Here is a 56648-nt window from a genome sequence, read left to right as displayed (position 1 = left end):
CCAGCCCGATGCGGGCGAAAATGTCCCCGACTAGGCGCCTTCAGGGAGACTGGCTGACCCTACCGTCGACCCGTGCCGTGATGGCCGCGCTCGAAGCCGCCCGGCCCGGCGGCGCCCGTTATGTCGGCGGCTGTGTGCGCAACGAGATCCGGGGCCTTGCCGTCGACGATATCGACATCGCAACGCAGATCCTGCCGCAGGATGTGATGGCGGCGATGGAGACGGCCGGCATCCGCGCCATTCCCACCGGCATCGAGCATGGCACCGTGACGGCGATCGCCGACGGCCGCCCCTATGAGATCACCACCCTGCGCCGCGACGTCGAAACCGATGGCCGCCGCGCCGTCGTCTCCTTCACCGAAGACTGGGCCGAAGACGCCGCCCGCCGCGATTTCCGCATGAACGCAATCTATGCAGCGCCGGACGGCAGCATCGAGGAAGTCGTGCCCGGCAGCGTGGACGATGCCATCGCCGGCCGCGTCATCTTCATCGGCGATGCGGACCAGCGCCTGATCGAAGACTATCTCCGCATTCTCCGCTTCTTTCGCTTCAATGCCTGGTATGGTGCGGGGGTGGATGAGCCCGGGCTTGCCGCCTGCGCGCGGCAGAAGGACGGCCTGAAGAAGATCGCGGCCGAGCGGATCTGGAAGGAAATGAAGCGCACGCTTGCGGCACCCGACCCGTCGGTGGCCCTGATGGCGATGGAAGACAGCGGCGTTCTGGACGTCGTGCTGCCTGCGGCGCGCACCTCCGTCCTGCCGGGCCTCATCGCGGCGGAGCAGGGGACCGGCGCCGCCCCGGACCCGATGCAGCGTCTGATGGCACTGCTGCCGCGGCGCCTGACGGACGTTGAAGCGGCCTCGCGCGCCCTGCGCCTCTCCAATGCCGAACGCGACCGCCTTGCGGACTGGGCCAGTCCGGCGCTCGGCCATGTCGTGCCGCTGGGCCCGGAAGCCCGCCGCGAAACGCTTTACCGTTTCGGCGCGGCGGCGGTGAAAGACCGCGCCCTGGTCGATGCAGCGCAGGGGGCGCCGCTGGATGACGTCGCCGCTGTCCTGAAGGCGGCAGAGGCTTGGCAACGCCCGGTTCTGCCGGTCGATGGCAATGATGCGCTGAAGGCCGGGTTCTCGGGGCCGGAGGTTGGCGCCGCGCTGGCATCCGTCGAGGCGGACTGGATCGCCTCGGACTTCACGCTGACGCGCGACGCGCTGCTCAGCCGCCTGAAACCTGCGGGTTAGCCCACCAGACGAAGCCGTTGAGATAAGCCGCAAAGCTCACCCAGACGAGATACGGCACCTGCAGCCAGGCCGCCGCCTTCGAGAACCGGCCGAACTCGCCCATCATCGCAATCACCAGCAGCCAGAGCGCGGTCAGGATTCCCATCGCCAGCGGCACCTGCTTCAGGCCGAAGAAGAACAGGCTCCAGCCGACATTCACCATCAGCATGGTGAAATAGATGCCGAGCGGCTGGCTCGCCCGGTGGAAACTCCCGGCCCGCCAAAGAACCAGCAGCGCGCCGAGCGCCATCAGGGCGAACAAGGCCGGCCAGACAAGGCCGAACACATAGTCGGGCGGGTTGAGCGCGGCCTTTTTCAGGCCGTCATACCAGCCGGGCTTTCCGCTTTGCGTGACGAGTCCGCCGAGGGCCCCGGCCATCGCCGTTGCCAGCACCAGCAACAAGCTGGCGCCCCAAGGGGCTTTCCGCGTGCGTTCCACCATCGCGGCCCTTATACGCCGCTCGCGGCCTCCCGTCTTTGCGGAACACGCGACGGACGAAGATTGTAAGGGCCAGCCGAAAGGATTGCGGGCCGGGATGCCCGGAAATCAGGCGGCTGTCACGGCCACTTCACCACGGGCGGCATAGAAGAGAGGATGCTCGTGACATTCCCGCCGGTCTTCAGGCCAAAGGTCGTGCCGCGGTCGTAGAGCAGGTTGAACTCGACATAGCGCCCGCGCTGGATGAGCTGCTCCTCGCGCTCGGCCTCGCTCCAGGCTTCCTCGAAGCGGCGGCGGACGATCTCGGGATAGATGGCCGCAAACTGCTTGCCCACTTCCTGGGTGAAGGCGAAGTCGCCTTCCCAGTCGCCGGTATTGAAGCGGTCATAGAAGATGCCGCCGGTGCCGCGCGGCTCGTCGCGGTGGGCGAGGTGGAAATAGGTGTCGCAATGCTCTTTCATGGCGGCGAAGTCGGCGCCGGGATGGGTGTCACAGGCGGCTTTCATGGCTGCATGGAAATCGACCGAATCCACGAACGCCTGATCGCGCTGGTAGCCGAGCAGGGGATTGAGGTCGCCGCCGCCGCCGAACCAGGACTGGCTGGTCACCAGCATCCGTGTGTTCATGTGCGCCGCCGGAACGCGCGGATTGCGCGGATGGGCGATGAGCGAGATGCCGGAGGCCCAGAATTTGCCGTCCGACTTGTCGGCGCCGGGGATTTGCGCCGCGAAGGCTTCCGAAAACGTCCCGTACACTTCGGAGAAGTGAACCCCCACCTTTTCGAACACCTTACCCCGCATCAGGCCCATGCGGCCGCCGCCGAGATCCTCGCTGCCGTCGCCGCGGCGCCATTCGGTCAGTTCGAACCGCCCGGCAGGCCCCCGGTAAAGGGGAGGGCAGGCGGCATCCTCGATCGCCTCGAAGCGGGCGCAGATGTCTTCCTGGAGGGTGCGGAACCAGTCCCGCGCGCGGCGTTTCTGGGAGGAGGGGTCAGGTGTCGTCATGGGGCGAGACTTGTGGCGCAAGCTGCACAGGTTGCAAGCCCCCTGTTGTCACAGGCCGCAAGTCAGGATAACGCCCTAGCAGTGTAAATCTCAGGGGCTGGCCCCGCGCCCACTTGCCGCAATGTGCAAGCGGGTGGGGTCTTGTAATACGGGGCCAGATTTCTGCCTTGTGAGGATGGGAAAGCGTGACTGATCACACAGCAACAGAGCATGATGTGGTGGACGACGACCGCCGCAACTTCATCCACATCGCCACGGGTGCTGCGGCATTCGGCGGCGCGGCCATGTTCGCATGGGCCGCAGTGGACCAGTGGAACCCGGCGGCAGACACCAAAGCGGCGTCGGCACTCGACGTGGACATTTCGAAAATCCCGCTCGGGAGCGAAATCCGCGTCCTGATCGGCGGCAAGCCGTTCTTCATCCGCCACCGGACGCCGGCCGAGATTGCCGCGGCCGAAGCGGTGAACATCTCCACCCTGCGCGACCCGCAGACGGACGATGAACGCCTGCGTCCGAAAGCCGATGGCTCGCTCAACCGCGCCATCCTCGTGACCTCCGGCTCCTGTACCCACCTCGGCTGCGTGCCGGTCGGTCCGGCCCAGGGCAATACGGGCGATTTCGGTGGCTGGTACTGCCCCTGCCACGGCTCGCACTACGACACGTCCGGCCGCATCCGCAAAGGCCCTGCGCCGCTCAACCTTCCGGTTCCGAACTACAAGTATGTGTCGGACGCCGTGATCAACATCTCGCTGTAAGGACGGAGACTTCCCGATGGCCGGACACGAATCCTCCTACGAACCCACAAACGCGTTCACGCGCTGGCTCGACAGCCGCCTGCCGATCATCCGGTTCGCGCAAGACCATGCGATGAACTTCCCGACCCCGAAGAACCTCAATTACTGGTGGACCTTCGGCGGCATCCTGGCAGTCTGCCTTGCGATCCAGATCATCACCGGTGTCATCCTCGCGATGCACTATGAGGCCAGCGTCGACGGTGCCTTCGCCTCGGTCGAGCGCATCATGCGCGACGTGCCGTATGGCTGGCTGCTGCGCTACATCCACGCCAATGGCGCCTCGATGTTCTTCCTCGCGGTCTACATCCACATGTTCCGCGGCCTGTACTACGGATCGTACAAGGCCCCGCGCGAAGTGCTGTGGGTGCTCGGCTGCGTCATCTACCTCCTGATGATGGCCACGGCCTTCCTCGGCTACATGCTGCCCTGGGGCCAGATGTCCTATCACGGCTCGAACGTGATCACCGGCCTCTTCGGTGCGATCCCGATCATCGGCGAAAGCATCCAGACCTGGCTGATGGGCGGCCCGTCGATCGGCAACCAGACGCTCCAGCGCTTCTTCTCGCTGCACTACCTGCTGCCGTTCATGATCGCTGCCGTCGTCGTGCTGCACGTCTGGGCACTGCACGTGCCGGGCAACAACAACCCGACCGGCGTTGAAGTCCAGGATGTCGAGAAAGAGACCGTTCCGTTCCACCCGTACTACACGGTGAAGGACGCCTTCGCGATCGTCATCTTCCTCATCATGTTCGCCGTGTTCGTGTTCTACGCGCCGAACGTGCTGGGCCATGCCGACAACTATGTCGAAGCCAACCCGCTGGTGACGCCGTCGCACATCGTGCCGGAATGGTACCTGCTGCCGTTCTACGCCATCCTGCGCGCCATCACCTTCGACCTCGGCCCGATCCCGGCCAAGCTGCTCGGCGTGATCTTCATGTTCGCCGCTGTCGCGATCCCGTTCCTGCTGCCCTGGCTGGACACGTCCAAGGTCCGGTCGATGCGCTACCGTCCGGTGGCCAAGCAGTTCTTCTTCGGCTTTGTCGCCACCTGCCTCCTGCTGGGCTGGTGCGGTGCGGCGAACCCGGATGACGGCGTGTTCGGCAATCCCGGCAAGAAGCTGGTCGTGTCCTACACCGACGCCTCCGGCGCCGAGGTCACCAGCGAATACAATGGCGAAGGCGAAGCCTATGCCGACGCGAAGAAGTTTATGGAGTCGCTGCCGGCGGGCACCAATGCCTCGCTGTCTGCGGTCGCGAAGCCGACCTTCCAGTTCCGGCACCTCTCGCTGATCCTGACCTTCTGCTACTTCGGCTACTTCATCCTTCTCTTCTTCGTCGGCCTGACGGAGAGCTCGAAGGCTGTACCGGAGTCCATCCACAAGTCCGTGCTGAAACGCGCCAAGCGTTCCTCAGCCACCGCCATTCCGGCGGAATAGGGAGCCCAGAGCAAAGATGAAATCGCTTCGATTCCTTACCGCTGGTCTTGCCGGACTTGCCTTCACCGCAGCAGCGCATGCCGCTGGCGGCGCCGAACATCCCCATCCGCCGGAAGGCGGCTGGCCGTTCGAAGGCCCGATCGGCCAGTTCGACCAGGCTTCGCTCCAGCGCGGCTATCAGGTGTACAAGGAGGTCTGCTCCTCCTGCCACTCGATGAAGCTGATGAGCTACCGCAACCTCGGTGAGCCCGGCGGTCCGTTCTACGATCCGGCCTATCCGAACCCGAACGACAACCCGTTCGTGAAGGCGCTGGCCGCTGAGAACGAAATCCTCAGCCCGACCCCGAATGACATTGGCGAGTTCGACTATCGTCCGGCCACCCCGGCTGACCGGTTCCGCAGCCCGTATGCGAACGTGGAAGCGGCCCGCGCGGCCAATGGCGGCGCAGCCCCGCCGGACCTGTCGGTGATCACCAAGGCCCGCCATGGCGGTGCCTCCTATGTCTATCACCTCCTGTCCGGCTATCCGCATGACGACGCCTTTATCGAGCGCGAAGTCTCGCCGGCTGTGGTCACGACGCCCTATTCGGACAACGGCACGCCGGACGATCCGACCGACGACATCGCCGAAGTGGTGACACCGGCGGTCTACGAGACGCTGATCGACGTGTCGAAACTCGGCGGTCATGGCAGCGAGCACGGCGAAGGCTACCTCAAGGTTTCGCCGGGGCAGTACTACAACCCCTACATGGCCGGCGATACGACGCCGAACTATGAAGGCGACCCGCGGCACGCCCCGAAAGGTGGCTTCCTGGCCATGCCGCCGCAGCTGCTCGAAGGCCGCCTCGAATATACCGACGGCACCGAAGCGACCCCGGAACAGATGGCTTATGACGTGGCGCAGTTCCTCGCCTGGGCCGGCGAACCCAAGCAGGGCAACCGCAAATCTCTCGGCCTCGCCGTGATGGGCTACCTGCTGCTCCTCGCCGCGCTCCTGTGGTTCTCCTACAAGCAGATCTGGCGCAAGGTCGATCACTAGGCTTGTGACAGGGACTTGAATTGACGGCCCCGCCTGCGGTTGATCCAAGGGCGGGGTTTTCATTTGGGAGACAGGCATGACGCAATGGGTCATCGGGGTCATCGGCGGCTCCGGCCTCTATGAAATATCCGGACTGGAAGACCGGCGCGAGGAGCGCGTCGAGACGCCCTGGGGTGCGCCGTCGGATGCGCTGGTGCATGGCCGGATCGGCGATGTCCGCTTCGTCTTCATCCCCCGGCACGGCCGCGGCCACCGGCTGATGCCGACCGAAGTGCCTTACCAGGCCAATATTGCTGCCCTCAAACAGGCTGGCGTCACGGATGTTCTCGCGATTTCCGCCTGCGGCAGCTTGCAGGAACAGTACGCCCCCGGCGATTTCGTCACCGCCGACCAGTTCATCGACCGCACCTTTGCCCGCCCAAAGACCTTCTTCGGGGAGGGCATGGTGGCGCACGTCTCGATGGCCCGGCCGGTCTGCTCCCGCCTCTCGGCGCTGGCTGGCGATGCGGCCGAGGCTGCCGGTGCGAAAGTGCATCGCGGCGGCACCTATATCACGATGGAAGGCCCGCAATTCTCGACGCTTGCCGAATCGCGGCTCTACCGGCAGTGGGGCTGCGACGTGATCGGCATGACCGCCATGCCGGAATCCAAGCTCGCCCGTGAGGCGGAGCTGCCCTATGCCGTCCTCGCCATGGTGACGGATTATGATTGCTGGCGTGAGGACGAAGAGGCGGTCTCGGTCACCAATGTGCTGGAAATCATGGGCCATAACAGTGCGCTCGGCCGGGCGGCCATTGTGAAACTGGCGGAAATGTTATCCGGAACGCCCCGTACACCCAGCCCTGACGGGATCGATACCTGTCTTGACCACGCGCTGATCACTGCGCAGGCGGCCAGGGCTCCGGAAACGCTCCGGAAACTTGAAGTCATTGCCGGGCGCGCGCTCAAAGGCTAAGCTTAAGGCTCCATTAACTCGGGCTGGCGCGGGGCTTGCTGGATCGGGCTGATTGGAGGGGATCTCAGAATGAGTGAATCGCAGTTCTACACCTTCTTCACCGGCGGCCTTGGCCTGCTGGTTGCGGCCGCATTGCTGATCGCCTGGCAGCTCTGGCGCATCCGCGACAATGAACGCGAAGGCGCGGCCTCGGCGCTGGAAGGCGTTTCGCACGAATTGCGGATCAATCTGCAGCGCTTCGTCAGCGAGATCGCCCAGATCCATGGCACCCAGGATGCCGGGCCGGACCTGTTGCTGCCTGTCCGCCATCCCCAGCTCGACGGCGTCAACGCCTCGATGATCCGCGCCAACCGCAATGCGCTCGCCGTGATCGGCAACACCTATCAGGAGCTGGAAGCGCGCAAGATGGCGCTCCGGGCCACGCTCGCCCAGCGGCGGGAGCCGGCCTACGCCATGGACGACGCCATGGACGCGACGATCAACGGCATCGCCACGCTCTATATGTGGGAAGTCCACAAGGGCGCGCGCCCGGCGGAAGTCGGCCGCGTGCGGACCTGGGCGGTGCGCGACTGGATGAAGGGCCATAATTTCTCGCAGGGCGCCCTGCCGGGCATGTACCTGCGCGATGAAGTGGTCGAGCGCCTTCGAGCCTATGGGCTGCACCTGACGCCGCGCCCGCTGACCCACACGGCGGCCGAGTATTACGCCATGCAATACGACCGCAAGGCGGACCTCAACGCGCCGTTCTGGAAGCGGAAGTCGCCGGAGCAGATTGCCGAGGAAGAACGCAAGAAGGCCGAGAAAGCCGCCCGCAAGGCCGAGAAAGAGGCCGAAAAGGAAGCTGCCAGGGCTGCCAAGGACGTTGAGAAGGCCGCGCTCGCCGCCGCTGCGGCCGCGCCGGCGGCTGCGGACGTGGCCAGCACGTTCGCTGACGACGACATGGACGATTTCGAGAAGGCCGTTGTGGGCGACCTCAATGGCGAGCACGACCTGCACAATCCCGTCGAAGACGCGGTGGAGGCGTTCGAGGAAGAGATGGCAGAATTCAGCGACACGGATCCGCCGGGCGGGCCGCGCTCCAACTGATCTCCCGGTTCGCGGCCTAACGCTTCAGGCCGCCCAGAATCCCGCGCAGCACATACCGGGTCACCTCGCGCGCCGCTGAGCGGGCCGCCTGGTTGCCGGCTTTTTCCAGCGGCGACATGCGGCGCGAGCGAGACGAGGTCTTGGTGCGCGCCTTCTTCTTCTCCAGCGCTTCCTTGACCTTGGCTTCTTCCGCCGCCAGCTTTTCAGCTTCCTTCGCGGCTTTGGCTTCCTTGGCCTCGAGAAGCTCGTAGGCGGACTCGCGGTCGACCACGCCGTCATACTTGCCCGCCACCGGGCTCGCCTTCATCACCGCCTTGCGCTCGGCGGGTTCTGCCGGGCCAAGCCGGGAAGCGGGCGGGCGCACCATGGTCCGCTGCACGATGCCGGGCGCGCCTTTCGCATCCAGCGTCGAAACCAGCGCCTCACCAACGCCGAGTGTGGTGATCACTTCTTCCGTATCGAAGGCGGGGTTCTCCCGGAACGACTGCGCCGCCGCCTTCACGCCCTTGCGTTCGGCCGGCGTATAGGCGCGCAGCGCATGCTGGAACCGGTTGCCGAGCTGAGCGAGTACGCTCTCCGGCAGGTCGCGCGGGTTCTGCGTGACGAAGAACACGCCGACGCCCTTGGAGCGGATGAGGCGCACGACCTGTTCGATCTTCTGCAGCAGGGCGGGCGGTGCATCGTTGAACAACAGGTGCGCCTCGTCGAAGAAGAAGACGAGGCGCGGCTTGTCCGGGTCGCCCACTTCCGGCAACTGCTCGAACAGTTCCGACAACAGCCACAACAGGAAGGTGGAATACAGTTTCGGGCTGTTGATGAGGCGCGTCGCATCCAGCACGCTGACCATGCCCTTGCCGTCGGTCGTGGTGCGCATCATGTCCGGCAGTTCCAGCGCCGGCTCGCCGAAGAAATGCTCGGCGCCCTCGCGCTCCATCACCAGCAAATTGCGCTGCACCGCGCCCAGCGAGGCGGCGGCGATGTTGCCGTACTCCTTGCTGAGTTCGTCGCGCACGTCCTTTTCGCTCATATGGGCGAGCAGCTTGCGCAGGTCTTTCAGGTCCAGCAGCAGGAGGTTGTTGTCGTCGGCATATTCGAACGCAATGTTCAGCACGCCTTCCTGCGCATCAGTCAGGCCCATGAGGCGCGAGAGGAGCAGGGGCCCCATCTCCGCGATCGTGGTGCGCACCGGATGGCCGTTCTCGCCGAACAGATCCCAGAAGATCACCGGCGCGGCGGAATAGCCATAATCCGGCAGGCCGATCTTCTCCGCCCGCGAGACGAGCTTCTCGTGCAGCGGATGGCTCTTGCTGCCCGGCACGCAGATGCCGGAGAGGTCGCCTTTCACGTCGGCGCAGAACACTGGCACGCCGGCATCGGAAAAGCCCTGCGCCAGGATCTGCAGCGTCACTGTCTTGCCGGTGCCGGTCGCCCCGGCGACGAGGCCATGGCGGTTCGCGACCTTCAGCAGCAATTCCTGCGCAACGTCCGGTGCGCCCGTGCCGTTCGCGTCCGCGCCACCGATGAAAATGGAGTCTGTCATGCTGCCCGCACCTCTTCAGCTATCGCCGGAACGCTAGTGATTCCACGGGATTCGGCAAGGCCTGAGGTGTCAGGCGCCGGCGGGGTCAGGACTCGTCGTCGATGCCGGGACACCCGGCCGCGCGCATCCAGCCGCTGATCTGCTCAACCATCTGAGGCATACCGATCTGCTGGAACAGGTCCACCGACCGGGCCCAGTGTGTACAGGCACTGATTGTATCGCCGCGTTGCTTTGCAAGCGCACCCAGATTGGCGAGCAGTGTGGCCATACCTTCCTTGCTGCCGAGCGCTTCAGTGAGAACGAGGGCACGTGTATAAAAGTCCTCCGCAGCGTCGAGGTTACCGCGTGCCATAGCGGTGTTGCCGAGATTGCCAAGCTGTATGGCCATGCCTTCCTTACGGCCGATGGCTTCGTGGAGGACAAGAGCGCGTGAGTTAAAGTCCTCCGCGGCGTCGAGGTCGCCGCGCGAATTGGCGATGACACCAAGATTGCCGAGCTGTATGGCCATGCCTTCCTTGCTGCCGATGGCTTCTTGGAGGGTGAGGGAGCGTGTGTGAAAGTCCTCGGCGACGTCGAGTTTCCCGCGCGTTATTCCGATGAGGCCGAGATTGCCGAGTTGGTTGGCCATGCCTTCCTTGCGGCCGAGGGCTTCATCGAGGGCGAGGGCGCGTGTGTGAAAGTCCTCAGCAGCGTCGAGGTTACCGCGCGTCCTGGCTATGAGGCCGAGATTGCCGAGATTGGTGGCCATGCCTTCCTTGTTGCCGAGGGCTTCATCGAGGGCGAGGGCGCGTGTGTAAAAGTCCTCAGCGGCGTCGAGGTCCCCGCGCGTCATGGCGATAAGGCCGAGATTGCCAAGGGCGGCAGCTTCCACGGTCTTGTCCGACGCCCCGGCAGTGTCCAGCACATGCTGGAAGGCCTGCCGGGCATCGTCCAGATTGCCGAGGCGCACATCCAGAAGACCGGCCCGGTTCCAAGCGTAAGTGTTGCCTGCGTCGAGGTCCCGCGCCGCACGATAGGCGGCCAGCGCCCGGTGTGTGTGGTTCAGATAGGCAAGGTCCCCGATCTCGATCCAAATCCGGGCGGCGGCGCGGGATTTGTCGGCCGCTTCAGCTTCGGCCTGCCGTGCGGCGGAGGTTTTCTGCTGCGCCAGCGCTTCCAGCTCATCGAAACCGGACTCGTCGCCCGTCAGCACGCGCTCGGTTGCAGCAGGCGCGAGTTCGCCGAGGCCGAGGGCGGCCTGTTCCACGCGCTCGACGGTTTCCTCATCCATAGCGCGCCCTTCGGCGGCCGCTTCGGCCCGTTCCCGGGCGATGAAGTCCGCAATCAGCGTTTCGAGCCTGCCGAGTTTGTCATCGCTGGCGCGGCGATTGTCTTCCATCTGGCGCCGCAGCGCTTCCCGGTCCTGCCGGGCCTGCTCTGCTTCGGCCTTTGCCTCTTCCAGCTGGCGGGCTTTCTCAGCCGCCTCCCGCCGTTGCTGCGCCCGTCGGAAGGGCAGGCGGATGATCCACCAGACTGCGCCGAGAATGGCGAGGACAGCAGCGACAACGCCCAACTGATTGACGAGGCCGATGCTCTCGAACCACGTCCATACGCTCTCCACACTGGAATACACCCCGCCCCAAACGTCTGCGGCCTGGTCTGCCAGAGTGGCCGGAGCCGGTGTCTCGTCCATGTCGGTTCCCGCGCAGGCCGGCTGTTCCACCCCAGGGGGCACACCGGCAGAGCCTTCAACCCGAACTTTATCGCAATCCAAACCCGCCGGTGCAAGCATCGGTTTGGCTGCGGACAAGGCGGCTTGCCTGCGGGGCGGGCTCGGTTAGTCTGGTGCCGGTCTCATACGCGCAGGCCGCCGACGGGGAAGGGGCACAGGACATGAGCCGTACTGCGACAGCCGGAATCTGGGTCATCGCGACGGGGGTGCTGATCGCGCTGCTGTATCTCGGGCGGAACATTCTCGCGCCGTTTGCGCTGGCGGTGTTCCTGTTCCTGATTATCGAAGGCTTCGCCACGATGATCGACAACTGGTCGCGCATCCTGAAGATCGGCCATGCGCGCTTCATCGCCATCCTGCTCGTGCTCGGCGGCTTCATCGGTTTCCTCGGCCTGATGGCGAACGGCATCCGCGAATTCGGCCGCGATGCCGGCGAATACGAAAGCAAGATCAACGGCCTCATCCGCGACGCTTACGGCCTCGCCCACATGACCGATGCGCCGACCCTGCAGGAACTCGTGTTCAACGAAAGCGGCCAGCGCTTTTTCGCCACCATCGCCAATGCCACCGGCGACCTCTCCGGCGACATCATGCTGATCCTCATCTATGTCGCTTTCCTGTTCCTTGCCCAGTCTGGCTGGACGCAGAAACTGGACAATATCTTCCCCGAATTCGAAAGCCGCAATCAGGTGCGCGAGATCGGCGACGAGGCCCGGCGCAGCATCGAGACCTATCTGTGGACGCAGACGGTGATCTCCGCGCTCATCACGGCGCTCACCTATGCCTCCCTGCTGGCGCTCGGTGTGCAGAATGCGCTGTTCCTGTCGGCATTGATCTTTGTACTGAATTATATTCCCACGGTCGGCTCCATCGTTGCGGCGCTGGTGCCGCCCCTGTTTGCGCTGGTCCAGCCATCGATGCCGGGCTGGGTGCCGGGAGATCCGCCGCAGGACACCTACATTTATGCCGGCATCGTCTTCCTTGTGGTCAGCTTCTGGCAATTCTCGATCGGCAATTTTATCCAGCCGCGGATGATGGGCGAATCGCTGAACCTGTCGTCGCTGGTCGTGCTGCTGGCCCTTGCGATCTGGGGCGTGATCTGGGGCATTCCCGGCATGTTCCTGTCGGCGCCGTTGACCGTGCTGATGATGATCCTGTTTGCGCAATCAGATGCGACGCGCTGGCTGGCGATCCTCCTGTCCGCCGACGGCAACCCTCAGGGGAAGGGCACGGCCGCACCTATGGAACGAGTTGCAGTTGGCGCTGCGCAAGATGGTGGAGGCTGACGGGGTTTCGTGGCAATTCTCGCGACCAACAAACTGGGCGACCAAGCTGCTGAGCATTTCAGGAATTTAATAAGTGAATTGTCACTGGCGCCCTTGCTGATAAAATATTCAATACGAAATATAGAATCAGGCCTCCGCGTGCGTCCCCCCACCCAGCCTGCGGATCAAGGCCTGTAGGGCCCGCCGGACACGTCCCCGTCTGGCGGGCCCGTTTCGTTTCGGGGGCAAATTTGTCGGCTTCGCAAGCGCAGCAGGAAAGTTTCATTTGAAACTATCTTGTTGAAGGTATAGACGAGCCGCGCTAGACCCCAGAACACCGATTTCATACCCGTGTGAGTCTCACCCCATGAACAATCAGACTGTCGCCGCCGGCCCGCTTGAGCAGGTGCTGACGCAGGTTCAACACGAATCCGGCAATGAAGATCTCTCCGGGCTGACCCCGGCCGATGTGTCGGCCCTGGCTGAAAGCCTCTGGACCTGGGCTTCCGGCATTGCCGCAGGGCAGCAGGCCGTGCGTGTCATCGCCGATGCGACCGGTCCTTCCGGCGCCCTTGGCCGCAGTCTGCTTGAAGCCACCGGGCCGGACATGCCCTTCCTGGTCGACTCGCTGCTCGGCGAATGTGCGGAGCAGGGGCATGAAGTGCGCACGCTCTTCCACCCGGTCGTGCGCCTGCATGAAGGGCGCATGGTCTCGGTGATCCAGATTCACCTGCCGCGCCTCACCGCCGAAGAAGCCCGCCGCCTCGAAGCCGGCGCGCTGCGCACCCTTTCCGACACGGCGCTCGTCGTGGCGGACTTCAAGCCGATGAAAGACCGGATGCGCGCGGAAATCCGCCGCCTGTCGGTACTCGACAAGCCGACCCTGTCCGATGCGCTGGAGGCCGTCGCCTTCCTCGAATGGCTGACGAAAAACCATTTCGTCTTCCTCGGTTGCCGCGAATACCGCTTCGAGACCGATTCCGAAGGCGGCGTGCTGCCGGAAGAGCCCATCATGATCGAAGGCTCCAATCTCGGCCTCCTGCGCGACGAGGACGTGAACGTGCTTTCGCGCGATGCCGAACCGCTGGTGCTGACGCCGGAGATCGGCGCGCTCCTGTCGGAACCGTTCCCGCTGATCGTCGCCAAGTCGACCCTGGTCAGCCGCGTGCACCGCCGCGTGCCGTGCGACTATATCGGCGTGAAGACCTATGACGAGGCCGGCCGCGTCAATGGCGAGGTGCGTTTCCTCGGCCTCTTCACCGCGGAAGCCTATGACGAAACCGCCCGGTCGATCCCCTTCATCCGCCGGCGTGTGATGAAAGTGATCGCGTCATCGGGCGCGACGGCGGGCGGCCATACCGAAAAGGCCATCGCCAATCTGCTCGAAACCTGGCCGCGCGACGAGCTGTTCCAGACGCCGTCAAAAGTGCTTGCCCCGATGATCATGGGCGCGCTGCACCTGATCGGCCGGCCGCGCACGCGCCTGTTCGTGCGGCGCGACCAGTTCGACCGATTCGTCTCGGCCATCGTCTATGTGCCACGCGAAGCCTATGACACCTCGCTCCGTGAGCGGATCACTGAAGCCCTGACGGAGGCCTATGCCGGCTCGCTGATACGGTTCCAGCCCTATTTCGATTCCGGCCCGATGGCCCGCGTGCATTTCCAGATCGCGCTCGATCGCGGCCACCCGACACCTGACCCGGTTGAACTCGAAGCCCGCATCGCCCAGCTTTCCCGCACCTGGGACCAGGGCTTCCGCGAGGCGCTGATGGCCGCCGACCTCGGCCACGAGCACAGGGAAGGGGCCCGGGCATTCCTCGGCGCCTTCAATGCGGCTTATCGCGAAGCCTTCCCACCGGAAGAAGCCATGCGCGATGTCGAGGCCATGGCGCGCCTGTCCGCCGCGCGGCCGATCCTCGCGCGCGCCTTCCGCGGCGCCGGGGACGATGCCGACAAGGTCCGTGTCAAGATTTATGCCCGCGAAGGCTCCATTCCGCTGTCGGCCTGTGTGCCGGTGTTCGAACGCATGGGCCTGTTCGTGGCCTTTGAGACGGGCTATCCGGTGCGCCCCGGCGAACGGCCGGTCGAAGACGCGCCGGATGTCTACTGGGTGCATGACCTTTCGATGCGCACGGCCGACCGCTCGCCCATCGACCTCGATACGCTGGCGGACGAATTCGAGACCGCCTTTGAAAGCGTATGGTGCGGGCTAGCCGAGAATGACGGGTTCAACCGTCTCGTCGTCGCGGCCGGCACGACCTGGCGCGAGGCGGCGCTGATGCGCACACTCTGCGCCTATCGTCGCCAGACCGGCATGGACCAGCCGCAGGACGTTCAGGAAGCCGCCCTCGCGCGCTATCCTTCAATTACGCGCCAGCTGATCGACCTATTCGCCGCACGGTTCGACCCGGCGACGGCGATGAGCCTCGAAGGCCGCGAAGCCGCCTGCCGCAAGCTCCGCGGGGAAATCGAGGAAAGCCTGCGCGATGTCCGCGCGCTCGCCGACGACCAGGTGCTGCGCCGCCTTGCCGACCTCATCCTCTGCATTCAGCGTACGAACTTCTACCAGCGCGAAAACGGCCAGCCGCTGGCCTTCATCAGCGTCAAGATCGCCAGCCGCGAACTGGCAGACCTGCCGGAGCCCAAGCCGTTCCGCGAAATCTTCATGTCGAGCCCGAAAGTGGAGGGCGTGCACCTCCGCTTCGGTCCGGTTGCGCGCGGGGGGCTGCGCTGGTCAGACCGCGCCGCCGACTACCGCACCGAAGTGCTCGGCCTGGTCAAGGCCCAGCAGGTGAAGAACGCCGTCATCGTGCCGGTCGGCTCCAAGGGCGGTTTCTATCCGAAACAGCTGCCGGACCGGTCCGACCGCAATGCCTGGTTCGAGGGCGGGCGCGACGCCTACAAGGAATTCATCACCTCCCTCCTTGGACTGACGGACAATCTCGTCGACGGTGCTCTCGTCGCGCCGAAGGACACGATCATCTGGGACGGGGAAGACCCCTATCTCGTTGTCGCCGCCGACAAGGGCACGGCGACCTTCTCCGACACGGCGAACGCCATCAGCCTCGCCAGGGGGCACTGGCTGGGCGATGCCTTCGCCTCCGGGGGCTCTGCCGGCTATGACCATAAGAAAATGGGCATCACCGCGCGTGGCGGCTGGGAAGCGGTCAAGCGCCACTTCCGCGAAATGGGCACCGACATCCAGACCCAGCCCTTCACCGTCATCGGCGTCGGCGACATGAGCGGCGACGTGTTCGGCAACGGCATGCTGCTCTCGCCCGAGATCCGTCTCGTCGCGGCCTTCAACCACATGCATGTCTTCGTCGACCCGAACCCCGGCGACTCCGCGAAAAACCTTGCCGAGCGCCAGCGCCTCTTCGACCTGCCGCAATCCACCTGGGCCGACTATGATGCCAGCCTCATCTCCGCTGGCGGCGGCATTTTCGACCGCTCTGCAAAATCGATAAACCTCAGTGCAGAGATCAAGGCGCTGACGGGCCTCTCGAAGGATTCCGTAACGCCCGACGAACTGATCCACGCGCTGCTGAAGACGCAGACGGACCTTCTCTGGTTCGGCGGCATCGGCACTTATGTGAAGGCGAGCGCCGAGAGCCATGCCGATGCAGGCGACCGGGCGAACGACACGATCCGCGTCAGCGCCCGCGAACTGCGCGCGAAAGTCGTCGGGGAAGGGGCGAACCTCGGCCTCACCCAGGCGGCCCGGATCGAGTTTGCCCTCACCGGCGGGCGGATCAATACCGATGCCATCGACAATTCCGCCGGCGTCGACTCGTCAGACCACGAAGTGAACATCAAGATCCTTGCCGCCGAAGCGATCCGCCTCGGCGCCCTGAAAGCCGGGGATCGCGATGCACTGCTCGCCGACATGACGGACGACGTCGCCGCCCACGTGCTGCGCCACAATTACGACCAGACCGCCGCGTTGACGCTCGCCGAAGTGATGGCGGAGAACGATCATGAGGCGCTGGAGCGCCTGATGGTGTCCCTGGAAGAGCGCGGCGTGCTGAACCGCGCGCTGGAAGGCCTGCCGGATACGGGCGAGATGAAAGTGCGCGCCGAACAGGCCCACTGGCTGACCCGGCCGGAGCTTGCCGTCCTGCTTGCCTGGTCGAAGATCACCCTGTTCGACGACCTCGTTGCCTCCGACCTGCCGGACGATCCCTATTTCCATTCCGTGCTGAAGGGTTACTTCCCGAGCCCGATTGATGGCTTCGGCGAGGCGATGGACAATCACCGCCTGAAGCGGGAAATCATTGCCACCGTCGTCGCCAACCGCACGCTCGACATGGCCGGGCCGATCGCGCTCCTGCGGCTGCGCGAAGTGACGGGAGCGGACAATGCCCGCGTCGTGCGCGGCATGGAAGCGGCCCGCGCGGCGCTCGATTTCGACGATTTCCGCCATCAGGTCGACGCGCTCGACAACCAGATAGATGCCGAGGTCCAGACCGAGCTGCGCCTGCAGGCGGCCGCCGCGCTGCATGAGGCGGCCGTCTGGTTCATCCAGTCGCGCCCGCACGGCACGATGGAAGAGCTTGTTCAGCAGACGCACGATCCGCTCAGCCGTTTCATGGCGGCCCTGCCGTCGATCCATTCGCCGTTCGCTGCGGCGCGGATCGAGCGGGCGGCGCGTGCCCTCGCCAAGCGGGGCGCACCGGAAGAACTCGCCCGCTGGGCGCCTGCCATGTCGCATTTCGCGCAAGGCCTCGTGGTGATTGACGTCGCCGCGCGCACGGGTGCAGATGTGGCCGATGCCGGCGCCTGCTTCTTCCAGATCGGTGACGCGCTGAAGCTCGACCGGATGCGCGCCTCGGCGCGCGAGGGGCTTGCGAAGGCAGGCTTCTGGGATCGTGTCGCCGGCCGCCGCCTCGTCAGCGAGCTTGTCCATCTGCAGGCCGTTGCCTGCGAGGACGCGATCGCCAAAGGCGGGGCAGAGGCCTGGCTCGCGGCGCATGCCGACGGACGCAAGGATCTGCTGGCGACGCTTTCGGCCCTGTCCAAGGAAAAGTCCTGGTCGTTCGCCAAGTTCGCCCTTTCCGCCGACGCTGTCCGCCAATTCATGGCGCGATAGGGGGAGGGGCGAGCCCTCTATCCCCCGCTCGTGGCCTGCCAGACCGCTGCGCAAACCGGGCATGGGCGGAAATCTATCCGACCAGTGCGATCACATGCCTATCTTCCACGCATCCCTTGCACAGGGGCCGGGCCGGTACCGTTCGGTTTGTGTTGGGGAGGAATGGAGAGAGTGGCGGGGGCTCCGGGGTAACGGCCGGGGACCGCGTCTAGGAAAGCTGGTCCGGCGGAGGAAGTGGAAACACGACCGACAAAGACCGATGACCTCCCCGGCAGATCCGGTTTGGGGCGCTTGTCCCTTGCTGGTCTGTGCCCGGCCTCGGTGCTCAGCACCGTCCGGGCCTTTGCGACCTCGGCCCTGCAAGACGGCCGATGCGATGAGGCGCGCCGGCGGCGATCCGAAATCTCCATCTCCGGCGCGGCGGGCGGTAACGCTCCAATCCGTAGCCTACCTTTTATCACTGGCGGAGCGCCACGGCGCCCGCCGCGCCTCGGCCCTTTATCCCCGGATGGCTTCCAGCCAGTCCGGCTTCAAGTGCAGGCGGTCCCTTATCCTTCCCCGTTGCACGGGGGAGGATAAGGGGAGTGAGGGATTCGCCGCTTACTCCGCGAACAGAGCTTCGACCTCGGCGGCCTTCGCTTCCTTGCGGGCGGCGCACAGCGTGCCGCGCTCGATGCCCTGGGCGAGCGAGCGCTCGTAACCGGGGATCAGGTCGGCCTGGCTCTTGAAGAAGGTGTCCGCATCGGCCACCTCTTCGGCGGTGCAGAAATTGCCGGTGACACCAGCGCTCGCCGCGCGGCGCACCGATGGCAGTTTGGCGACAAGGTTGCCGAAATTATCCTTCACCAGCTGCCAGTAGGCCGGGCGGGCCTTCTCGTTGCCCATGGCGGACGTGTAGACGGTCCACAATTCGCTGCCGCTGATCTCGTCGCCCAGCGAGCGCTTGAAGAGGTCGGCAAGGACTTCGTTAGATCCGCTTCCGGCCAGCGCGCCCAGAATGGTGGCGCGTTCGGTCTGGTTCTGGGTCGTGGCGAGATAGGCGATGGCGCCGTCATAGAAGGCGCGGCCGTTTTCGCGCACGCCGATGCCCATGGCCGTGCCAAGGTCTTCCGGTGCGAGGGCGTTGGCATCCGGCGGGCCGCCGATGCCGAGATAGGCCGTGGCGCGGTCGGCCATGGCCTTGCGCTCATCCGCACGCTGACCATAGGTCAGAAGCGTGCTCCAGACCTGCGGGGCGAGCAGGCGCTCGGCCTCCGACATGGCCGGCGCCGGGCGGCTGGACAGATATTCCCAGACCGGGCCATAGGTCGTCTCGACCCAGCCGGCGAGGCGCGTGCGGCCCTCATCGCTGAGCAGGCCGTGCAGCTTGCCGACGATATCGAGCGATTCCCCGACCGCCTGCGGTACGCCGCCGGCACCGGCTTCGGCGCCGTCCATCATCTCGGCCGCGCTGACCTTGCCGGCATCGAAGCCTGCCATCAGCGAGTCGAGCAGCATCAGCTGTTCGCCGCCGGAGAGGCTGGCGAAATCCTCACGCAAGGCCTCGCCTTGGGCCGTATCGGTGACGAACCGCCAGTAACCGGCGCCGCCGGCATTCGGCATCACCCAGTCGGGGCAGCCCGCATCAAGCGCGATGTCGGTCGTCTTGCCGGTCAGCATCTGGCGCACCGTGTGCTCGCCGCTTGCATCCTTCACATGCGCGGCAAACGGCACTTCCCAGAGCTGCGCGCCAACGTCGACCGTAGACCCGAGCGGCGCATAGCGGCTCTGCGTCACGGTCAGGCTTGCGGCACCGTCGGCAGGGCAGGAAAGCGAGACATCGAGGAAGGGAATGCCCGGCTGCATGATGTAGGAGCGGAAGGACGAGACAACGCCCGGCTCGCCGGACCCGTCGGCAAGGCTCTGCATGAAATCGTCCGTGTTCGCCACGCCGTCTTCAAACCGCTTCATGTGCAGGCGGATGCCCTCGCGGAACGCCTCTTCGCCGAGATAGGTCTCGAACATGTTGAGCACGCCGCCGCCCTTGCGATAGGTGATCGAATCGAAGGCATCGTTGATGTCGCCTGTGGCAACGATCGGATTGCGGATCTGGCGGGTGGAGGCAAGGCTGTCGGTGGGCATCGCGGACAGGCTGGTCAGCACGGGGGTCAGATCCCAGTCGCCATCCGGTTCGATACCGTTCATCGTCTTGGTCGCCATCCAGGTGGCAAAGGCTTCGTTCAGCCAGATATCGTCCCACCAGGCCGGCGTAACGAGATTGCCGAACCACTGGTGCGCCAGTTCGTGGGCATGAGTGGAATAGATCGCGCGGCGGCGGGCGAGGGATGTCTTGTCGTCGATCAGCAGCGCCGCTTCGCGATAGACGATGGCGCCGGCATTCTCCATGGCGCCATAGGCAAAGTCCGCCGCGGCGATCAGGTCCAGCTTTCCATACGGATAGGGATAATCGAAATAGGTCTCCTGCCAGTCGACCATCTCGTCCGTAACATCCAGTGCGTCGCGCAACTGCGCGCCCTTGCCGGCGGCGGCAAAGCCGCGCAGCGGGATCGGCTCGGCACGCAGGTCGGATGCCGGAATGGGGGCGGCCGTCATGCTGTCATAGGGGCCGACCATCAGGGCAACGAGATAGGACTGGATCGGGCGCGTCGTCTTGAAGGTGTAGCGCACCATGCCGCCTTCGGCATCGTCCTTCGCTTCCAGCGCGCCATTCGCGGCAATCGCCATCCCGACCGGGGCCGTGACGGTCAGCGAGTAGGGCGTCTTGAAGCGCGGTTCGTCGAAGGAGACGAACATCTTGCGCGCATCATAGGCTTCCATCTGGGTGACGAGATAAGGACGGCCGGCCTGCTCGACCTTGTAGAGACCGGCGAGGTTGCGGTCATAGGGCGCCGTATATTCGATCACCAGCGTGGCGGCGCCGGAGGGCAGGGGGGTGTCGAAATCGATGCGCGCAAGGCCATCCTCGTTGATGCCGGAGGTGAACGTGCCCGCCACTTCGGTGCCGTCGGGCAGGAGGGCCTTCAGGCTGGAAACATCCGGGCCGAGGGCGTGCAGCCAGATCCGGGCATGGGCGCCATCCATCATGATGTCGATTTCCTCACGGCCCGAGAAAGATTCCTTGTTGGGATCGGTGACGAGGTCGAGCCGGTAAGCCACCGGGTGGACATCGGCCGGCAGCTGGCCTGCGGGCGGCTCTTCCAGCTTGATCGGGGCGGCGGGCTCGGCGACCGCCACTACTGTCTCCGCAACAGGTTCGGGCGTGGAGCAGGCACCAAGTACGAGCAGCATGGCAGCGCCGGACAGGAGCGAGGCGGTCAATCTGGAGGTCATTCCGAAGTCTCTTGCTGTTGAAAAGGATGGGAAGGTTTGAACCACAGGATCGGTGGGACGGATAGACGTTCTTTACTCCTGTGGATTAAGTCAGAAGCGAGCCTCTGAAAGTATGCCGCCCGATGTCGCGCCTCTATCACTGGTCCTTTGATCCTGCCGGCCGCCTGGTACGCCTGTGCCTTGGCGAAAAAGGTATTGCCTTTGAAGCGGTTGAGTCCGCGCCCTGGTCGCCGCATCCGGATGTCGCCCGCCTCGCGCCGGGGGCTGTCGCGCCGGCGCTGGTGCAGGAGGGCCCGGCCGGTCACATTATCGCGATCGGCACAAGGGCGATCTGCGAGCATCTCGAAGAGACCGTGGAAGCGCCGCACCTCCTGCCGCTGCATCCGGGCGAACGGGCCGAGGCGCGGCGCCTCTGGGCCTGGGTCGAGGCGGGCTTCGAACAGGTGACGGACAATCTGCTGACCGAACGCGTGATGCAGTGGGTGCGCCGCGACCGGGAGCCGAATTCGGAAAAGCTGCGCCGCGGCGCCCACACTTTGCGCGGGCGCCTGACCTTCCTCAATGCGATGGTGGAGATCAATGGCTATGTCGCCGGCCGGCACCTGTCGGTGGCCGACCTTGCCGCAGCGGCGCATCTCTCGGCCGTCGACTATTTCGGCGATGTCGAATGGAAGGCAGTGCCGGACCTCAAGACCTGGTATGCCCGGATAAAGTCGCGGCCGAGCTTCCGTCCGTTGCTTGCCGACCGGCTGGAGGCCGTGCGACCTTCGCCGCACTATGCCAACCTCGATTTCTGATCTCGCCAAAGCAAAGGCCCGCGCACTCGGCTTCGACGCGGTGGGCATTGCGCGGGCCGACGAGGCCTGGGACGCCGGCGGGCGCCTCGAAGAATTCGTCGCGGCCGGCCGGCACGGCACCATGGATTGGATGGAAACCACCCTTGACCGCCGCAAGACGCCGACCGGCATGTGGCCGGAAGCAAAGAGCGCCGTCGTCGTCGCCCTCAATTACGGGCCGGACCATGATCCCATGGAGACACTGAGCCAGCGCGGGGCAGGGAACATTTCCGTCTATGCGCGGGGGCGGGACTATCACGACACGCTGAAATCGCGCCTGAAACAGCTGGCGCGTGAGTTCGTGGCGGAGACAGGGGCGGAGGTCAAAGTCTTCGTCGATACCGCGCCGCTGATGGAAAAGCCGCTGGCGCAGAAGGCGGGGCTTGGCTGGCAGGGCAAGCATACGAACCTTGTGAGCCGTGAGCTTGGCAGCTGGTTCTTCCTCGGCGTGATGCTGACCGCGGCGGAGCTCGAACCCGATCCTCCGGAGGCGGACCGTTGCGGCACCTGCACCAATTGCCTCGACATCTGCCCGACAAAAGCCTTCCCCATGCCGTATCAGATCGATGCGCGGCGCTGCATCTCCTATCTCACGATCGAGCACAAGGGCGCGATCCCGCATGAGTTCCGGGCTGCGATGGGCAACCGCATCTATGGCTGCGACGATTGCCTCGCGGTCTGCCCCTGGAACAAGTTTGCTGAGACGGCGCAGGAGGCAGCCTTCCATGCGCGGGCGGAGCTGAAGCTGCCGGGGCTCGACGAACTGGCCGCGCTTGACGATGCGGCGTTCCGCGAAGTCTTCTCCGGCTCGCCCATCAAGCGGATCGGGCGGGACCGGTTCGTGCGCAATGTCTGCATTGCCATCGGCAATTCGGGGGAAGAGAGGCTCGCCGCGTCGCTGGTGCCGCTGCTCGCGGATGCGTCTGCCCTTGTCCGGGGTGCAGCTGTCTGGGCCCTCTTGCAACTCGATCCGGATGCCGCATCTGTGGCGCGCGAGAAACATCTGGCTACCGAGGGCGACGCGGATGTCAGACAGGAATGGGCCGCCGTGACATGAGCCGCAGGAAATCGAATTCGCGCCTGACGGCGAACTTCTACGACTGGGCCATGATTGCGCTCAAATTCGTTCTGGGCGTGTTTGTCGGCGTGCACCTCTATGCACTGGCGCTGAAAGTCATGCCGGTGCCGGGCACGGTGCTGATGGTTCAGCGGTCCTTCGAAGGTGAGAAGCTCCGCCGGCAGATGGTATCGATCGAGGACATTTCCCCGCATCTTGTGCGCGCCGTGATCGCCGCGGAGGATGCCCGCTTCTGCGAGCATAATGGCGTGGATGTCGACGCCATCAAGAAGGCCATCGACGAGTACAACAAGGGCAAGAGCCTGCGCGGCGCTTCCACCATCACCCAACAGACGGCGAAAAACGTCTTCCTCTGGAATGGTGGCGGCATGGCGCGCAAAGGGGCAGAAGCCTGGTTTGCCACCTTCATTGACGGCATGTGGGGCAAGCGCCGCGTGATGGAAGCCTATCTCAATGTCGCCGAATGGGGCGACGGGATATTCGGCGCAGAGGCCGCGGCGCAGGCACGGTTCGGGAAGTCTGCGGCCGAGCTGACAGAGCGCGAGGCCGCCCTGCTGGCCGCGGTCCTTCCGAGCCCGAACAAATGGCGCCTCGATCCGCCGGGACCATATGTGACCAAGCGAGCCGGAACTTTGCAGGCGCGGATGCGTGTGGTGCAGTCTGAAGGGCTCGTCAATTGCGTGCTGGGCGATGATCCTGCACCGCGAACCGTGACGCCGAAGCCGTCTCCGTCCCCGGCGCCCGGCGAGGTTCGTCCCGAAACGCCCGCCGCCCGGCCCGTCCTGCCGGACCTGCCGCCAGCACCCGACGAGGGTCCGGAAGCTGTGCCGCAGGACGTGATTGAGTCAGCGCCTGCGCCGGATGCGGAACTGGAAGCCGAACCTCAGGACGAGTTCGACGCCTTCCTCGAAAGCGCGCAGGACGTCTTCGACGATGCCGGCAGCGGAGACGATGCTCCGGAGACGGAAGAGGCACAGGAACCAGAGCCGGATGAAGAAACGGGCGAAGGCCCTGTCGACCTCCGCCCGCGTCCGCTGGATCCCTAATGTCAGACCCGGTCAGACCGGATCGTAGGGGAAGACGCTCGCCGACGCACCCATGTTGAAGAAGCTGCCCTGCATGGCGGGCAGGGCATGGTCGATCAGGGTCTCCGGCGTCCAGCCTTCCATACGGGCGAGCGATTTCACCGGGCGCGGCTGGTCGAACAGCACGACCTCGTTGCCGCGCACGCAGAAGATCTGGCCGGTGACATGCTTGGCCTTGTCGGCGCAGAGCGCGACGGCGAGCTGGGCCACCTGGTCGGCGCGCATGGCATTCTTGATCCGCTCGACGCGCTGGGCGCCGGCCTCGTCCTTAACCGGGATGGACGCGATCATGCGCGTCCAGGCGAAGGGTGCGATGACGTTGGAGCGGACATTCTTGCGCTCGCCTTCCATGGCGATGACGCGGGAGAGCCCCACAATGCCCATCTTGGCGGCGGCATAGTTCGCCTGGCCGATATTGCCGATCAGGCCGGACGTGGAGGTGAAGAGGACGAAGCTGCCGTCTTCCTTCTCGCGGAAGAGTTCGACGGCGGCGCGCGTGACATTGAACGTGCCCCGCAGGTGAACGTCGATCACGGCGTCCCAGTCGCTCTCGCTCATCTTGTGGAACATGCCGTCACGCAGGATGCCGGCGGGATTGATGATGGCGTGGAGGCCGCCGAACGAGTCTTTTGCCTGTTCGATCATGCCCTCGACGGCGCGCATGTCGGTCACGCTGTCGGAGTTGGAGACCGCTTCGCCGCCTGCCGCGCGGATTTCGGCGGCGACCTTCTCGGCCGGGCCAGCATCGCCCTCATCTCCGCCCGTGAGGCTGCCGCCAAGGTCGTTCACCACGACTTTCGCACCTTCCTTCGCGGCAAGCAGGGCCGTCTCCCTGCCGATACCATTGCCGCCGCCGGTGACCAGCACCACTTTGCCTTCAAGCACGCCCATCTGTCGTATCTCCCTCAATTGTCGTGTCTGCAGTCTGTTGGCGGCCACCCTAAGAGCGGCGCGCCAATCTTCAAGGTTTGAAGTTTCGGCACGGCGCGGCTAGACGTCTCGCATGACAAAGACTTTCAAGGCCGTGATCTGGGATTTTGGGGGCGTCTTCACCACCTCGCCCTTTGATGCGTTCGCCCGGTATGAAGTCCGGGAAGGCCTGCCGAAGGATTTTATCCGCACGGTCAATGCGCACAATCCGCTGACTAATGCCTGGGCCCTGCTGGAGCAGAGCAAAGTCAGCGCTGAGGAATTCGACGGCCTGTTCCGCGAAGAGGCCCGCGCGCTTGGCCATGACGTGCCCGGCAAGGACATCCTCGCGCTGCTCTCCGGTGAGGTCCGTCCGGCTGTGGTGGAGGCGCTGAAAGTGTGCAAGCGGCATGGCAAGGTCGGTTGCATTACCAACAATGCGCCTGTGGGGAAGGGCGCCTCGATGACGAACGATTCGAAGAAGGCCGAGCAGCTGGCAGAGATCTTCGCCCAGTTCGACCATCTGATCGAAAGCTCAAAGATCGGCATCCGCAAGCCGGACCCGCGCATCTATGCGCTGATGTGCGAGGCGCTGGATGTCGAGCCGGCCGACTGCGTCTATCTCGACGACCTCGGGATCAATCTCAAACCGGCCGCCCAGATGGGCATGACGACGATCAAGGTGTTGAACGAGGACCAGCTATTGGCGGACCTGAAAGCCGCAACAGGCTATGAAGTGGTCTGACGCGCTCCTCGCAGGCCTTGTGCTGGGCCTTGCTGCGTGCGGGCAGGCGCAGGAGACACAGCCGCTGCTCCCGCCGGAATCGATGACGCGCGATCCGGAAGTCCCTCCACCCGTGGAAGTTCCCGCCGCCGTGGAATCGACGCGGCAGGACATTCTCGGCTTTACGAAGCGGGGCTCGCTGTCCGGCCTCGCCCGCTTCGCGGAAGGGAATGAAGGCTTTGTCTCGAACCTTGAGGGGACGCCGCACCGGGAATTCTGGGACCTGCTGCGCCGGACCGGGATCGATCCCAACCTGAAACTGAAGGCGCTGTTCGACCAGCCCGTGGGGCGGCGCGATGTGGATGGCGAGACCTGGTACATCTGGCCGGACCTGGCAGCAAAAGACCCCGGAGACCTCATACCCGAAAAGCTGTCCTTCCAGGACCGTAAGCGCCTGCGCGATCTGATCGGCGAAGACGGGGTCAACCGCATCCGCCAGGGCGAGGCCTATCCCGGTATGCGGACGGCGATCGCGGAAGACGGGCGCTGGGTCTATTTCGTGCTGGGGCTTGACGGAGAGGAATAGGCCATGAGTGACAAGATCGGAGCGGACGCCGCGCTCAAGGCGCTCAGGGGCTGGTCTGCAGGTGAAGGCGAGCGTGACGCGATCATCAAGACGTTCCGCTTTGCGGACTTCAAGGACGCCTTCGCCTTCATGACGGCCGTGGCGATCAAGGCGGAGCAGATGGACCATCATCCCGAATGGTTCAACGTGTACAACCGCGTTGAAGTCCTGCTGACGACCCATGATGCCGACGGCGTGACCGCGCGGGATCTGGAACTCGCCGGTTATATGGACGCGCTGGCTGCCAGGCTCGCCCGCATCTGAATTCCACATTTCGGACGTGCCGGGGTTCCGGAAGGGGCTGGCTCCAGCCTAAATTGCAAAAATATGAAAATGAGTGGGAAGCCGGGGCGGAGTGTGCGGCACAGGGGAAATGTCCGCGGCGCGGCGGCAAATCTTTTGCGTGCGGAATTCGACTAAAGTCTTACGTAATGGTCCGCATAATTATCAATAAACTCAATAAGTAGACTGAGGCGTCAATTTTTGGATCCGTTTTCCTGTGCTTGCGACGGTGTCGTGGAATCTGGTGACAAACGCTCGCTTTTTTGATGAAACATGAATGCAAATTAATGCAAAAGCATCAAAAAACCGTCATCTGTCCCCGAGGCGGGGGACAGACGGCTGCGATCGCTAACACTATACGCGCCCCATGATGTGGGCAGACGCAATTGAATCGAATTTGGATCGCCTCAGGCGATATGCCGTCCTGGCAAGCGGATCGTTAAGCGCGGGAGACAACGTTGTCGGTTCCGCGATTGAAACCTTCCTGTCGCAGGAGGTTCCCTCCGGCGCGCCGGACGTGGAGATCCTCTTTGGTCACGTCGACAAGGAATTGAGGTCGCTGAATGGATCGGCGGCGGGGGCTTTTTCCGGCTTTGGTCGGTGGAAGCTGCTTGATCCGCTCGAGCGCAGGCTGGTCCTGCTGGTCAGCATGGAAGGATTTTCCTGCAAGGAGGCCGGTCGCATCTGCGAAACGCCGGTGTCCCAGGTCAAGGCGCGGCTGGCGCGGGCGCAGATGCGCTACGCCGACCGGTTCCCCGCGCGCGTCGGTCTCGTCGGCGCCAATGAAATGATGCGGGAAAAGGTCGGCCTGTTCCTGAAGCGTGAAGGCCATAGCGTTCTCTGGTCGATCGGCGAGCGCGAAGACCTGACCGATGCCCGGCTGGGCCTTCCGAATATCGTCGTCCTGATCGGACGATCGGACGAAACCGAAGCGTCATCGTGCAGGGGGCGCATGAAATCGGGCTGTAGTCATCTGCCGGCACTGCGCGAGCATCTTGGACCGGCATTCGCAGGCCCGGTGATCGTTGCGCGAAGCGAAGCCTCCGGAGACCGGACCGATGACCGGGTCTGGGAAGTGCCGGTGGCCGACCTCTGCGACGCCGACAATTTCCGCCGGACGCTCTACAAGGCGCTGCTGTTCTCCGCCTGACCTGCCTTTCCGTAACGGCGCCCCTATGCGTGGGGTGCGGCCTCCTGTTAGCTGCGCGGCAGACAAACAGGAGGAACACCGGATGGGACGGGTTGCAGGCAAGATGGCATTGATCACCGGCGGCGCGCAGGGCCTTGGCGAGGCGACAGCGCGGATGCTGGCGAAGGAGGGCGCGAAGGTTACCGTGACCGACGTGAATGGTTCCGGTGCGGAGAAAGTCGCCGCCTCGATCAATGAAGCGCACGGGGCAGGGACGGCGTTCGCCTTCCAGCATGATGTGACCGACGGTGCGCGCTGGCAGGAAGTGCTGCAGGCGGCGCACGATGCGATGGGGGGACTCAACATCCTCGTCAATAATGCCGGCATCGGCTCCCTCGGCTCGGTCGAGGACGAGGATTACGACGTCTTCCGCAAGGTGCAGGCGGTGGATGTCGATTCCATTTTCCTTGGCTGCAAATATGCGATCCCGCTGATGCGGCCGCACGGGCTCGGCTCGATCATCAATATCTCCTCCATCGCGGGTATCATCGCGAGTGGCAACTATATCGCCTACAATACGGCGAAGGCGGCGGTGCGGCACATGTCGAAATCCATCGCCCTTCATTGTGCGAAGACGGGCGGTCAGATCCGCTGCAACTCCGTACACCCCGTATTCATCAACACGCCGATCCTCGACCGGACGAAGGAAATGTTCGGCGAGGAGGAGGCGCTCGCCAAGCTCGGCCGTCAGATTCCGCTCGGCAAGGTGGGTGAGCCGGACGATATCGCCTATGCTGTCTTGTATCTGGCCTCGGATGAGTCGAAGCTGGTTACGGGAATCGAACTGAAAGTGGATGGCGGCATCAGCGCGATGTAGGATCCGCCACGCTGATGCAGGGGAAGCAGATGCAACTTCGAGCAATAGGGATCGCCGCTTTGCTTGCAGTGGCCGGATGCCAGAGCGCGGCCGGTGACGAAGAGATCGAGATCCTCGACATAGACGCGCAAGGCGTCGCCGCCGATGCCGAGGCGGCGGCCTGTCCGGACATTGGGCAGAAGGCGTATTTCTTCTGGATGGAGCCGCGTTCCGCAGAGCCCGGCGACAAGATCGCGCTCTTTCCTTATTGGACGGATATGCCGGGGGCCTACAACGATCTGCCGCCTGGCTGTCTCCAGAATCTCGGTGTGTCTCCGGAAGGAGCGGCGACCTTCACCCGTCAGGATGACGGTCTTCCGATTGCTGAAATCAGCCCGGACGTCGAGGCCGGCACGCGCATGCGCCTTGATGCCACCTATAACGGCCACAGCCTGATCGGGCCGGTCGACGTGTTCCGCGCCGCCGACAATCCTCTGGTCGGCACCTGGCGCCAGGACGGGGAAGGCTGCCCGGCCGACAGCGCCATCCAGGAACTGGTGTTCACCGGCGGCGGAGACTTCTCCGTCACCTGGACACCGTTCGAGGTCTACAAGGATTATTGGGGCACCTATGCGCTGGATACCGAAACCGGTGCGATCAGGCTCGATATTGAGGGCGGAAACCAGGTGCCCGGCGATGTGGTGACCGAAGGAACGGTGAGCCTGAGCGACAATGCGATGACGTTCGATGCGCTGTATTTCGGCACGCCGGTGTCCGCCGAAGGCGGATGCCATGCCGGGTTTTCCCAATAAGTTTCTGGAAAGATGAAGGCTCGGCAGGCGGGCAGGGCACGAGGAGGAAACGATGCGCAGGCAGATTATTTTCTCCTTCTGCATGGTCTGGCTGGCGGCCTGTGCCTCGTCGCCGGCGACGATCGTCACGCCTGAACCCATCGTCGCGGCGGAGCGGGCCTTTGCAGCCTATGGCTACGCCAGCGGCGTGAAAACATCTTTCACCAGCTACGCAGCGCCCGATGCGATCATGTTCGCGCCGGATCCGGTGAATGTGCACGACTATTTCTCGGTCCAGCCGGATGCGCCGCCCGATCCGGCGCGTCCGCATCTCGTCTGGTGGCCGCTCTGGGCAGGCATTTCACGGTCCGGAGATCTCGGATTTACGAGCGGCCCTTACGGCTTTGATGAGGTGCGGCGTGGCTGGTACTTCACCATCTGGCAGAAGCAGCCCGACGGGCTGTGGAAATGGGTTCTGGATGCCGGCGTCGATGCGGACCCGGCGGGGGCGGCGGGAAAAGATGCAGCTGTCGATTTTCTTCCGGTCACGGAACAAGGTTCTGCCGATTCGGGGGCCGCGCTGGCGCAGGTAAAGGCGCTGGAGGCAGCCATGGCGACGGACGTGGCGAACGGATCGCCCTGCGCCTATGCCGGGTCGCTCGCGCCCGAAGCGCGCCTGCACTCGGAAGGTGCGCCGCCGGGAATTGGGGCAGAAACGCGCAAGGTAGCGCTGGCGGCGAGGCCGGCGCGAATGATTCTGGAACCGCGGGGTGGTGGCGCTTCGGCAGCAGGCGACCTTGTCTGGACCTGGTCTGAAGCGAGCTGGGACGCAGGCGGACCGGGCAGGGGTGTGATCGTTCGTGTCTGGCAAAAGCGCAAAACCGGCTGGGCCATCGTGTTTGATGAACTGGTGCCGCGTCCCGCGCCATAGCGGCAAATATTCCGGCTGGACGAGTTCAAATGTTCTCTATATGTTCCAGTTTTCCAAAACGGAGGCTGGATGATGATTGGGTATGTGACGCTTGGAACGAAAGACCTCGCGCGCGGGGCGAAATTTTACGATGCGCTTTGCGGGGAGCTGGGTGTCGGGCGGATGATGGAGAACGAGACGTTTATTGCCTGGGGTATTCCCGGCGGCGGCGCCGGCATCGGCCTGACCTACCCATGGGACAAGAATCCTGCGAGCGTGGGCAATGGCGTGATGGTTGCACTGGAAGCCAGCAGCAAGGAACAGGTCCACCGGCTCTACAAGATCGCGATTGCGGAAGGCGGCAGTGACGAAGGTCCGCCGGGACCGCGGGGCGAAGGCTTCTACGCCGCTTATTTCCGCGACCTCGACGGCAACAAGCTCAACGCCTTCTTCATGGGGTAAGGGTTGTCAGTTTGCCAGCGGGCGCCGTGCCGTTACCAGCAGGCTGTAAACGCTCAGCAGGCTGAAGACGGCGGCTGAGGCAAAGAAAGGCAGGCGGGGGCTTGCCATATAGAGCGCCGATCCGAGCAAGGGGCCGACAACGAACCCTGCCGGCGGTGCTGACGCAAGCAAGGCTGCCGCCGAAGCCTGTTCGTGGCGCGACACGGACAGGCTGCCCAGCGCATTGGCTGACGGCACGGCCAATGCGGCGCCAATACCGACAACGAGAAAACTGAGACACACCGCCCAGAAGGGCTGGAACAGGTCGGCAGAGATATAGCCGATGGCCAGGAGGCCGAGGCCGACAGGCAGGACGCGCCGCGGGTCCGGCTTGAAGGGCGAGACAAAGCCGAACTGCACTGTCAGGATGGCAAGGGATGTGGAGGCCATGACGAGGCCGGTGTGCAGGACGACGGCCTGCTTGGCGGTGCGCGCCGCCGTGTCGGCAAATTCATAGCGGTCTGCGATGAACCAGCCGAGCGTCTGCTGGATCATGGCGACGGCAACAAAATAGACAAACAGGAAAGTGAGGTGAGGGAGAACCCGCGCATCCCGCATGGACAGCGCGGCGGGGCGCGGATGGTCTGCCGGGCGTGGCCGGGTGCGGGGCAGGGCAAAGGCGATGATCGCTGCGGCTGCCAGGTTGAAGACGATCGTGCCCCAGAGCGGTGCCAGCGCACTGATCCGGGCCAGCACGGCCGCGCCGGCCGGCCCTAGAATAGACCCGAAACTCATGGCGGCCCCCAGCATGCCGAGGCCGGCCGCTCGGTTGGCGGGCGTCGTCGCATCCGTCATGGCGGCCATGGCGGCAGGTTGCAGGCCGGGGGCCAGCAGGCCGAACCAGGTGCGCACGAAGGCCAGAAGGGAAAAGGCGCCGAGCCCGGTGATCACGCCGGCAAGTGCCGCGTCCAAGGCGAACAGGAATGCCATATTGGTGAGTGCCATGGCGCAGAGGGCAAAGACCATGACGCGCTTCCGGCCGATCCGATCGGCGATCCGGCCCCAGATCGGGGTGAAAATTGTGTAGAGCACAGAAGAAAATGTCAGGATGCCGGCGATCTCGATTTCCGAGAGGCCGGCTTCCCGGGCCAGCGGAGCGACGACGACGAAATTGATCGTCATGCCCGCGCCCATGGATACGGTGGCAAGAGCGATCACCAGCTTCTGGAAGCCGCTGAGGGGTAGAAGGGCTGTGTCGCTGTCTGTCATGCCCCCCTGCCTGTTTTGCTGTTGCCCGTGCGTTCACGCTAAGGTGGGGCGGGCAGCTTGCCAAACCCTTCCCTTGCGACAGGTGCGTCCCTTGCCGGACGGGCCTGCTACAGTCTAAGGACACTCTGACAGCCGAATCACAGGTCGCCCGCGCATGCATTCCCTTCTCCTGGCCCTTTATTCCTATTTCCTGCACCCGCTGCTTTCGCTGCTTCTGCTCATCATCTTCGTCTATGTGGTGATGAGCTGGCTGGTGGTTGGCGGCGTGATCTCGATGCGCAATCCTACGGTGCGCCAGATCCAGTCCGTGCTCGACAGTGTGATGATGCCGCTGCTCCGCCCGATCCAGCGCTATGTGCCGCCGCTCGGCCAGCTTGACCTGTCCGTATTCCTGCTCGCGCTGGGCATCCTTTTCACCCGCGACTGGCTGTTGCCGACGATTATCGGCTTCACCCGCCCGGCCCTGCATTACTGAGCGGCCCTTGCTGCACCGCCTGACTGTCCGTGTGCAGCCGAAATCCTCGGCCGACCGGGTGGAGGACTGGGGCGAAGACGATGCCGGGCGGCGTTTCCTGAAAGTGCGCGTCCGGGCCCTGCCGGAAGACGGAAAAGCGAATGCGGCTGTTGAAAAACTGGTCGCCGGCTGGCTCGGCGTGCCGAAGTCTGCAGTCAGGGTGGTGACGGGCGGCAAGACTCGGCTAAAAGGCCTCGAAATCGACGGGCCCGAAGATCTCGCCGCCCGGCTCAGCGGGGAAGCAGCATGAGCGCAGTCCGGATCAGTGGAACAGAGATTGCCGCCGATGTGCGGGCCAAAGTGGCGGTGGCGGTTGCGGACCTGCCTTCGCAGCCATGCCTGGCTGTCATTCTGGTCGGAGAGGACCCGGCCAGCGAGGTCTATGTCCGCAACAAGATCAAGGACACCGAAGAGGCCGGAATGGTCTCGGTCCACCACCGCCTGCCGGCAAGCGCCACGCAGGCTGAGGTCGAGGCACTGATCGCGGAATTGAACGGCGATGACGGCGTCGACGGCATTCTCTTGCAATTGCCGCTGCCGAAGGGCCTCGACCCGGATGCGGCCATCGAACGGATCGATCCGGCCAAGGATGTGGACGGGTTGACCGAAGTATCTGCCGGGCGCCTGTCGCTCGGCAAGCCGGGCCTGCGATCCTGCACGCCGGAAGGCTGCGTGATCATGGCGAAGCGGGCTCTGGGCAATGATCTGTCGGGCAAGCATGTCGTCGTGATCGGCCGCTCCATTCTGGTGGGCAAGCCGGCGGCGCTGCTCTTCCTTGCGGAAAACTGCACAGTCACGATCGCTCATTCGCGCACGAAGGATTTGCCTGCGGTGTGCCGCGAGGCAGACATCCTCGTGCCTGCTGTCGGCCGCCCGGAAATGGTCAAGGGTGACTGGGTCAAGCCCGGCGCCATGGTGATCGATGTCGGCATCAACCGTGTGCCCGCTCCCGAGAAAGGGGAGGGCAAGACAAAGCTGGTTGGCGATGCCGACTACAATAGCTGTGCAGACGTCGCCGGCCATATCACGCCGGTGCCCGGTGGCGTCGGGCCGATGACGCGGGCGTGCCTGCTGACCAATACGGTCAAGGCGGCCTGCGCCCGCCGCGGCTGGCCGGTGCCGGAGATCGGATGAGCCAGCCTTACGCCCCGCCGCAGACGCCGCTGTTCAAGGCCTTGTGGGAAGCGCAGGAGGGGCGTTGTGCCCTGTGTGGCCTGTCCATGCCGGCGACCCGGTATGACGTCGCGCATTCAACCTTGTGGAAATCGCAACGGCCGACCTACGATCACATCATCGCTGTCTCGCGCGGCGGCTCCGACGATCCGACGAACATCCAGCTCGCCCATGCGCGCTGCAACAAGATCAAGGGGCGTGGCCAGTAAGTCTCAGGTGATGCCGGCGTCCTTGGCCGCAGCCTGAAAGGTGCGCGAGACCGGCGCCTCGTTTCCGTTCCTGAGGACAAGGACCAGCTTGCCATTATCCCGGCGTATGTCGGCGACGCCGTTTTTTGCGACCCACCAGGAGCGATGCGTCTGGGCCCCCTCTGCACCGGCAAGGTCGCGCACCGCATCCGCAAGGCGCATCAGGATGAGTTCCTCGCCGAGGCTGGTGTGTACGCGCAGGTAATGGTCTTCGGAGGACACGGCCCAGAGCTCCGCCGTGCGATACTTGACCGGCAGGCGGTCGAGGAAGCGGGCAGCGGCATCGGGGCCGCCGGGGGCGGCCTCGGCTGGTTTGTGCATCGCGCGGTCAATGAGCACGCCCAGCACGGTCATCGCGAGGCAGACTGCATAGACATACAGGTATTGCATCGGCAGCAGCTCGGCAGGGATCCAGATGCCGAAAGCGCCTGAGAAGAAATATAAGACCAGCAGGACGGGCAGGGCGATCAGCGCTGCGGCGACCAGAACCTGCACCACGATGAACTGCCCGGCTATGTGCCGCTCGAAAACCAGGGGCACGACAAAGCGGGAGGCGAGCCCGCCGGCGAGGCAGGTGACCACCCACATCAGGAAGGTCGCCCAATTGGGTGCATCGGTCGAATAGACGCCGAAAAAGGTCAACGCAGCCGCGAAAGCGAGGATGATTGCTGCATCGCGCAGCCTGTCCTTCAGGAATTGCGGCATGGAACCCCTCTCAATTCGCGCTTCGCCAAGCGTTCTGGCCCGATTTTGCGAAGGATTCCAGCCGTTCCGCGTAGTTCGCGTGGCAGGCCGGGAACAGGCGGGGCATCGAGGGCTCATGGAAAAGGAGACCTGCCATGACCGACTTCAACGCCCCCTCGAGCCGCCGCTTCCGCCTCCCCTCGCTGCGCCCGGACAACAGGATTGTGATCGCCGGCGCGCTGGTGGGCTATGCCGTGCTCAGCTGGCTTATCCTGCAGTCGGCAGGCAACCCGCAGGTGCGTTTCCACATTGATGCCAGCCGGTTCGTCGACGCCTCGTTCATGATCAAGCTGCACGTTGCCGGGGCCATCGCCGCGTTCGCCATCGGCACCGTATTGCTGACGGGTGTGAAGGGCAGGGGCCTGCACCGCAAGCTGGGATACAGCTGGGTCGCGGCCATGGCGGTTACGGCGATCAGTTCGTTCTTTATCATCGGCCTGAACGGAAATTCCTTCAGCTTCATTCATGGCCTGTCGGCCTGGACTGTCATCGCCCTGCCGATGGCCGTCGCGGCCGCGCGGCGGAAGGACATCAAGACCCACCGCAGGGACATGACCGGCATGTTCACCGGCGGTCTTGTCGTGGCCGGATTGTTCTCTTTCCTGCCGGGACGCATCATGTGGTCGATTTTCTTCGCCGCGTGACGTTCTCGCCTCTTACTGCCTTGGCCAAAGACCGCTACAGACGGAGGAACGCAGACCGGAGGGCGAGGCATGAAACAGGTAGCAGCACTGGCACTGATGATCGGCCTCGCGTCCTGCCAGACGCCGGGGCCGATCTCGATTCCGGGGATCACGCGCTCGCCGCAAAGTGCAGATGAAGCGCTGGAGGCCTACTACCGGACTCTGCCGGACGACTTCTACCCTGTGGCGCCTGCAGGCCAGCCTTTGCCGGCCGCCGACAAGGCCCTGACGCGGATCCTCGTCGGCTCCTGCCTCGACGAGGAGAAAGGCGACAACCCGGCACTTCGATCCGTAGCGAATACGCCGGCCGACCTCTTCCTGATGATCGGCGACAATGTCTACGGCGACATGGACGGGCGCGCCTACCGGAACAATGAGGCTGAACTTGATGAGCTGCGCGAGAGTTTCCGCGATCTGGCTGCGCGGCCGGATTTCCAGGCCGTGCGGGCGGTCCATCCGATGATGGTGGCATGGGACGACCACGACATGGGCGCCAATGACGGCGGCAAGAATTTCCCATTCCGGCGCCTTGCAGAGCGGATTCATGAGCGATTCTGGGGCATTGCCGAACAGGATGTCGGCGCCTGGCCCGGCACTTACTATGCCCGCACGTTCGGCCCGGTCGGCAAGCGCGCGCAGGTCATCATGCTCGACACCCGCTTCTTCCGGTCGGACCTGACCGAGACGGACGCATACGGGACCAAGGGCAAGGAGCGCTATGTGCCCTCCGCCGATCCGAACCAGGACATGCTGGGCAATGACCAGTGGACCTGGCTGGAGAACCAGCTGCAGAAGCCGGCAGACCTGCGCTTTATCGTCTCCTCGATCCAGGTGCTGCCGACGGCGCATGGCTGGGAAAGCTGGGACAAGCTGCCGGAAGAACAGCAGCGCCTGTACAAGCTGATCGCGGACACGCAGGCAAATGGAGTGGTTTTCGTGTCGGGCGACCGGCACACCGCCTTTCTCTACAAAGCCGATGGCGTCCTTCCGTACCCGGCCTATGAGCTGACCGCCTCGTCATTGAACCAGTCCTTCGCCAACGAGAGCGACGAGACGGACCCTTACCAGATCGGGGCGGGTTATCCGCCGAACAATTACGGTTCCATCGATATTGACTGGGCCGGCGGTTCAGTAACGCTTGCCATTCACGCAGAAGACGGTCACGTGATCCAGCAAGTCAAAGACCAGTTCAGATAATCCAGGCAGAAGGCCCCAATCCGTCCGCGATGTCCGACACGCGTAACGTCTTCGTTCTTATTGCCGCCGTGATGATCCTGCAGATCGCGGGCGGTCTGACAGGTGTGCTGACGCCCCTTGGCCTCGAAGCGATGGGCACGCCGCCACAGGCGATCGGCCTGATCGCCGCGCTCCATGCGGCCGGTTTCATGCTGGGTGCCTGGACAGCGCCAAGGGCGCTGTCGAGCTTCGGCAATATCCGCCTTTTCGCGGCCGCTTCGGCGGTAAATGCCGTTTCGGTCCTGTCGCTGTCGCTGGTGCATGATGCCCTGTTCTGGGCCCCGGCGCGGGTCGTGATGGGCGTCGCGTTCGCCTACATGTTCACGAGTGTCGAGAGCTGGCTCGGGAGCGCGGTTCCGGCCAGTTCGCGCGGCAATGTAATGGGCATCTACCATACCGGCGCGAAACTCTCGCTGATGATCGGCCCCTTCTTTGTGGCCGGTCTCTCTCCGCTGGACACACGCGCCTACACATGGGCGGCGATGTTCCTGACGCTGGCGCTGGTGCCGGTCTGCCTGACGCGCCAGCAGGAGCCGGCCGCGCCTGAGCGCAAGTCCATGCCTCTCCAGGCATTGTACCGCCTTGCTCCGGCGGCGGTGATCGGCGTGCTGCTGGCCGGGGTCATCAATACGGGCACCCAGTCGCTGCTGCCGATCTATTTCGAGGGCTTCACGCTTGGGGGAGGGGGCACAACGGCGGCCGCCTTTGCGAGTGCATCGGCCTGGCTGGGCGGTCTCATTATGCAGTGGCCGGCCGGGCGCCTGTCGGACCGGATCGAGCGCCGGATCGTGATTGCGGCGATTGCCAGCCTTGCCGCCGTGGCGGCCCTGCTGATTGCAGTCTTCGGCAAGGCGCTGGGCGAAGTTGGCGTGATTGTCGTCCTGGGCTTCTGGGGCGCGGGATCGCTGTCCTTTTATGGCCTCAGCGTCGCCCATGCGATCGACCGGACGCCGCGGGACAAGATTCCGCAGGTCATGTCAGGCCTGCTGTTCGTCTGGGCGGCAGGGTCCATCTTCGGACCGCTGCTGTCCGGCCTGGCGATGCGGGCCCTCGGCCGGCTTGGCCTGTTCGGGCTGGCGGGCCTGCTTCTGATTCTGCTGGCAGTGATCATGGTCTGGCGCGTCAGGGCCAAGCCCATGCCGGTCGAAGAAAAGCATGAGGAATGGAGCCCGATCCTGCCGACACCGCTGGCCAGCGTGGAGATTGATCCACGCATGTCGGAGCATGAGATGGACGCAGGCGGAGAAAGCGGGACGGCCCCGGCGGAAACCGTCGTGGACGCAGAAATCCTTTCTGAGTCTAAAGACTGATACCCAGCCAGTTGCGGCTTGGGTCCGGACTGTTATATAGCGGCCCACATCGCCGGACAGGCAGCTGTCCGCGGGCCACGGCAAACAGGGCGAGAAACGCATGAACATCCACGAATACCAGGCGAAGGCTGTGCTGAAATCCTTTGGCGCGCCGGTTGCGGACGGGGTTCCCGTCCTGTCCTTGGACGACGTCCAGAAAGCGGTCGACACCCTTCCGGGTCCGCTCTGGGTTGTGAAGTCGCAGATCCATGCAGGCGGCCGCGGCAAGGGCAAGTTCGTGGAGCCGGAGGCCGGCGAGAAGGGGGGCGTGCGCCTCGCATTCTCAAAGGATGAGGTTTTCGCCAACGCCAAGGCCATGCTGGGCCATCACCTCGTCACCGCGCAGACCGGTGCCGGCGGCAAGCAGGTGAACCGCCTCTATATCGAGGACGGCGCCGACATCGCCCGCGAACTCTATCTCTCCATGCTGGTTGACCGCTCCACCTCGCGCGTCGCCTTCATGGTGTCGACCGAAGGCGGCATGGACATCGAACAGGTGGCGCATGACACGCCGGAGAAGATCCTGACGCTCAGCATTGACCCGGCGACCGGCGTGACGGCTGCCGACGTCGAGAAGCTGAACGGCGCGCTGAAACTGGACGGCGCAGCGGCCGAAGACGGCAAAAAGCTGTTCCCGATCCTCTACAAGGCCTTCACCGAGAAGGACATGAGCCTGCTCGAGGTGAACCCGCTGATCGTCATGAAAGACGGCCATCTGCGCGTGCTCGACGCGAAGGTCTCCTTCGACGGCAACTCGCTGTTCCGGCATCCGGACATCATGGAGCTGCGCGACAAGACCGAAGAAGACGAGAAGGAAATCGAGGCCTCGGAATGGGACCTCGCCTATATCGCCCTCGACGGCACCATCGGCTGCATGGTCAACGGCGCAGGTCTGGCCATGGCGACGATGGACATCATCAAGCTGTACGGCGAAGAGCCGGCCAACTTCTGTGACGTCGGCGGCGGCGCCGGCAAGGAGAAAGTGGCAGCTGCCTTCAAGATCATCATGAAGGACCCGAACGTGAAGGGCATCCTGGTGAACATCTTTGGCGGCATCATGAAGTGCGACGTGATCGCCGAAGGCGTGATCGCAGCCGTGAAAGAGACCAATCTGGCGGTTCCGCTGGTCGTGCGACTCGAAGGCACGAACGTCGACCTCGGCAAGAAGATCATCGCCGAAAGCGGGCTGAACGTCATCCCCGCCGATGACCTCGACGATGCCGCCCAGAAAATCGTGAACGCAGTAAAAGGCGCCTGAGACCAGATATGTCCATTCTTATCGACAAGAACACTAAAGTCCTCACTCAGGGCATGACCGGCAACACCGGCTCGTTCCACACCAATCAGGCGCTGGCTTATTTCGGCACCCAGATGATCGGCGGCACGCACCCGAAGCGCGGCGGCGAGATGTGGAAGGCAGACAATGGCCAGGAACTGCCGATCTTCGGGACGGTAGCTGAAGCCAAGGAAAAGACCGGCTGCGATGCCTCCGTGATCTATGTTCCGCCTCCGGGCGCAGCGGCCGCGATCGAGGAAGCCATCGACGCGGAAATCCCGCTGATCGTCTGCATCACCGAGGGCGTTCCTGTCCTCGACATGGTGCGCGTGAAGGCGAAGCTGGAAAAATCCAAGTCGCGCCTCATCGGCCCGAACTGCCCCGGCCTCATCACGGCCAACGAGTGCAAGATCGGCATCATGCCGGGCTCCATCTTCAAGAAGGGCTCCGTCGGCGTCGTTTCGCGCTCCGGCACGCTGACCTATGAGGCTGTGTTCCAGACCACGCAGGTCGGCCTCGGCCAGACCACGGCGGTCGGCATCGGCGGCGATCCGGTCAAAGGTACGGAATTCATCGACGTGCTGGAGATGTTCCTTGCCGACGACGAAACAAAGTCCATCATCATGATTGGTGAAATCGGTGGCAGCGCGGAAGAAGACGCCGCGCAGTTCCTGATCGACGAAGCCAAGCAGGGGCGCAAGAAGCCGATGGTCGGATTCATCGCCGGTCGTACCGCGCCGAAAGGCCGGACCATGGGCCATGCCGGTGCCATCGTGTCCGGGGGCAAGGGCGATGCGGAGAGCAAGATTGCCGCAATGGAAGCGGCCGGTATCCGTGTGTCGCCTTCGCCGGCGCGCCTCGGTACGACCATGGTCGAGGTACTGAAGGGCTAGAACAGCCCTGTAGAATTTGAGCCAGGACGGCCCGCGGGCCAGTCTGGCGTGGCCAGGATCTGACCCCGCTCAGGCCGTCCTCACACACAGCCGGTTATCACCGGTAAAGCATTCGTTCCTACATGAGAGGGGAACGAAAGGTCCCAGAGGACGAGACGGACATGGCAGACGACGGCAGCCCGGTGAATGGATCGCGCAGCCAGGGCAATGCGGCCCTGCTGGATACAGCTTTCCTGTATGGCGGCTCGGCCCAGTGGATCGAGCAGATGCAGGCAGCCTATGCCAGGGATCCCAATTCGGTTCCGGAAAGCTGGCGTGCCTTCTTTGCGGAGGTTGGCGACGATTCGGCGAGCGCCGCGCGCAATGCCGAGGGCGCGACCTGGAAGCGGGGAGACTGGCCGCGTCCTGCGATGGATGAGCAGGTCGCCGCCTTCGACGGCAACTGGGCGCTGCTGGAGCCGAAGCTCGAAAAGAAGATCAAGGGTGCAAAGCCTGCGGCCTCGGACGCCGACGTCCTGCAATCGGTCAAGGATTCGATCCACGCGATCATGATGATCCGCGCGTTCCGCATGCGTGGTCACCTTGCAGCCCAGCTCGACCCGCTGCACCTCGATCCGGTTGAGAACCAGCCGGAGCTCGATCCCGCGACCTACGGCTTCGGCCCGGCGGACATGAGCCGCAAGATCTATATCGACGGCTATCTCGGCCTCGAGCACGCGACCGTGCCGGAGATGCTGGATATTCTGAAGCGGACCTACTGCTCGACGCTCGGCATCGAGTTCATGCACATTTCCGATCCGGAAGAGAAATCCTGGCTGCAGGAGCGGATCGAAGGCCCGGACAAGGGCGTCGCCTTTACCAAGGAAGGCAAGAAGGCGATCCTTGCCAAGCTGATCGAGGCTGAAACCTTCGAGCGCTTCCTGCACAAGCGCTATCCCGGCACCAAGCGGTTCGGCCTTGACGGCGGCGAAGCTGCGGTCCCGGCACTGGAGCAGATCATCAAGCGCGGCGGCGCGATGGGCGTGAAGGAAATCGTGGTCGGCATGCCGCACCGCGGACGCCTCAACATGCTGGCCGCCGTGATGGGCAAGCCCTACGAGCAGATCTTCCACGAATTCCAGGGCGGCAACACGCAGGGCGCTGACCAGTTCGGCTCCGGCGACGTGAAATACCACCTCGGCGCTTCGTCGGATCGCGAGTTCGACGGCAACAAGGTTCACCTGTCGATGAACCCGAACCCGTCGCACCTTGAAGCGGTGGATCCGGTGGTGCTCGGCAAGTCGCGCTCCAAGCAGGAGATGCGGCACCGCGAGAGCGGCGTGCTGGACCGGTCGGTCGTGCTGCCGCTGCTGCTGCATGGCGACGCGGCGTTTGCGGGGCAGGGCGTGGTGGCGGAATGCTTCGCACTGTCCGGCCTGCAGGGCTATCGCACGGGCGGAACGATCCACTTCATCGTGAATAACCAGATCGGCTTCACGACCAGCCCGATCTATTCGCGGTCCTCGCCTTACCCGACCGATGTTGCCCTGATGGTGCAGACGCCGATCTTCCATGTGAACGGCGACGATCCGGAAGCCGTTGTGTATGCCGCCAAAGTGGCGACCGAGTACCGGCAGAAGTTCCACAAGGATGTCGTGATCGACATGTTCTGCTACCGGCGGTTCGGCCACAATGAGGGTGACGAGCCGATGTTCACCCAGCCGATCATGTACAAGAAGATCAAGGACCATGCCTCGACCCGGGAAATCTACGCCCAGCGGCTTGTTGCCGAGGGCCTGATGACGGCGGAGCAGGTCGACCGGCAGGTCGCCGATTTCGAGGCCTATCTCGATCACGAGTTCGAGGCCGGCAAGAAGTTCGCCGCCAAGAAGGCCGACTGGCTGGATGGCGAATGGAGGGGCCTTGGACTGCCGCACGACGACGAGCGCCGCGGCAAGACGGGCGTTGCGAAAAAGCGCCTGCAGTCGCTGGGCGAAACGATCACCCGCATCCCCGACGGTGTGGACGCGCACAAGACACTGGCCCGTGTCCTGGAAGGGCGCGCACAGGCGATTGCAAGCGGCAAGGGCCTCGACTGGGCAACGGCGGAGCACCTCGCCTTTGCGACCCTCGTGGACGACGGCTTCCCGGTACGCCTGTCAGGCCAGGACTGCGGCCGCGGCACCTTCTCACAGCGCCACAGTCATATCGTGGACCAGACGACCGGCGAGAAATACACGCCGCTCAACAATATCCGCGACGGCCAGGCCCAGTATGAAGTGATCGACTCATTGCTCTCCGAAGAGGCCGTGCTCGGATATGAATACGGCTACTCGCTGGCCGACCCGAACACTCTGACCCTGTGGGAAGCCCAGTTCGGCGACTTCGCGAACGGCGCACAGGTCTTCTTCGACCAGTTCATTTCCTCGGCAGAACGCAAATGGCTGCGCATGTCCGGCCTCGTGATGCTGCTGCCGCATGGCTATGAAGGTCAGGGGCCGGAGCACTCTTCCGCACGCCTCGAGCGCTTCCTGCAGATGTGCGCGGAAGACAACATGCAGGTGTGCAACCTGACCACGCCGGCGAACTATTTCCACGCCTTGCGCCGCCAGATACACCGCGACTTCCGCAAGCCGTTGATCATCATGACGCCGAAATCGCTGCTGCGGCACAAGCTGGCAACGTCGACGCTCGACGATATGGGGCCGAAATCCTCCTTCCACCGCGTCCTCTGGGACGATGCGGAAACCGAAGGCCGCCAGGGCAAGGTGAAGCTGGTCAAGGACAACAAGATCCGCCGCGTCGTGCTCTGCTCGGGCAAGGTCTATTACGACCTGTTCGAAAAGCGCGAAGAGCTGGGCATCGACGATGTCTACATCATGCGCGTCGAACAGTTCTATCCCGTGCCGCGCAAGTCGCTGATGGATGAGCTGTCGCGCTTCAAGCAGGCCGAGATCGTCTGGTGCCAGGAAGAGCCGCGCAATATGGGTGGCTGGACCTTCATCCGTGACGAGATCGAATGGTGCGCCCTGCAGGTCGGTGCGAAACTGCCGCGTCCGCGCTATGCCGGTCGCGCGCCGTCCGCTGCGACCGCCACCGGCCTCATGTCCAAGCACATCGCCGAACAGAACAGCCTCCTGTCGACGGCACTCTCACCCGATCCGGTAGAAGACCGCATCGTCTCGCCCTGATAACCAGAACCATAAGATACGCAGACGGATCACAACATGACCGACATCACAGTCCCCACGCTGGGGGAGAGCATCACCGAAGCGACCGTCGGCCAGTGGCTGAAGGCCAAGGGCGACAGCGTCAGGAAGGATGACGTGCTGGTGGAACTGGAGACCGACAAGGTCTCTGTCGAGGTTTCGGCACCGGAAGACGGCGTCCTGTCCGACATTCTTGCCAAGCCTGGGGACACGGTCGAAATCGGCGCGCTGCTGGGCCGTATCGGCGGTGCTGGCGCGGCAAAGGCCGCCCCGGCTTCTGCGCCGGCCAAGGCTGAAGCGAAGCCCGCCGCCGCGGCATCTGCAGGCGGCGCGACGACTGACATCGTCGTGCCGGTGATGGGCGAGAGCGTGGCCGAAGGCACGCTGTCGGCCTTCCTGAAAAAGCCGGGCGAAACGGTGAAGAAGGATGAAACCATCGCCGAGATCGAGACCGACAAGGTCGCGCTCGAAGTTCCGGCGCCGGCTGATGGTGTGATCGCCGAATGGCTGGTCGCACCGGGCAGCTCCGTGACGCCGGGCATGGTCATCGGCAAGGTCGGCGGAGCCGCTTCTGCGTCCGCCTCTGCGCCGGCGGCGGCTCCTGCTGCTGCACCGAAGGCCGCTGTCGCCGCTGAAGGCAAGCCGGTCGCCCCTTCCGTTCGCCGCATTGCCACCGAGGCCGGCGTCAATCCTCAATCCATTCCGGGCACCGGCCGCGACGGCCGTGCAACGAAAGCTGATGCCATGGCCTATGTGAATGCTCCGAAGGCGCCTTCTGCGCCGGCTGCCCCGTCCGCTCCGCGTGAAACCGGCCCGCGGGAAGAGCGTGTACGAATGACCCGCCTGCGCCAGACCATCGCCCGCCGCCTGAAAGAGGCGCAGGACACGGCTGCCATGCTGACGACATTCAACGATGTCGACATGGGCGCCATCATGGACCTGCGGAAGAAACACCAGGACAGCTTCGTCGCCAAGCACGGCATCAAGCTGGGCTTCATGAGCTTCTTCGTGAAGGCCTGCGTGAACGCGCTGAAGGAAGTCCCGGCGGTCAATGCCGAGATCGATGGCCAGGACATCATCTACAAGAACTTCTACGACATCGGCGTCGCTGTCGGCACCGAGAAGGGCCTTGTCGTGCCAGTCGTGCGGGATTCTGACGACATGTCGCTCGCAGGGATCGAGAAGGCGATTGCCGAACTTGGCCGCAAGGCCCGCGACGGCGAGCTCACCATCGGCGACATGCAGGGCGGCACGTTCACCATCTCGAACGGCGGTATCTATGGTTCGCTGATGTCGACCCCGATCCTCAACCCGCCGCAGTCCGGCGTGCTGGGCATGCACCGCATTGAAAACCGTCCGGTCGCCATCAACGGCCAGGTTGTCATCCGCCCGATGATGTATCTCGCCCTCAGCTACGACCACCGCATCGTTGATGGCAAGGAAGCCGTGACCTTCCTCGTCCGCGTCAAGGAAGCGCTGGAAGACCCGGAACGGATGCTGCTGGAAGTCTAGGCTTTCGCCGTCATCCAGCCACGGATCAGCCCGGCCTGTAAGCATTGCACGGGCCGGGCAAATCCTGCGGTTTCCATCATGGCGATCACGTCGGCGGGGCCGTGTACTGCAAAGTCCTGCCCGAAGGCGCCGCGATAATTTTCCCGCCCTTCTTCGGTCATGCCGGTGAGGGCCAGAAGGTTCAGCCAGACTTCCATCAGCCGGCCGAAATCGGCCGCGTCCCGGTTCGTGCAGAGGTCGGCAACGAAAAGCGGCGCGCCCGGCCTAAGGCGTTCGGCGATGGAGCGGAAGTAGGCGGTGCGCTCTGCCGCTTCGGTCAGGAAGTGCGAGACAAGCAGGCTGGTTGCGGCATCAAAGCCGGTATCAGGTAAATCCTCGACATAGCCGGTGTGGAAGCTGCAGCGCTCGGCAAAGCCTTCCCGTTCCGCATGGGCGCGCGCGACGTCCAGCATCGGGCCGGAGGGATCGACAAGCGCGAAGCAGAAGCCGGGATAGTGGGTGGCGAGCGTGCGAACTTCCGCACCCGTGCCGGCGCCTGCGATGAGGATGCGCGCGTCCGGTGGCAGGGTGGCAAACTCCGCCCGGGCAACGAGGTGCAGTACCTCCCGGATCGCGTGCAGTGCGGCGAAACTGTCATCATAGGCCGGCGCGCGCTCAGCATCGAACGCGGCCATCACTGGCCGGGACGGGGGTGTCATGCGGGTCTCCAAAAGTTATACTATAACAATATCGGAATTCCGATTAGCCTGCCGGCTTGGTTCACACAAGGCCGGATTGCGTCCGAGCAGATTTCCTTCACGAACACTTGAGCTGGCTTGTCGCCGCCAAAGCTTGCATTGCGCCGGGCGCATCACAGCTTAAGCTGGCAAAAAATGCTGGAAGGAAATCCCATGGCTGACCCCACCTACACGCCGCCGAAAGTCTGGACCTGGGACAAGGAAAGCGGCGGGCGCTTCGCCAGCATCAACCGCCCCATCGCCGGGCCGACGCATGACAAGGATCTGCCGGTCGGCAAGCATCCGCTCCAGCTCTACTCGCTGGGCACGCCGAACGGCGTCAAGGTGACGATCATGCTGGAGGAGCTGCTGGCGAAGGGCCATGCCGGCGCCGAATACGATGCCTGGCTCATCAATATCGGGGCAGGGGACCAGTTCGGCTCGGGCTTTGTCTCGGCCAATCCGAATTCCAAGATTCCGGCCCTGATGGATCATTCCGTCAGCCCGCCCCAGCGCGTGTTCGAGTCCGGTTCGATCTTGCTCTACCTTGCCGAAAAGTTTGGCGAGTTCCTTCCGAAGGATCCGGCCAAGAAGGCCGAGGCAATCAGCTGGCTGATGTGGCAGATGGGGTCTGCGCCCTTCCTCGGCGGCGGCTTCGGCCATTTCTACGCCTATGCGCCGGAGAAATACGAATACCCGATCAACCGCTACGCCATGGAGGTGAAGCGCCAGCTCGACGTGCTGGACCGGCACCTTGCCGAAAACACCTACATGGCAGGCGACGAATATTCGGTCGCGGACATGGCGATCTGGCCCTGGTATGGCGCAATGGTGATGGGCGTCCTCTACAGTGCGGGCGAGTTCCTGTCGGTGCACGAGTATACGAACGTGCTGCGGTGGGCCGGCCAGGTTGCTGAGCGCCCGGCGGTGAAGCGCGGCCGCATGGTCAATTCCACCTATGGCAAGCCTGAGAACCAGCTGCGCGAACGCCACGATGCCAGCGACTTCGAAACCCGCACGCAGGACAAGCTGGAAGCGCAGGGCCAATAGCAGGCGCGCGCGACTGCGTCGCAGTGCCTCTCCTTGCCGCGGCGCCAAAGCCCATATAGGGCAGGTCCAAAGCTCTGAGAGGCCGCATGACGACCTATACATCCGACCCGCGCCGGCACACGGCAGGCACCGCCGAAACCATGGCGGACGTGCGCTACGAGATCGACCGGATCGACCGCCTGCTGGTGGAAATCCTGGCGGAGCGCCAGTCCTTCATGGACGCCGCCGCCCGCATCAAGGGCGACCGGAACGTGGTGCACGACCGGGCCCGGATCGAGGACGTGGTTGCCAAGGTGAAAGCCGCCTGTGGGCCGGCAGGCCTGTCGCCGGCGATTGCCGAACCGGTCTGGCGCACACTGATCGACCGCTGCATCGCCTATGAATTCGAAAGCTATGATGCGTTGCGCGCCACTTTGCCGGCGAGCTGATAGGACGTTTTCATCGCTTCCTCGAGCGTCAGCGCGAGGATATCGCGTACATCGCCGAGCAAGACCGCTGCTGCCGTAATGCTGGGCGGCGTCTCGGCGCGCCCCGCTTTTTCGGCCCGCTCGCAGGCCTGGGCGAGGCGCAGGGCGCCGATCGACAGGCTGGAGCCCTTCAGCGTGTGCGCGGCATCGGCCCACTGGCGCGGCTCGGCCTTCGGATCCATCAGGCGCGACCAGATCCCGGCCTGTTCCTGGAAGATGTCGATGACCTCGATGGCGAGCGAATCGTCGCCTCCGGTCATTGCCGTAAGCGTGTCGCGGTCGAGCAGGGCAAGCGGCGTGGTCATCGGGCGGGCTCCATTGGCTTTGCCGCACGGTCCCATGAATCGTTTTGAGCTGGGTTAACGGAGCTGGAAGGCCTGTGACATAGGATTTGTCGGAAAAGGGTTTTCGGATTATATACGATCACAGCAGGGCCAGACTGGCCGTGTTTCGTAACAAATTCAGCTCGTCGGGGGCCAACGTGGCTTTGATTATCGTTATCCGGAACCTGGTGATTGCAGGCATCCTGGCATGGCTGGGAATCGAGTTTGTGCCGGACGATAAGCCGGAAACGCCTGATTCCAGCCCTCAAAGTGCCTTGATGATCGGCCATTAGGGCTAATTGGAACAAGGCGCTGGGCCCTTTGCAGCCGTGCATTCTGGTCTCGCGCCGGGGACTTGAACACGGTATACTATTGGCATGAGCGCACAGCCCGAAGCTCGCCCGTCCGGACGGGATTTGCTGGCCAGACAGCAGGCCTCGGAAAACTTCGAGCTCGCGCGCCATGGCGGCAGCTGGATGGTCGTCACCGGCTTCCTCGCCGCTTTTCTCTGGATTGGAGGCATTGTCGTCGTCGCGCTCGGCTATTTTGGCGTGCCGGCGCTGCAGGCGATGAGCCCCTGGCTGCTCGCCGGGGCCGGCATGGTCTCGCTGATTCCCGCATTCCTGATCGTGATGGCTGGCTATATGGGCCGCACCAACCGGCGCGCCTCGGCATCGAACGCGCTCGTCATGGAGGCGGCTGTCCGCCTGATGGCACCGGCGCGTGAGGCCGGCACCGAAGGCATCACCTTTGCCGAACAAATGAAGCAGGCCGCCGCCGAGGTGGACAAGGCCATGTCTCACGCCCTGACGGCGATGAAGGCCATGTCCGGCGAGATCGGCGACGAACGTCACCGTCTGGAGCAGGTCGCCTATGCCAGCGCCGACAATGCCCGCGACCTGACGCAGCGGCTCGCCGCCGAACGCCAGGCGCTGGAGGGGCTCGCCCGCGAGCTGCGCACCCAGCTGCAGCAGATGAACGAGGCCATTCCGCGCCAGGCACAGATGATGGTCGAACTGGCCCGTCAGGCTGGCGATGAGGTTTCCCGTGCCGACGAAGCGCTGGAAGGCCGCCTGATGTCCATGCAGTCGGCCAGCCATGCCCTGGCGGACCGGCTTGTCGATCTGGACGCACTCGCCAGCGATGCGGCTGCGCGGACCGAAGCGCTGACTTTCGCCATTTCAAGGGTCGAGGAAAAACTGGACCAGTCGCGCCGCACGGTTGATGCGGCTGTCCGGGCAGGGGAGATCGCTGCGGCTGCGGCGATGACCACCGGCGACGCTCTGAAAGAGGCCGTCGCCACCGCGATCGATGGCGCCCGCGCCGCCAGCCACGAAATTACAGAGACCTCCAGGTCAGCCTCAGAGGAAGCCGCACGCTCGCTCGCGCGCTTGCGTCAGGCAGGCGAGGACGCTGCAGCTGCTCTGCGCGGCACCGGCTCCGCCGCCCGGGACGAAGTTGCCCGTATGGAACGCTCGCCGGCCTATGAGCCGCGGCCGGCCCCCCCGCCTGTCGCGAGACCCGCGCCTGCGGAGCCACGTCCGGCACCGCCCGCGCCTTCCGTTCAGGCCAACGGCAATGGCCACGCCAATGGCAACGGGCATTCGCATGGTTACAGCAATGGCCAGCCGGACCGTCGGGAGCCGCCGGCCGCGCCGCCTCAGCGTCCCGAGTCGAAGCCGGAACCGAGGATCGAAGCGCGTCCTGAGCCCCGGCCGGAGTTCAGGACGGAACCGAGGTCCAAGCAGGCCATGCCGGATGACGACCTTTTTGACGCAGCGGCCGACCTGATCGCCTCGGAAAGCCAGCGCGCGTCTGAATCATCACCTCCGGAGCGTCCGCCGCTGGAACTTGGCCGGTCGGTCGATCCGAAGGATGCGACTCCGCTTACGCTGCGCCGCCGCTTCGACGATGTGCAGGAAGAACCCGCTGCGCCGCCGCATCCGATGCGCCGGAAGTCTGATTTTCCAGCGGCCCAGCCTGCCGCCCCTGCGCCTCAGCCGGAGGCGGCCGCACCGCCGCCAAAGGTGGTCCCGCCGGCCTCGCATGAGCCGGCGCCGCGTCCCGCGGCTGCGAACGGCTCCGAAATGGGCTGGCGCGACATCATTTCGGACATGAGCCGGCAGGATCCGCCGCGCGACCGCGAAGACATTGCCGACACGATGATCCAGCGCCTGCAGTCTTCCGGCATCCAGCTGCCTGAGGCCTTCCGTCCGAAGGCCAAGCGCCGGATCGCTGAAGCCGCCCGCCGGGGCGACAAGCAGCGCAAGGCTGCCACGATCGAACAGGCCGGACGGCAGGTCGAGCGCGTGACCCAGCGCCTTCGTAATGACGATGTCCTGCTGGAACTTGCCCGCAGCTTTGTGGAAATGGAGCAGGAAGACGCGCTCAATGCGCTGGAGCAGACCCAGAAGACGAGCCGGAATGCCAGCCCGAGACTGGCGGCCTATCTGCTGCTGGATGCGGCGCTTTAGGTTTCAGACACCAGCGATTTCCGTCTCCGCCGCTTCGGTCTTCAGCCATTTCATGAAATCGCGCACATCCTTGCTGAGGTGCCGGCCCTTGGGCCACACCAGCCAGTAGCCGAAATCGATGCTGGTCGATCCGTCTGCAAACGGCGCGACGAGGCGGCCTGAGGCGAGGTCCGAGGCGGCGATGGCCTTCTTGGCGAGGGCGACCCCGCGGCCCGCTGCGGCCGCCTCGATCACGAGGATGGCCTGGTTGAAGCGGGGGCCGCGGCTGGCGTCGACGCCCTTCACGTTGCGGGCGCGCAGCCAGCTCGCCCAGTCGGGGCAGGAGGGGTCCACCTCCGTGCTCTCGTCATGCAACAGGGTGTGATGCTTCAGATCCTCCGGTCTGCGGATTGCGTCCGGCCCTTCCAGCAGGGCGGGGGAACAGACCGGAAGCACTGTTTCATCGAGCAATTTTTCCGATTTCAGACCGTCATAAACGCCGCGACCGTAGCGGATGGAGAAGTCCGCATCCGCCGTCGTGAAGTCCGTCAATCCCGCATCGGCGGAGATCCAGGCTTCGACGCCTTCGTGTTGGCGGTGGAAGCTGTCGAGGCGGGGGGCGAGCCATTTGGCGGCGAAGCTGGGGGCGGAGGAGACCATGACGCGGCCCTTGCGGGCGGGCGCCTGCATGATCCGGCCAGCTTCAGAAATTCTCTCGAATGCCTCGCGCACCAGCGGCAGGCTGGCCTGCGCAGCATCTGTTAGCAAAACTGAACGCCCTGTTCGCTTGAACAGGGGCGTGCCGGCATATTCCTCCAGCTGGCGGATCTGCTGGGAAATGGCGCCCGGCGTTACATTCAGCTCTTCTGCCGCCTGTGTAAAGGAAAGGCGCCGGGCAGCCGCCTCGAAGGCACGCAGGGCATTCAGCGGGGGCAGGCGGTCAGTCGGGTCGGCCATGGATAGTTTCTCTAAATGATATCTGTAGGGGTTGCCGGTTGTGCGGCCGGCGTCAAGAGGCGATCTGAGGGGCTGACGATCAGCAACCCTAAACGACAGGTGGGCGGCGCATGCGCCAGTTTCCAGCCTTTTTCAAGCTCGAAGGCGCCCGGACCGTGGTATTCGGCAGCGGCATCGAGGCGGCCCGCAAGGCCCGTTTGCTCGTCTCTGCGGGTGCAGACGTGTTGCTCGTGGGGGCGACAGCGTTGACTTCAGACGCACCGGATGTTGCCGGAAACGTCACTCTGGTGCCGCCCTCACACGCAGCGTCCGCGCTCGCCGGCGCGCGCCTCGCCATCGTGGCCGAGGACAATCCCACGGCCATCGCGCTTGTGCGCGCGGCGGGCGTGCCGCTGAACGTGGTCGACCGGCCGGACCAGTGCGACTTCACCGTGCCGTCAATCATCGACCGGGGCGACGTCGTGGTCGCCATCGGCACGAACGGCACGTCACCTGTGCTGGCGAAGGCGCTGCGCACGAAGATCGAAGCCCTGCTGCCGGCACGCCTTGGCGACCTTGCCGCGCTGGCCGGGCGGATGCGCGAACAGGTGAAGGCGGCCTTGCCGGACTTTTCGGCGCGCCGCCGGTTCTGGGAACGGGTGCTGACCGGCCGCGCGGCAGACCTTGCCTATGCCGGCGACCTTGAGGGCGCCGAAGCCGCCATGACCGCAGACCTCTCCGCGCCTGCGGGGCAGGGCGTCGTGCACATCGTCGGCGCCGGGCCGGGCGACCCGGAACTGCTGACGCTGAAAGCGCTGCGCCTCATCCAGGAGGCCGACGTGGTGTTCCACGACCGGCTCGTCTCCGGCGGCATCCTCGCCCTTATCCGCCGCGACGCAGACCGCGTGCCGGTGGGCAAGGCGAAGGGCAATCATTCCGTGCCGCAGGAACAGATCCATGAGCTGCTGATCGCGGCCGCGCGCGCGGGCAAGCGCGTCGTGCGCCTGAAGGGCGGCGACCCGTTCGTCTTCGGCCGGGGCGGGGAAGAACTGGACGCCGTCGAGGCCGCCGGGATCACGGCCTTCGTTGTGCCGGGCATTTCCTCCGCCCTCGGATGTGCGGCAAGCGCCGGCATTCCGCTGACCCATCGCGACCATGCCCAGAGCCTCACGCTCGTCACGGGTCACGCCAAGGCGGGCGGCGTGCCGGATCTTGACTGGCAGGCCCTCGCCAAGCGCGGCCAGACGGTCACAGTTTACATGGGCGTCGGCACCGCCGCCACGATTGCCGACCGGCTGATCGAAGCCGGGCGCGGGCCGGAAGCGCCCGTTGCCGTGATCGAGAACGGCACCCTGCCGACCGAGAAGACCGTCTACGGAATGCTGGAGGAACTGCCGCGCCTGATCGAGGTGAACGGCATCCTCGGCCCGGCGCTGCTCATCATCGGCGAGGTGGCAACGCCCCGCGCCAGAGTTTCCACCCCCGCTGCAACGACAACAGAGGCTGTTCCCGCATGACATCCGTTCGCCCCAAACTGAAGCCCCACACCCCCAAAGCCGTGACGGCCTGGTCGACGCACACCGGCCGTTCGGTCTGGATGCGCGCCGATGGCAGCTGGTCTGAATCCGTGCGGGATGCAGCGCCCTTCCAGGGCAACGAAGCCGAAGCGCGGCTGGCGGAGGCGACCGCTCAGGAGGCCGTCGTCACCGATCCCTACTTCATGGAAGTCACCGAATCTGGCGGTATTGCCGGGCGCGAAACCGTCCGCGAGACGATCCGCGCGACCGGTCCAACTTTCATATTCGGAGACGGCATCTGATGCCCCAGCGCGAAATCAGGCGACTCACCCTCTATGGCGACTCAATTTCCGGCAATTGCCAGAAACCCAGATGGACGGCCGACTATCTCGGCGTGCCCTATGACTGGATCGAGGTCGACATCCTGAAGGGCGGCACACAGTCCGACGACTTCCTGTCGGTGAACCCGGCGGGGCAGGTGCCTGTTGCGCGCTGGCCGGATGGCCGGGTATTGCCGCAGTCGAACGCCATCATGCTGTACATCGCCGAGGAAGCGGGCAGCGACCTCATCCCCACCGATGGGTTCCGCCGTGCACAGATGATGAGCTGGCTGTTCTGGGAACAGTATTCGCACGAAACGGCCATCGCCGTGCGCCGGTTCCAGAAACATTACCTGAAGAAATCTGATGACGAGATCGACCCGGCCCTGATGGCCAAGGGCCGCCGGGCACTGGGCGTGATGGAGCTGCAGCTGACTTTCACCGACTGGATCGTCGGTGACCGGATGACGCTCGCCGACATCGCGCTCGTCGCTTACACGCGCGTTGCGCATGAAGGCGGGTTCGACCTGTCCGACTTCCCGGCCGTCGAGCGCTGGGTCAGCCGCACCGAGGCGGCGCTCGGGATTCCACACGCACGAGAGGTGGCAGCATGACAGCCCTGAGCCTGCCTCATGCGACACGCGCAGCGCGGATGCGGAGGCATTAGACATGTACAGGTACGATGAGTTCGACGCGCGGCTGGTGCAGGACCGTGTGGACCAGTTCCGCGGACAGGTGACACGGCGCCTCAGCGGCGAACTCCTCGAAAACGAGTTCAAGCCGCTGCGGCTGCAGAATGGCGTGTACCTTCAGCTGCACGCCTACATGCTGCGCGTGGCGATTCCCTATGGCCAGCTGAACGGCGCGAAACTTCGTAAGCTGGCCGAGGTCTCGCGCGTCTATGACAAGGGCTATGGCCATTTCACGACGCGCCAGAATATCCAGTTCAACTGGGTGGGCCTGAAGGATATCCCGGACATTCTCGAAAGCCTCGCGGAAGCGGAACTGCACGCGATCCAGACCTCAGGCAATTGCATTCGCAATGTGACGACGGATCATTATGCCGGTGCGGCGGCGGACGAAGTGATGGACCCGCGGCCCTGGTGCGAGATCATCCGGCAGTGGAGCACGTTCCATCCGGAATTTGCCTTCCTGCCGCGCAAGTTCAAGATCGCCGTGACGGCGGGCGTGCATGACCGCGCGGCGATTGCTGTTCACGATATTGGCCTGCGTATCCTGAAGCGGGATGGCGTGGTGGGCTTTGAAGTGCATGTCGGCGGCGGCCAGGGGCGCACGCCCATCCTCGCCGCGAAGGTCTCGGACTTTGTTCCGGAGGCGGAGATTCTCGATTATCTCGAAGCCGTGCTGCGCGTCTATAACCTGTATGGACGGCGGGACAACAAGTACAAGGCGCGGATCAAGATTCTGGTGACGGAACTCGGCGAGGCGGAGTTCACGCGGCACGTCGCGGAGGAGTTTTCCGCCCAACGTGCGCATGAAAAGATCGCCCTGCCGAAGGAAGAGATCGACCGGATCCATGCCTATTTCGCGGCGCCGGACTTTGAGGCGGTGACGGCGGCCGGCGAGGCCATGTTCGCGGCGGCGAAGGATGCCGAGCCGCGCTTTGCCGCATGGGCCGATGTGAATCTGCATCCGCACAAGCAGCCGGGCCATGCCTCCGTGACGGTCAGCCTGAAGCCGATTGGCGGGGCGGCGGGCGATGCGACGGCCGATCAGATGGATGTGGTGGCGGGCCTCGCCGAGCGCTTTGCCTATGACGACATCCGCGTCTCCCACGCGCAGAACCTTGTCCTGCCGCATGTTCCGGTGACGCAGCTTTATGCCGTCTGGCAGGCGCTGGATGCAGTGGGGCTTGCGACAGCAAATGAAAGTCTGATCACGGATTTGATCGTCTGCCCCGGTCTCGATTATTGCAATCTCGCCAATGCGCGCTCGATCCCGGTGGGGCAGGCGATCCAGCGCGTGTTCGCCGATCCCGCCTATGAGCGCGAGATCGGGCGGCTGCACATCAATATTTCCGGCTGCATCAATGCCTGCGGGCATCATCATGTCGGCCATATCGGCATTCTCGGCGTCGACCGGAAGGGCGAGGAAGTCTACCAGATCAGCCTTGGCGGGCGGGCCGACGAGAAGGCGGCGATCGGCGAGATTGCGGGCCCGGCGCTCAGCGTTGACGAGGTGCCGGGCGCGGTGAAACGGATCGTCGACGCCTATCTGTCGATCCGTTCGGGACCGGACGAACTTTTCATCGACACGCTGGCCCGCACGGGCGCAGAATCGTTCAGGGGGGCGCTTTATGCCGCTGCTTAAGGAGACCCAGGAAGCGGTCAATCGCTGGACCTATGCGGGCGAAGACGGCGTGGTTGGCGACGGCCCGGTGACCCTGCCCTTGGCGCGCTTCCTGGCTGAGGCGGAAACGCTGGCCGGGCGCAATGCCCCGATTGGTGTGCGTTTGCAGCCGGCGGACGACCCGGAGGCGCTGGTGCCGTATCTGGACCGGATCGGCCTCATCGAGATCAGTTTCCCGCAGTATACGGACGGGCGAGGCTATTCGCAGGCGCAATTGCTGCGCCGGCGGCATCTCTATCGCGGCGAGCTGCGCGCGGTGGGGCATGTGCTGCGCGATCAGATATTCTACATGCACCGTTCAGGCTTCGACGCTTTCGAAACGGCGCGGGCGGGCCTACCTTCCGTCGTGGACGCCCTTGAGGAAGTCCGCGATGCCTACCAGCCCGCCGCCGACGGGAAGGTGCCGGCCTTTCGCCAGCGACACAGGAAGCCTGACCCGATGCCCGACACCGCCACGACCCTGCTGGCCGAAGAATCCATCGAAGGCCGCCGCACGCGCCTGAACGCGGAACTGCGCGATGCGTCGGCTGAGGAGATCCTGCGCGTCGCGATTGATCGCGAATGGGCCGGCGAGATCGCCTATGTGTCGAGTTTCGGCTCTGAAAGCGTCGCTCTGCTGGCGCTGATTGCGGGGGTCGATCCCGGCCTGCCGGTCCTGTTCCTCGACACCGGCATGCATTTTCCGCAGACGCTGGACTATCGCGACGAAGTGATTGCCCGCCTCGGCCTGACGGGCGTGCGCACGATCCGGCCGAGCGAGACCGAGTCGCGCGTGCTGGATCCGAACGGGCAGCTCTGGAAGACGGATACCGATGCCTGCTGCGCCCTGAGAAAGGTGCGGCCGCTCGAGCCGGCGCTGGAGGGGTTCGGCGCCTGGATCAATGGCCGCAAGCGCTTCCATGGCGGCGAACGGCTGAGCCTGCCGGCCGTTGAGTTTTCGAATGGCCGCTACAAGGTGAACCCGCTGGCCGGGTGGACCGGCGAGGATGTGGAAAACTTCATCCGGGAACGGAGCCTGCCGCGGCACCCGCTTGTGGTGCAGGGATACCCGTCCATCGGCTGCTGGCCTTGCACCCGCCCTGCCGAAGACCCGGCCGATCCGCGCTCCGGCCGCTGGGCCGGGCAGGACCGGACCGAATGCGGCCTGCATGTCGACAAGCCGGAGCGCCCGCGCGTCTTCTGAACCGTCTCTCTCTCCGGGCGCTCTTTCACACCCGAGGCCCGGACACGCCCTCTCCCATCATCCCCGGGGGAGGGCGTCTTCTTGTCAGGCACCTCTGTCGAAGGCATGCGCCAACGCAATCGCGCCGGCGGTGGCGACATTGATGCTGTCGAACCCCGCGCTCATGGGAATGCGCACCGGTGTGCAGGCCGCGATGAGTTCGCCGGGAAGGCCGGGGCCTTCGGCGCCGAGCAGGATGGCGAGCCGGTCCGGAATGGTCAGGGAACGGAGTGGCGCGGCGTCCGCGTGGGGTGTCATCGCCCAGACCGTGTAGCCGGCCGCCTTCACCGCCTCCACCATTTCTGCGCCCGTGCCGCCATGCGCGAAGGGCAGGAACAGGCTGGCGCCGGACGAGACGCGAATGGCCTTGCGGTAAAGCGGGTCGCAGCATTGCCCGTCGAGCAGCACGGCGCCCGCACCAAAGGCGGCGGCGTTGCGGAAGCAGGCGCCGACATTGTCATGGTTGGACAGGTCCGAGAGGAGAAGCAGGGGGACTGTCTCCCCCCGCTTGCGGGGGGAGGTGCCCAAAGGGCGGAGGGGGGGAGTGCCGTCAGACAAG

At 64.5% G+C, this 56648-nt stretch carries 52 protein-coding genes (1 of these 52 running past the window's edge); 40 read left to right on the top strand and 12 right to left on the bottom strand.

What is annotated here, in order from left to right:
• Positions 1-34, top strand: the 3' portion of a protein-coding gene (locus tag R3C13_RS13580) for a DUF6111 family protein (RefSeq protein ID WP_371311371.1). It extends 335 nt beyond the left edge of the window; only the last 34 of its 369 coding nucleotides appear in the window; its start codon lies beyond the left edge, outside the window; it ends in the stop codon at positions 32-34.
• A complete protein-coding gene (locus R3C13_RS13575) occupies positions 21-1238 on the top strand; it encodes a CCA tRNA nucleotidyltransferase (protein WP_371311370.1) in 1218 nt (405 codons plus the stop codon). The genes R3C13_RS13580 and R3C13_RS13575 overlap by 14 nt, the downstream gene beginning before the upstream one ends.
• Here the strand turns inward: R3C13_RS13575 and R3C13_RS13570 are convergent.
• Positions 1213-1719, bottom strand: a complete 507-nt coding sequence (locus tag R3C13_RS13570; protein ID WP_371311369.1) for a TspO/MBR family protein — start codon at positions 1717-1719, stop codon at positions 1213-1215. The two genes, R3C13_RS13575 and R3C13_RS13570, sit on opposite strands and share 26 nt — an antisense overlap.
• Positions 1720-1835: 116 nt before the next feature.
• Entirely contained in the window at positions 1836-2720 is an 885-nt protein-coding gene (gene hemF / locus R3C13_RS13565) for an oxygen-dependent coproporphyrinogen oxidase (RefSeq protein ID WP_371311368.1), read from the bottom strand.
• 185 nt (positions 2721-2905) lie between these two features.
• Between hemF and petA the strand changes: the two genes are divergently transcribed.
• The 5 genes from petA to R3C13_RS13540 all read left to right on the top strand — a co-directional run bounded on the left by petA (position 2906) and on the right by R3C13_RS13540 (position 8029).
• Positions 2906-3475, top strand: coding sequence for a ubiquinol-cytochrome c reductase iron-sulfur subunit (petA, locus tag R3C13_RS13560; RefSeq protein WP_371311367.1), 570 nt, complete (start codon positions 2906-2908; stop codon positions 3473-3475).
• 16 nt (positions 3476-3491) lie between these two features.
• The gene (locus tag R3C13_RS13555) at positions 3492-4949 is read left to right on the top strand and encodes a cytochrome bc complex cytochrome b subunit (RefSeq protein ID WP_371311366.1); all 1458 of its coding nucleotides are present in this window, start codon (positions 3492-3494) and stop codon (positions 4947-4949) included.
• Between the two features lie 16 nt (positions 4950-4965).
• On the top strand, positions 4966-5988 hold the full coding sequence (locus R3C13_RS13550) for a cytochrome c1 (RefSeq protein ID WP_371311365.1): 1023 nt from the start codon (positions 4966-4968) through the stop codon (positions 5986-5988).
• Positions 5989-6064: 76 nt separating this feature from the next.
• On the top strand, positions 6065-6943 hold the full coding sequence (gene mtnP, locus R3C13_RS13545; protein WP_371311364.1) for an S-methyl-5'-thioadenosine phosphorylase: 879 nt from the start codon (positions 6065-6067) through the stop codon (positions 6941-6943).
• 69 nt (positions 6944-7012) lie between these two features.
• Positions 7013-8029 (top strand): hypothetical protein, encoded by a 1017-nt coding sequence (locus R3C13_RS13540; RefSeq protein WP_371311363.1) that lies wholly within the window; start codon positions 7013-7015, stop codon positions 8027-8029.
• A 16-nt stretch (positions 8030-8045) separates the two neighbouring features.
• On the opposite strand, the gene R3C13_RS13535 is transcribed toward R3C13_RS13540, so the two are convergent.
• Together R3C13_RS13535 and R3C13_RS13530 are read right to left on the bottom strand one after the other, a co-directional pair.
• The gene (locus R3C13_RS13535) at positions 8046-9569 is read right to left on the bottom strand and encodes a helicase HerA-like domain-containing protein (protein WP_371311362.1); all 1524 of its coding nucleotides are present in this window, start codon (positions 9567-9569) and stop codon (positions 8046-8048) included.
• A gap of 85 nt (positions 9570-9654) precedes the next feature.
• Positions 9655-11241 carry a tetratricopeptide repeat protein gene (locus R3C13_RS13530; protein WP_371311361.1) on the bottom strand — a complete coding sequence of 529 codons (1587 nt, stop codon included), beginning with the start codon at positions 11239-11241 and terminating at the stop codon, positions 9655-9657.
• 200 nt (positions 11242-11441) lie between these two features.
• On the opposite strand from R3C13_RS13530, the gene R3C13_RS13525 reads away from it, so the two are divergent.
• Together R3C13_RS13525 and R3C13_RS13520 are read left to right on the top strand one after the other, a co-directional pair.
• On the top strand, positions 11442-12566 hold the full coding sequence (locus R3C13_RS13525; protein WP_371311360.1) for an AI-2E family transporter: 1125 nt from the start codon (positions 11442-11444) through the stop codon (positions 12564-12566).
• Positions 12567-12912: 346 nt separating this feature from the next.
• Complete coding sequence (locus R3C13_RS13520; protein WP_371311359.1) at positions 12913-17634, top strand: NAD-glutamate dehydrogenase; 4722 nt, start codon at positions 12913-12915, stop codon at positions 17632-17634.
• Positions 17635-18234: 600 nt separating this feature from the next.
• On the opposite strand, the gene R3C13_RS13515 is transcribed toward R3C13_RS13520, so the two are convergent.
• Positions 18235-20964 (bottom strand): M1 family metallopeptidase, encoded by a 2730-nt coding sequence (locus tag R3C13_RS13515; protein WP_371311358.1) that lies wholly within the window; start codon positions 20962-20964, stop codon positions 18235-18237.
• 122 nt (positions 20965-21086) lie between these two features.
• Between R3C13_RS13515 and R3C13_RS13510 the strand changes: the two genes are divergently transcribed.
• The 3 genes from R3C13_RS13510 to mtgA are packed head-to-tail and all read left to right on the top strand — an operon-like array spanning position 21087 to position 23924.
• Complete coding sequence (locus R3C13_RS13510; RefSeq protein ID WP_371311357.1) at positions 21087-21761, top strand: glutathione S-transferase family protein; 675 nt, start codon at positions 21087-21089, stop codon at positions 21759-21761.
• On the top strand, positions 21742-22857 hold the full coding sequence (gene queG, locus R3C13_RS13505; protein WP_371311356.1) for a tRNA epoxyqueuosine(34) reductase QueG: 1116 nt from the start codon (positions 21742-21744) through the stop codon (positions 22855-22857). Before R3C13_RS13510 ends, queG begins: the two co-directional genes overlap by 20 nt.
• Complete coding sequence (gene mtgA, locus R3C13_RS13500; protein ID WP_371311355.1) at positions 22854-23924, top strand: monofunctional biosynthetic peptidoglycan transglycosylase; 1071 nt, start codon at positions 22854-22856, stop codon at positions 23922-23924. Before queG ends, mtgA begins: the two co-directional genes overlap by 4 nt.
• 12 nt (positions 23925-23936) lie before the next feature.
• On the opposite strand, the gene R3C13_RS13495 is transcribed toward mtgA, so the two are convergent.
• Positions 23937-24854, bottom strand: coding sequence for an SDR family NAD(P)-dependent oxidoreductase (locus R3C13_RS13495; RefSeq protein WP_371311354.1), 918 nt, complete (start codon positions 24852-24854; stop codon positions 23937-23939).
• A 112-nt stretch (positions 24855-24966) separates the two neighbouring features.
• On the opposite strand from R3C13_RS13495, the gene R3C13_RS13490 reads away from it, so the two are divergent.
• The 8 genes from R3C13_RS13490 to R3C13_RS13455 all read left to right on the top strand — a co-directional run bounded on the left by R3C13_RS13490 (position 24967) and on the right by R3C13_RS13455 (position 30651).
• Positions 24967-25617, top strand: coding sequence for an HAD-IA family hydrolase (locus R3C13_RS13490; protein ID WP_371311353.1), 651 nt, complete (start codon positions 24967-24969; stop codon positions 25615-25617).
• Positions 25604-26182 carry a hypothetical protein gene (locus R3C13_RS13485; protein WP_371311352.1) on the top strand — a complete coding sequence of 193 codons (579 nt, stop codon included), beginning with the start codon at positions 25604-25606 and terminating at the stop codon, positions 26180-26182. Before R3C13_RS13490 ends, R3C13_RS13485 begins: the two co-directional genes overlap by 14 nt.
• A gap of 3 nt (positions 26183-26185) precedes the next feature.
• Positions 26186-26485, top strand: coding sequence for a 4a-hydroxytetrahydrobiopterin dehydratase (locus R3C13_RS13480; protein ID WP_371311351.1), 300 nt, complete (start codon positions 26186-26188; stop codon positions 26483-26485).
• Positions 26486-26900: 415 nt separating this feature from the next.
• Positions 26901-27653 (top strand): sigma factor-like helix-turn-helix DNA-binding protein, encoded by a 753-nt coding sequence (locus R3C13_RS13475; RefSeq protein WP_371311350.1) that lies wholly within the window; start codon positions 26901-26903, stop codon positions 27651-27653.
• A gap of 82 nt (positions 27654-27735) precedes the next feature.
• On the top strand, positions 27736-28509 hold the full coding sequence (locus R3C13_RS13470; protein ID WP_371311349.1) for an SDR family oxidoreductase: 774 nt from the start codon (positions 27736-27738) through the stop codon (positions 28507-28509).
• A 29-nt stretch (positions 28510-28538) separates the two neighbouring features.
• Positions 28539-29300 carry a hypothetical protein gene (locus R3C13_RS13465; protein ID WP_371311348.1) on the top strand — a complete coding sequence of 254 codons (762 nt, stop codon included), beginning with the start codon at positions 28539-28541 and terminating at the stop codon, positions 29298-29300.
• A gap of 52 nt (positions 29301-29352) precedes the next feature.
• Positions 29353-30210 carry a DUF4440 domain-containing protein gene (locus R3C13_RS13460; protein ID WP_371311347.1) on the top strand — a complete coding sequence of 286 codons (858 nt, stop codon included), beginning with the start codon at positions 29353-29355 and terminating at the stop codon, positions 30208-30210.
• Positions 30211-30282: 72 nt separating this feature from the next.
• Entirely contained in the window at positions 30283-30651 is a 369-nt protein-coding gene (locus R3C13_RS13455; protein ID WP_371311442.1) for a VOC family protein, read from the top strand.
• A gap of 6 nt (positions 30652-30657) precedes the next feature.
• Here R3C13_RS13455 and R3C13_RS13450 read toward each other — a convergent pair whose 3' ends face one another.
• Positions 30658-31899, bottom strand: a complete 1242-nt coding sequence (locus R3C13_RS13450; protein WP_371311346.1) for an MFS transporter — start codon at positions 31897-31899, stop codon at positions 30658-30660.
• A 154-nt stretch (positions 31900-32053) separates the two neighbouring features.
• Here R3C13_RS13450 and R3C13_RS13445 point away from each other — a divergent pair, with 154 nt between their 5' ends.
• The 4 genes from R3C13_RS13445 to R3C13_RS13430 are packed head-to-tail and all read left to right on the top strand — an operon-like array spanning position 32054 to position 33795.
• Positions 32054-32374: a YggT family protein gene (locus R3C13_RS13445; RefSeq protein WP_371311345.1), complete on the top strand. Its 321-nt coding sequence runs from the start codon at positions 32054-32056 to the stop codon at positions 32372-32374.
• A 7-nt stretch (positions 32375-32381) separates the two neighbouring features.
• Complete coding sequence (locus tag R3C13_RS13440) at positions 32382-32663, top strand: DUF167 family protein (RefSeq protein WP_371311344.1); 282 nt, start codon at positions 32382-32384, stop codon at positions 32661-32663.
• Complete coding sequence (gene folD, locus R3C13_RS13435; protein ID WP_371311343.1) at positions 32660-33547, top strand: bifunctional methylenetetrahydrofolate dehydrogenase/methenyltetrahydrofolate cyclohydrolase FolD; 888 nt, start codon at positions 32660-32662, stop codon at positions 33545-33547. The genes R3C13_RS13440 and folD overlap by 4 nt, the downstream gene beginning before the upstream one ends.
• Complete coding sequence (locus R3C13_RS13430; RefSeq protein ID WP_371311342.1) at positions 33544-33795, top strand: HNH endonuclease; 252 nt, start codon at positions 33544-33546, stop codon at positions 33793-33795. Before folD ends, R3C13_RS13430 begins: the two co-directional genes overlap by 4 nt.
• A 3-nt stretch (positions 33796-33798) precedes the next feature.
• Here the strand turns inward: R3C13_RS13430 and R3C13_RS13425 are convergent, their stop codons facing one another.
• Positions 33799-34539 (bottom strand): LytTR family DNA-binding domain-containing protein, encoded by a 741-nt coding sequence (locus R3C13_RS13425; RefSeq protein ID WP_371311341.1) that lies wholly within the window; start codon positions 34537-34539, stop codon positions 33799-33801.
• Positions 34540-34673: 134 nt separating this feature from the next.
• On the opposite strand from R3C13_RS13425, the gene R3C13_RS13420 reads away from it, so the two are divergent.
• From R3C13_RS13420 to odhB, 7 genes are all read left to right on the top strand, one after another.
• Positions 34674-35222, top strand: coding sequence for a DUF2306 domain-containing protein (locus R3C13_RS13420; RefSeq protein WP_371311340.1), 549 nt, complete (start codon positions 34674-34676; stop codon positions 35220-35222).
• A 69-nt stretch (positions 35223-35291) separates the two neighbouring features.
• Positions 35292-36458 (top strand): alkaline phosphatase D family protein, encoded by a 1167-nt coding sequence (locus R3C13_RS13415; RefSeq protein ID WP_371311339.1) that lies wholly within the window; start codon positions 35292-35294, stop codon positions 36456-36458.
• A 29-nt stretch (positions 36459-36487) separates the two neighbouring features.
• Complete coding sequence (locus R3C13_RS13410) at positions 36488-37807, top strand: MFS transporter (protein ID WP_371311338.1); 1320 nt, start codon at positions 36488-36490, stop codon at positions 37805-37807.
• Between the two features lie 100 nt (positions 37808-37907).
• Positions 37908-39104: an ADP-forming succinate--CoA ligase subunit beta gene (gene sucC / locus R3C13_RS13405; protein ID WP_371311337.1), complete on the top strand. Its 1197-nt coding sequence runs from the start codon at positions 37908-37910 to the stop codon at positions 39102-39104.
• Between the two features lie 8 nt (positions 39105-39112).
• Positions 39113-40015, top strand: coding sequence for a succinate--CoA ligase subunit alpha (gene sucD, locus R3C13_RS13400; RefSeq protein WP_371311336.1), 903 nt, complete (start codon positions 39113-39115; stop codon positions 40013-40015).
• A gap of 161 nt (positions 40016-40176) precedes the next feature.
• A complete protein-coding gene (locus R3C13_RS13395; RefSeq protein WP_371311335.1) occupies positions 40177-43185 on the top strand; it encodes a 2-oxoglutarate dehydrogenase E1 component in 3009 nt (1002 codons plus the stop codon).
• Positions 43186-43221: 36 nt separating this feature from the next.
• Positions 43222-44715 carry a 2-oxoglutarate dehydrogenase complex dihydrolipoyllysine-residue succinyltransferase gene (gene odhB, locus R3C13_RS13390; RefSeq protein ID WP_371311334.1) on the top strand — a complete coding sequence of 498 codons (1494 nt, stop codon included), beginning with the start codon at positions 43222-43224 and terminating at the stop codon, positions 44713-44715.
• Here odhB and R3C13_RS13385 read toward each other — a convergent pair.
• Positions 44712-45413, bottom strand: coding sequence for a class I SAM-dependent methyltransferase (locus R3C13_RS13385; protein ID WP_371311333.1), 702 nt, complete (start codon positions 45411-45413; stop codon positions 44712-44714). The two genes, odhB and R3C13_RS13385, sit on opposite strands and share 4 nt — an antisense overlap.
• A gap of 192 nt (positions 45414-45605) precedes the next feature.
• On the opposite strand from R3C13_RS13385, the gene yghU reads away from it, so the two are divergent.
• Positions 45606-46481, top strand: coding sequence for a glutathione-dependent disulfide-bond oxidoreductase (yghU, locus tag R3C13_RS13380; protein WP_371311332.1), 876 nt, complete (start codon positions 45606-45608; stop codon positions 46479-46481).
• An 86-nt stretch (positions 46482-46567) separates the two neighbouring features.
• A complete protein-coding gene (locus R3C13_RS13375) occupies positions 46568-46909 on the top strand; it encodes a chorismate mutase (RefSeq protein WP_371311331.1) in 342 nt (113 codons plus the stop codon).
• Here the strand turns inward: R3C13_RS13375 and R3C13_RS13370 are convergent.
• A complete protein-coding gene (locus tag R3C13_RS13370; RefSeq protein ID WP_371311330.1) occupies positions 46873-47253 on the bottom strand; it encodes an Hpt domain-containing protein in 381 nt (126 codons plus the stop codon). The genes R3C13_RS13375 and R3C13_RS13370 overlap by 37 nt on opposite strands.
• 176 nt (positions 47254-47429) lie before the next feature.
• Between R3C13_RS13370 and R3C13_RS13365 the strand changes: the two genes are divergently transcribed.
• Both R3C13_RS13365 and R3C13_RS13360 read left to right on the top strand, forming a co-directional pair.
• Positions 47430-47564, top strand: a complete 135-nt coding sequence (locus R3C13_RS13365; RefSeq protein WP_371311329.1) for a hypothetical protein — start codon at positions 47430-47432, stop codon at positions 47562-47564.
• 84 nt (positions 47565-47648) lie between these two features.
• Entirely contained in the window at positions 47649-49745 is a 2097-nt protein-coding gene (locus R3C13_RS13360; protein ID WP_371311328.1) for a hypothetical protein, read from the top strand.
• A 3-nt stretch (positions 49746-49748) separates the two neighbouring features.
• Here the strand turns inward: R3C13_RS13360 and gcvA are convergent, their stop codons facing one another.
• Positions 49749-50681, bottom strand: a complete 933-nt coding sequence (gcvA, locus tag R3C13_RS13355) for a transcriptional regulator GcvA (protein ID WP_371311327.1) — start codon at positions 50679-50681, stop codon at positions 49749-49751.
• A gap of 110 nt (positions 50682-50791) precedes the next feature.
• Between gcvA and cysG the strand changes: the two genes are divergently transcribed.
• The 5 genes from cysG to R3C13_RS13330 are packed head-to-tail and all read left to right on the top strand — an operon-like array spanning position 50792 to position 56050.
• Complete coding sequence (gene cysG / locus R3C13_RS13350; protein ID WP_371311326.1) at positions 50792-52177, top strand: siroheme synthase CysG; 1386 nt, start codon at positions 50792-50794, stop codon at positions 52175-52177.
• On the top strand, positions 52174-52479 hold the full coding sequence (locus R3C13_RS13345; protein ID WP_371311325.1) for a DUF2849 domain-containing protein: 306 nt from the start codon (positions 52174-52176) through the stop codon (positions 52477-52479). The genes cysG and R3C13_RS13345 overlap by 4 nt, the downstream gene beginning before the upstream one ends.
• Positions 52479-53111, top strand: coding sequence for a glutathione S-transferase family protein (locus R3C13_RS13340; RefSeq protein ID WP_371311324.1), 633 nt, complete (start codon positions 52479-52481; stop codon positions 53109-53111). The genes R3C13_RS13345 and R3C13_RS13340 overlap by 1 nt, the downstream gene beginning before the upstream one ends.
• Before the next feature lie 55 nt (positions 53112-53166).
• The gene (locus R3C13_RS13335; protein WP_371311323.1) at positions 53167-54828 is read left to right on the top strand and encodes a nitrite/sulfite reductase; all 1662 of its coding nucleotides are present in this window, start codon (positions 53167-53169) and stop codon (positions 54826-54828) included.
• On the top strand, positions 54815-56050 hold the full coding sequence (locus tag R3C13_RS13330; protein ID WP_371311322.1) for a phosphoadenylyl-sulfate reductase: 1236 nt from the start codon (positions 54815-54817) through the stop codon (positions 56048-56050). The genes R3C13_RS13335 and R3C13_RS13330 overlap by 14 nt, the downstream gene beginning before the upstream one ends.
• An 84-nt stretch (positions 56051-56134) precedes the next feature.
• Here the strand turns inward: R3C13_RS13330 and R3C13_RS13325 are convergent.
• Positions 56135-56648: TrmH family RNA methyltransferase (locus tag R3C13_RS13325; RefSeq protein ID WP_371311321.1), on the bottom strand; the 514-nt coding region annotated here is incomplete at its 5' end.

The sequence above is a fragment of the Hyphomonas sp. genome (assembly GCF_041398385.1).
In the GTDB taxonomy this organism is placed as follows: Bacteria; Pseudomonadota; Alphaproteobacteria; order Caulobacterales; family Hyphomonadaceae; genus Hyphomonas.
Note: the sequence above shows the minus strand (reverse complement) of the source record. Positions and strands in the feature narration are given on the sequence as shown.

Coding starts and splice junctions, on each gene's coding strand:
- R3C13_RS13575 (WP_371311370.1), top strand. CDS start 21: ATGTCCCCGACTAGGCGCCTTCAGGGAGACTGGCTGACCCTACCGTCG.
- R3C13_RS13570 (WP_371311369.1), bottom strand. CDS start 1,719: ATGGTGGAACGCACGCGGAAAGCCCCTTGGGGCGCCAGCTTGTTGCTG.
- hemF (WP_371311368.1), bottom strand. CDS start 2,720: ATGACGACACCTGACCCCTCCTCCCAGAAACGCCGCGCGCGGGACTGG.
- R3C13_RS13555 (WP_371311366.1), top strand. CDS start 3,492: ATGGCCGGACACGAATCCTCCTACGAACCCACAAACGCGTTCACGCGC.
- R3C13_RS13550 (WP_371311365.1), top strand. CDS start 4,966: ATGAAATCGCTTCGATTCCTTACCGCTGGTCTTGCCGGACTTGCCTTC.
- mtnP (WP_371311364.1), top strand. CDS start 6,065: ATGACGCAATGGGTCATCGGGGTCATCGGCGGCTCCGGCCTCTATGAA.
- R3C13_RS13540 (WP_371311363.1), top strand. CDS start 7,013: ATGAGTGAATCGCAGTTCTACACCTTCTTCACCGGCGGCCTTGGCCTG.
- R3C13_RS13535 (WP_371311362.1), bottom strand. CDS start 9,569: ATGACAGACTCCATTTTCATCGGTGGCGCGGACGCGAACGGCACGGGC.
- R3C13_RS13530 (WP_371311361.1), bottom strand. CDS start 11,241: ATGGACGAGACACCGGCTCCGGCCACTCTGGCAGACCAGGCCGCAGAC.
- R3C13_RS13525 (WP_371311360.1), top strand. CDS start 11,442: ATGAGCCGTACTGCGACAGCCGGAATCTGGGTCATCGCGACGGGGGTG.
- R3C13_RS13520 (WP_371311359.1), top strand. CDS start 12,913: ATGAACAATCAGACTGTCGCCGCCGGCCCGCTTGAGCAGGTGCTGACG.
- R3C13_RS13515 (WP_371311358.1), bottom strand. CDS start 20,964: ATGACCTCCAGATTGACCGCCTCGCTCCTGTCCGGCGCTGCCATGCTG.
- R3C13_RS13510 (WP_371311357.1), top strand. CDS start 21,087: ATGTCGCGCCTCTATCACTGGTCCTTTGATCCTGCCGGCCGCCTGGTA.
- queG (WP_371311356.1), top strand. CDS start 21,742: ATGCCAACCTCGATTTCTGATCTCGCCAAAGCAAAGGCCCGCGCACTC.
- mtgA (WP_371311355.1), top strand. CDS start 22,854: ATGAGCCGCAGGAAATCGAATTCGCGCCTGACGGCGAACTTCTACGAC.
- R3C13_RS13495 (WP_371311354.1), bottom strand. CDS start 24,854: ATGGGCGTGCTTGAAGGCAAAGTGGTGCTGGTCACCGGCGGCGGCAAT.
- R3C13_RS13490 (WP_371311353.1), top strand. CDS start 24,967: ATGACAAAGACTTTCAAGGCCGTGATCTGGGATTTTGGGGGCGTCTTC.
- R3C13_RS13485 (WP_371311352.1), top strand. CDS start 25,604: ATGAAGTGGTCTGACGCGCTCCTCGCAGGCCTTGTGCTGGGCCTTGCT.
- R3C13_RS13480 (WP_371311351.1), top strand. CDS start 26,186: ATGAGTGACAAGATCGGAGCGGACGCCGCGCTCAAGGCGCTCAGGGGC.
- R3C13_RS13470 (WP_371311349.1), top strand. CDS start 27,736: ATGGGACGGGTTGCAGGCAAGATGGCATTGATCACCGGCGGCGCGCAG.
- R3C13_RS13465 (WP_371311348.1), top strand. CDS start 28,539: ATGCAACTTCGAGCAATAGGGATCGCCGCTTTGCTTGCAGTGGCCGGA.
- R3C13_RS13460 (WP_371311347.1), top strand. CDS start 29,353: ATGCGCAGGCAGATTATTTTCTCCTTCTGCATGGTCTGGCTGGCGGCC.
- R3C13_RS13455 (WP_371311442.1), top strand. CDS start 30,283: ATGATTGGGTATGTGACGCTTGGAACGAAAGACCTCGCGCGCGGGGCG.
- R3C13_RS13450 (WP_371311346.1), bottom strand. CDS start 31,899: ATGACAGACAGCGACACAGCCCTTCTACCCCTCAGCGGCTTCCAGAAG.
- R3C13_RS13445 (WP_371311345.1), top strand. CDS start 32,054: ATGCATTCCCTTCTCCTGGCCCTTTATTCCTATTTCCTGCACCCGCTG.
- folD (WP_371311343.1), top strand. CDS start 32,660: ATGAGCGCAGTCCGGATCAGTGGAACAGAGATTGCCGCCGATGTGCGG.
- R3C13_RS13430 (WP_371311342.1), top strand. CDS start 33,544: ATGAGCCAGCCTTACGCCCCGCCGCAGACGCCGCTGTTCAAGGCCTTG.
- R3C13_RS13425 (WP_371311341.1), bottom strand. CDS start 34,539: ATGCCGCAATTCCTGAAGGACAGGCTGCGCGATGCAGCAATCATCCTC.
- R3C13_RS13420 (WP_371311340.1), top strand. CDS start 34,674: ATGACCGACTTCAACGCCCCCTCGAGCCGCCGCTTCCGCCTCCCCTCG.
- R3C13_RS13415 (WP_371311339.1), top strand. CDS start 35,292: ATGAAACAGGTAGCAGCACTGGCACTGATGATCGGCCTCGCGTCCTGC.
- R3C13_RS13410 (WP_371311338.1), top strand. CDS start 36,488: ATGTCCGACACGCGTAACGTCTTCGTTCTTATTGCCGCCGTGATGATC.
- sucC (WP_371311337.1), top strand. CDS start 37,908: ATGAACATCCACGAATACCAGGCGAAGGCTGTGCTGAAATCCTTTGGC.
- sucD (WP_371311336.1), top strand. CDS start 39,113: ATGTCCATTCTTATCGACAAGAACACTAAAGTCCTCACTCAGGGCATG.
- R3C13_RS13395 (WP_371311335.1), top strand. CDS start 40,177: ATGGCAGACGACGGCAGCCCGGTGAATGGATCGCGCAGCCAGGGCAAT.
- odhB (WP_371311334.1), top strand. CDS start 43,222: ATGACCGACATCACAGTCCCCACGCTGGGGGAGAGCATCACCGAAGCG.
- R3C13_RS13385 (WP_371311333.1), bottom strand. CDS start 45,413: ATGACACCCCCGTCCCGGCCAGTGATGGCCGCGTTCGATGCTGAGCGC.
- yghU (WP_371311332.1), top strand. CDS start 45,606: ATGGCTGACCCCACCTACACGCCGCCGAAAGTCTGGACCTGGGACAAG.
- R3C13_RS13375 (WP_371311331.1), top strand. CDS start 46,568: ATGACGACCTATACATCCGACCCGCGCCGGCACACGGCAGGCACCGCC.
- R3C13_RS13370 (WP_371311330.1), bottom strand. CDS start 47,253: ATGACCACGCCGCTTGCCCTGCTCGACCGCGACACGCTTACGGCAATG.
- R3C13_RS13360 (WP_371311328.1), top strand. CDS start 47,649: ATGAGCGCACAGCCCGAAGCTCGCCCGTCCGGACGGGATTTGCTGGCC.
- gcvA (WP_371311327.1), bottom strand. CDS start 50,681: ATGGCCGACCCGACTGACCGCCTGCCCCCGCTGAATGCCCTGCGTGCC.
- cysG (WP_371311326.1), top strand. CDS start 50,792: ATGCGCCAGTTTCCAGCCTTTTTCAAGCTCGAAGGCGCCCGGACCGTG.
- R3C13_RS13345 (WP_371311325.1), top strand. CDS start 52,174: ATGACATCCGTTCGCCCCAAACTGAAGCCCCACACCCCCAAAGCCGTG.
- R3C13_RS13340 (WP_371311324.1), top strand. CDS start 52,479: ATGCCCCAGCGCGAAATCAGGCGACTCACCCTCTATGGCGACTCAATT.
- R3C13_RS13335 (WP_371311323.1), top strand. CDS start 53,167: ATGTACAGGTACGATGAGTTCGACGCGCGGCTGGTGCAGGACCGTGTG.
- R3C13_RS13330 (WP_371311322.1), top strand. CDS start 54,815: ATGCCGCTGCTTAAGGAGACCCAGGAAGCGGTCAATCGCTGGACCTAT.